Source organism: Thalassobaculum sp., assembly GCF_040219615.1.
GTDB lineage: Bacteria > Pseudomonadota > Alphaproteobacteria > Thalassobaculales > Thalassobaculaceae > Thalassobaculum_A.
The window spans coordinates 110,983-163,175 of record NZ_JAVJSE010000037.1; the positions used below are offsets into that span (position 1 = coordinate 110,983).

Genomic DNA, 52,193 nt, shown 5'->3' on the forward strand with positions numbered 1-52,193 from the left:
CCGAATTCGGCGAGTCCGGCAAACAGCCGGCACACCCCCTCGCGTTCAGCCTGCCGGCTGTCGTTTGGAGACGCGCCGACTTGCTCGCGGAGCACGTCGGCACCGTCCACGTACAGCAACCGGTCGCTGGCGCCGCCCTGCAGACCGAGCGCAGCGCAGATCGCCCGGACCCGTTGCGGCCGGCGGATGCCGCGCTCCTGCTTGTCGAGCTCGGTCAATGCCTTGAACAGATGTTCCGCCGTCCGCTGTTCGGCGGTCCCCAGGCTCTCGAAGATGTCGTTTGCATGTCGGGAGATCGCCTTCTTCAGGGTCCCGATCTTGCGGTAGTGGGCGAGGTCGATCTTCTCGTCGTCGCCGGCGGCGAACCACAGGCGCATCAGGCCGTGCTGCATGACAGGCAACTGGTCCTGGGCGTCGTCCGCGTCGTTCAGGATCGTCTGTACCAGCGACCACTCGATTTCCCGGCCCGACTTCCGCGCCGGCTCGATGATCGCTGCCGTCCGCTGAAAGCGGTTCAGCGTCGGCACCAGATATTGCCCGTCATTGATCTGCTCGGTCAGGCCCGGATAGCGCGCGCAGTCGGCCAGGAAGTCGAGCCGCATGGTGATCAGGATGCTGACCCGGACACCGTGCTGGGTGGCCGTGCGCAACAGCATCCGAATGAACTTCAGTGAGGTATCCACGTTGTCCTGGTCGAAGCGGATCAACTCCTCGAACTGGTCGACCACGATCAGGACGCGCTCGTCCGTCTCGAGGCCCAGTTCCGTGACCGCTTCGCCGAGTCCCTCGGAGCTCAGTTGGAGCAGACTGGTCAGGCGGGCCAGGGCCACCGGTTCGCCCAGACCGTCGTCTCCGACTTCGCGCAGCAGGTCGCGGGCCAGATTGCCGTACGGGTCAGCTTGCGGCCGAAAGACCAGACACCGCCAACGTCGTTCCGTGCTCCTTCGCAAGGTAGGGATGAGCCCGGCCCGGACCAACGACGACTTTCCGCTGCCGGACGCACCGACCACCGCCGTGAACGCCTTGTCGCGGACGCGGCGCTGCAGGTCGAGGATGTGCTCTCCGCGACCAAAGAAATAGTCGGCATCGCTTTCGTCGAATGGGCGAAGGCCGGGATAGGGAATGTCGGCGGACAGGCGCATCGCGGTCCCCTATCCCTCGAGCGCGTCGAGCGCGCCGTCGATTGTCTGATCGTCGGGAGCATGGAGCTCCAGGTTGAAGGCGAGGCTCGGAAAGTGGAAGGCAGCTTGCTCGAAGCGATCCGGAGCCAGCCGGAACAGGCCGATCTTTCGCTCGGGCTGTCTTGAGAGGGCGGTCATCAGAAGCGAGACTTCCGAAGACGGGCTCGTTCCCCAGCACAGCACGATCGGCTCGCCCCGCTCGGCCAGGACGCCGAGGTCGCCCGGGCTGCCTTCCACCGGCTCGATCGCGACGCCTCGGCTCGCAAGGCGCTTCGCGATCGTCGTTACGGCGATCGAGTCTGTACCCGGGAGCTTGGCCAGGATGACCCCCGATGGGGATGGCGCAATACCCGCAGCCGCCACGGAGGCAGTCCGGTTTGCGTCGAGCGGTTGGAAACGACGCTCGATCTCGTCGAGCAGGATCTGCACGAACGGCTCGAATTCCCGAGCGATGACCTCGTCGCCAGGACCGACGATGAACTGCATTCCGCTGCTGTTGCCCGGTGGCATCCAGATGAACCGGCGGAAGTCCGGTCGACTGTGATAACGGGTGGCCGTCTCCGCGAGCTGGATCCGGTCGGCCGTGTCGTTGCCACCCTTGGGCACGAACGGGCGTTCGTCGATCAGGTGAACGGCGAATTCGGCGTTCGCGACGGCCGACTGGGCGGCGCTCCGGAGCCCGGGACCGTCCGGCGGCATGTCCTCCGGCGTCACGACCTCAAAGCCGAGGCTCTTAAGCTCCCGGCGAAGCTGCGCGACCTTTGCCTTCAGGGGGCCTGTCGCAATCTGCAGATAGGCTCGAGCGCGGTACGTCGGAGTTACGGCGGGTTGATTTCCCGGTGGCGTGTCGACGATCTTCCGAATCTGTTCGACGACCTGGCGCAAGCGGCCCCAGTAGCGTTGATCGATAGCCAGCCCGATGTCCTCGAAGCCGACGACAAACGGAACGATATCATTGTTCAATTCATCAATGTCATAGAGTGGTATGAAGTGGTTCTCTCGAATTTTTTCCGGAATTCGAAATTTGTCAAATGGGGTCAATGCAACTATAATCACCTTATCATTGTGTTTTCTGGTTAAAAAGAAAATAACTTCGTTGTTACAGTAATCGCTCTCGTGATTGCTCTTGGACATCAACGATATCAGCCCATCGGAGTCGATGATTCCGGCGTCGATCTGGTCGTCGATGTTGCCTGCCGTCATGCGCCGAGCGTCACGCCAGACTTTGACACGGCGCCCGAGTCCGGCTTTGCGAAGCTCTATTCCGAGGAACATGTCGAAGAGCGACACGTGGCCGTTCTTCCCAGGCGGCGCAAGATTGTCGTCGTGCGCGTAGCTGAGAAACAGTTCCTGCATGACCTCGGTCCCCCCGAACCGGCGTATTACGCCAGTATAGGTTGGATTTTGGCAGAAAGACAAACAGCCTTGCTGTGCGCTTTGCCGTCAGGACGCAGTGATCGGCAATGGCCGATCGAGGCCCTACCCCTCGCGCGGCGCCCGGGTGATCAGGTTGCGGCGCTCGAAGGTGATCGACTTGATCAGGGCGTAGACCGGCTTGCCGATCGCCAGGCCGAGTTCGGCGACCGAAGCGCGGGTGACGCGCGAGCGGATGCGCGCGCCGCCGATGTCGACCAGGGTCTCGGCGAAGGCGGTGTCGGGTTCCTCGACGATCTCGGCGACGGTGCCGGACAGGATGTTGCGGATGCTGATGCCGGTCGGCCGCACGGTCGCCAGCGACACGTCGCGGGCCCGGATCCGCAGGCGGAGCTCGCCGCCGACCGGGGTGTCGGTCATCGGCATCACCAGTTCCTGGCCGTTGTGGTCCAGATGGGTCAGCTGGAAGCCCTGCTCGTGCCGGGTGACCCGCACGGTCAGCACCACGCCGGCCTCGAACCGGCCCATCGCCGGGTGCAGGTCGAGCCGCTCCAGGATCGAGGTCACCGGGCCCTCGGTCACGACCCGGCCGCGGGCCAGCACCACGATGCGGTCGGCCAGCCGGGCGACCTCCGAGATGTCGTGACTGACATAGAGGATCGGGATCGCCAGGCTGTCGTGCAGGGTCTCGAGATAGGGCAGGATCTCGTCCTTGGTCGCGCGGTCGAGGGCCGACAGCGGCTCGTCCATCAGCAGCAGCCGCGGCCGCGACAGCAGCGCCCGGCCGATCGCCACGCGCTGGCGCTCGCCGCCGGACAGCGCCGCCGGCGCCCGGTCCAGCAACGGGGCGATCCCGAGCAGCTCGACCACCTGGTCGAAGTCGAGGCTCGGGCCGGAGCCGTCATGCGCCGCCCGCCGGGCCCCGTAGGTCAGGTTGCCGCGCACCGCCAGGTGCTCGAACAGGCTGGCCTCCTGGAACACGTAGCCGACCGGCCGCCGGTATGGTTTCAGGAACACCCCGCGGGCACTGTCCTGCCAGGTCTCGTCGGCCAGGGTCAGGCGGCCGGACAGGTGCTGCAGGCCGGCCAGGCAGCGCAGGACCGTGGTCTTGCCGCAGCCCGATGGGCCGAACAGCGCGGTGATGCCGCGCATCGGCACCCGGAAGGCGACGTCGAGCGCGAAGCCCCCCAGCCGGCCGGCGAAGGCGGCGTCGATGGCGGCGCCGGTATCGACGTCGCGCGGGTTCATGAGCGCCCGTCGCGCGGTGGGTTCCGGCTCGGCCGCGCTGCGGCGCGTCCGTCCGGAATGACGGACAGAATGGAAGGGTCTTCCGGACCTCTTCCACCCCTTTCGTCATTCCGGACGCGCGAAGCGCGAGCCGGAACCCAGCCGTTGCTTCGACATCCCCTCATGGCCGCGCCCGCCCGACGCGCTTCTCCAGCAGCATCGTCGCCAGGATGACCGCGAACGCGAACACCAGCATGCCGCCCGCCAGGATGTGCGCCTGGGTCCATTGCAGGGTCTCGACGTAGTCGTAGATCGCCACCGACAGCACCTTGGTCTCGCCCGGGATGTTGCCGCCGATCATCAGCACCACGCCGAACTCGCCGACGGTGTGGGCGAAGCCGAGGACCGCGCCGGTCACGAAGCCGGGCCGGGCCATCGGCACGGCGACGCTCCAGAAGGTGTCCCAGGGCGAGGCGCGCAGGGTCGCGGCGACCTCCAGCGGCCGGTCGCCGATCGCCTGGAACGCGTTGCGGATCGGCTGCACCACGAACGGCATCGAGTACAGCACCGAGCCGATCACCAGCCCCTCGAAGGTGAAGGCCAGCGACCGCCCGCCGAACAGCCCGGCGATCCAGCCGCCCGGCCCGCTCGGCCCCAGCGCCACCAGCAGGTAGAAGCCCAGGACCGTCGGCGGCAACACCAGGGGCAGGGCGACGACCGCGGCCACCGCCTCCTTCCAGCGCGCCGAAGACCGGGCCAGCCACCACGCGATCGGCGTGCCGACCGCCAGCAGCACGACGGTCGTGACGCTCGCCAGCTCGAGGGTCAGCCGGATCGGAGGCCAGATTTCCGCGAAGTCGGGCATCGCACCGTCACCCAGTCAGTCGCCGGCACCGTAGCCGTATTTCCGATTCACCGCGCGGGCTTCCGGTCCCTGCAGGAACACCATGAAGTCGACCGCCGCCGGGTTGCCGGCCCCGGGCCTCAGCAGCACGGCGTCCTGGGCGATCGGCCGGTACAGCTCGAACGGCACGATCCAGCGCGATCCGCGATCGTGCCCGACGACCTGGGACAGCGCGACGAGGCCGAGTTCGGCGTTGCCGGTCGCCACGAACTGGTAGGCCTGGGCGATGTTGTTGCCCTGCACGAGCCGCTCGCGCAGCGTCTCGTGGACTCCCAGCGCCTGCAGAACCTCCACGGCCGCGGCCCCGTAGGGCGCGGTCGCCGGGTTGGCGATCGCCAACCGCGCGAACCTGCCGTCCCGCAGCGTGGCCTCGCCGGTCACCAGGGCCCTGTCGGGGCTGAACAGCACGATCCGGCCGGTTGCGTAGGTGACCTGCGAGCCCGGGACGGCGAGGCCCGCCTCGACCGCCATGCGCGGCCGCACCGGGTCGGCCGCCAGGAACACCTCGAACGGCGCCGCGTGGCTGATCTGGGCGTATAGCTGGCCGGTCGAGCCGAAGCTGAGGATCGCCCGGTGGCCCGATGCGGCCTCGAACCGCCCGGCGATCTCCTTCGCCGCCTCGGTGAAGTTGGCGGCGACCGCGACATGCACCTCGCCGGCACGGGCTGCCAACGGAGCGAGACCGGCGAGCGCCGCCAGCGCGATCGCGGCGACGCAGGTCCGGCGGCGCAGGGCGACGAGTCGGCGGACCATCCCGGAACTCCCTGAAGCGTTATGCATGATCGAAGATAGCGATACATAGCTGCCGGCGCCGCGCAGCCGCAATCGCTATTTTCCGCCGTGCATAACGCCCCCGCGCCAGGCGCGCTCCGGGCGCGGCGTTCAGTACAGCTCGAGCACCCCTTCGTCGGCGGCCTTGCGCTCCATCTCGTCGGCCGACAGGCCCATGCGGGCATGTGCCGCCATGGCGTCGCCGAAGCTCGTCAGGTCGTCGACCGCGGGCCAATGCGCGGGATCCCACAGCCGGGCCCGGATCATGCATTTCGGGCAGTGGATGTAGACCTGTCGGACCCGCACGATGGTGACCAGTTCGGGTGTCCGCCGGTTGACCGCCATGCTTTCCCGCAGCGCCCGGTCGCGCACCAGCCGCGCCTCGCCCGAGACCCTCAGGGTATCGGGCCGGCCGGGAACCATGAACAGCAGCCCGACCCGCGGGTCCTGCAGGATGTTCCGGAACGAGTCGAGGCGGCGGTTGCCGGGGCGGTCGGGGATCGCCAGCCGGTGCCGGTCGAGGACCCGGACGAAGCCGCCGGGGTCTCCCTTCGGCGAGATCGTGCAGGCCCCGTCGGCCCCGGTGCTGGCCAGCAGCATGAACGGCGAGCGGGCGATGAAAGCCGCCGCGATGTCGTCGACATGGTCCAGGACCTTGCTGACCGCCGGCGCGAACGGTTCGCCGATTGCCGCACGAACCTCGTCGATCGAGGTCACCACGTTCTCCAGGTCGGCGGTCCAATCGTCGCGGGTTCCGGGCATCTCGCGGCCCTCCCTCTCGTCTCGGGTCCCGCCAGAATACCGCATCTGCCGCCGTCGGCTGCCCGCACAAGTGACAGGGTGCCGTCGGCAGGGCCCGCGTAGGTTGCCGGAGGCCCGGCGCCCGGCGGGGGCCGAGATCAGGGTCGTCCCGGGGCGGCCGGTCGCCGGCAGCGACCGACGTCGTCCGGCGCCTCGCACTCCGGCGGGATCACCTCGGCGAGCCCACGCCTGAAACTCAATCCGGATAGGCCGTGCCGCGCGGCGACGGGACCGCGACCGAGCCGAAGTAGAGCACCCCCATCGTCAGTTCCGCCGCCGCGCCGTCGCGCGACACCGGGCAGTGAACGCTGTCGTAGGTGCGCCAGGTCTTGTCGGTGGCCCAGACCACGTGGCCCGACCGGAACACGGGACGGCCGTCGACGATCGGCCGGCGGAACGCGTCGAGCACCCTGTCGCGGGCGTCGTCGCCCGCCCCGTAGTCGCATTCGGAGACCAGCTTTCCGCTGTAGTCGCGGTCCAGGAACTCGGTGATCGCGGTGCCGATCATCCGGTAGCGGAAGTCGCGGCCGCCGTCGACGGCCTCCATGATGAGCACGTGGCCGAACCACGGCACGAGCTCCTCGACCCGGAAATCGTCGCGCAGCGGCAGCGGCCGGTTGCCGCGCCTGGTCTCCCACAGCTCGCCGAAGCCGCGGACCAGCGCGTGACGGCTGTGCGGGACGATGTCGCTCGTCTGCGGCTCAGAGGCCAGGAAGGGCTGGGCGATTGCGGGTCTCCGATCGGGTCCATGCGGTCGTCCGGAGATCATGCCGGCATCCGGTTAACCCCGGGTTACCGGGAGCCCGGGCCGACACGCGGGCGGCGGCCGCCTACCCGCACTTGGAATAGCCGCAGGCGGTGCAGACGGCGCAGCCCTCCTGGTGGATCATCGCGACCGAGCCGCAGCTCGGGCACTGCCCGGGCGTGCCGCCCAGGTTGACCACCTCGCGGCCGGCGGCCGGGTCCTTGCCGGATCCTGCCCCGCGGCGCTTCAGGAAGCCGATCTCGACCATGTGGGTCTCGATCACCTCGCCGATCGCCGCCAGCAGCGACGGCACGTATTTGCCCTTCAGCCACTGGCCGCCGCGCGGGTCAAATACCGCCTTCAGCTCGTCGACCACGAACGACACGTCGCCGCCCCGCCGGAACACCGCGCTGATCATCCGGGTCAGCGCCACCGTCCAGGCGAAGTGCTCCATGTTCTTGGAGTTGATGAACACCTCGAACGGCCGGCGGCGGCCGTCCTGCACGATGTCGTTCACCGTGATGTAGATGGCGTGGTCGCTGTCGGCCCATTTGATCTTGTAGGTCTCGCCGGGCAGCGCCACCGGCCGGTCGAGCGGCTCGGTGAGGTGCACGACCGCGCGGCCGTCGGCCAGGATCGTGGCGGTCTCGGCGGCGGGATCCGCCGGGGCTTCCGTCTCCGGCTCCTCGCGCCGGGTCGCCAGCACCGCCCCGGTGACGTCGTTCGGGCGGTAGGTCGTGCAGCCCTTGCAGCCCGACTCGTAGGCCTGCCGGTAGACGTCCTTGAAGGCCTCGAAGGCGATGTCCTCGGGGCAGTTGATGGTCTTGGAGATCGAGCTGTCGACGTATTTCTGCACCGCCGCCTGCATCACCACATGGTCGCTCGGGCTCAGGCTCTGGGCGTGCACGAAGGCCGGGGTCAGCGGCGCGTCCGGCCCCTTCAGTTCGCAGAACAGCCGGTAGGCGAGGTCGCTGACCTCCTCGGTCCGCTTCGAGCCGTCCGGCATCAGCACCGTGCGGTCGTAGGTGAAGCTGAACACCGGCTCGAGCCCGGACGACACGTTGTCGGCGAACAGCGAGATGGTGCCGGTCGGCGCGATCGAGGTGACCAGGGCGTTGCGGATGCCGTGCTCGGCGATGCCGGCGCGCAGGTCGTCGTCGAGCTCGGCGATGCTCTCGCCGGCGAGATAGGGCTCGGCCTCGAACAGCGGGAACGGCCCCTTCTCGCGCGCCAGGTCGATCGAGGCCCGGTAGGCGTGCCGGCGCAGCAGCGCCATCCAGCGCTCGGTGGTCGCGACCGCCTCCGGCGAGCCGTAGCGCAGGCCGCAGAAGATCAGGGCGTCGGCCAGGCCGGTGACGCCGAGGCCGATGCGGCGCTTGGCCTTGGCCTCCTGGGCCTGCATCGCCAGCGGGAAGCGCGACACGTCGACCACGTTGTCCATCATGCGCACGGCCACCGGCACCACCTCGGCCAGCGCCGCCTCGTCGAGCCCGGCGTCGGGTTCGAACGGCCGGGCCACCAGGGTGGCCAGGTTGATCGAGCCGAGCAGGCAGGCGCCGTAGGGCGGCAGCGGCTGCTCGCCGCAGGGATTGGTCGCGGCGATGGTCTCGCAGTAGTGCAGGTTGTTCCGCCGGTTGATGCGGTCGATGAAGATCACCCCCGGCTCGGCGACGTCGTAGGTCGTCCGCATGATGCGGTCCCACAGGGCGCGCGCCTTGAGGGTCCGGTAGACGGCGCCGTCGAACGTCAGCGCCCAGTCGGCGTCGGCCTTCACCGCCTCCATGAACGGGTCGGTGACCAGGACCGACAGGTTGAACATGCGCAGCCGCGCCGGGTCGCGCTTGGCCTCGACGAAGTCCTCGATGTCCGGGTGGTCGCAGCGCAGGGTCGCCATCATGGCGCCGCGGCGCGAGCCGGCGCTCATGATGGTGCGGCACATGGCGTCCCAGACGTCCATGAACGACAGCGGCCCGGAGGCGTCGGCGCCGACGCCCTTCACCGGCGCGCCGCGCGGCCGCACGGTCGAGAAGTCGTAGCCGATGCCGCCGCCCTGCTGCATGGTCAGGGCGGCCTCCTTCAGGGACTCGAAGATCCCCTCCATGGAGTCGGGGATGGTGCCCATGACGAAGCAGTTGAACAGCGTGACCGTGCGGCCGGTGCCGGCACCGGCCAGGATCCGGCCGGCCGGCAGGAAGCGGTAGCCCTCCATCGCCTCGTAGAAGCGTCCGGCCCAGTGCTCGCGCCGCTCGGGTGCCTCGGCCTCGGCCAGGGCGGCGGCAACCCGGCGCCAGCTGTCCTCCGGCGACGCCTCCACGGGCTGGCCGTCGACGCGCAGCCGGTACTTCATGTCCCAGATCTGACGGCTGATCGGTGCCGGTTCCTGCATCACTCACCCCTGGTGTCGCGGGCGGCCTTATAAGATAGGAGCCGGCCGCCGGCGGAGCAATTTATTTTGTTCTTCTTACGTTCTCGGCGCCGCGACGGGCGGCGGCGGTGCCACCAGGTCGGCCAGGGCGATCCTGATGCGGGCGAAGATGAACTTCGTCCATTCGCCGGCGATCAGCCCGAAGGTGCCCGGCCAGCGCCACCAGGCTTCCACCCGGACATCGGCCGGGACCACCGGGTAGGTGGTCAGCGCGATCTCGGGCAGGGCGTGCTCGAACTCCATGCGGGCCCGCGGCATGTGGTAGTTCGAGGTCACCAGCACCAGGGACCTGCGGTCGGTGGCGCGCGCCCACAGCGCGGTCTCGCGGGCGTTTCCCAGGGTGTCGGAGGCGCCGTAGCCGAGCACGATGCAGCAGTCGATGGTCGCCTGGTCCAGGCTGGCCCCGACATCGGGCACCAGGTCCCGGACCCGGGCCGGATCGACCCTGTGGTCGACGCCCGACACGAACAGCACCGGCGCGGTGCCCCGGGTCAGGAGGTCGACGCCGGCGTCCATGCGCTTGCTGCCGCCGGTCAGCACCACGATCGCGTCGGCGGTCGCGACCGGCAGCGTCGCCTGCATCGGGATGCGGTTCGCATACTGCGTCAGGCCGATCGCCCAGGCCACGATCAGTGCCAGTATCACGATCGCGAACGCTCTCCGGATGCGGGAGCCGGAGTGCTCGGGCGTTCGACGGAAACGGTAGCGCCGGCGGGCCATCGCTCAGGGCAGCCGGGCGAGGGATACCAGGACGGAGGCCCGCGCGGTCAGGGTGGCGATCAGGGTGGCGGCGACCGGCAGGACCGCCAGCACCAGCCAGTCCCGCAGGCCGAACTCCACGGCGTCGAGCAGGCTGGCCAGACCGGCCGGGCCGGACACCGCGGCGGCGTCGGCGGCGGTCCACTGCAGGGCGGCCACGGTCGCCGCCGCCAGCACGGCGCCGCAGACCGCGCCGGCCAGGGCCAGCCGGCCGGTGTGGCGCTGGAACTGGGCGGCGATGAAGCGGTCGGGGGCGCCGATCAGGTGCAGGATCTCGATCTCGTTGCGGTGCACGCCGAGGCCGGTGCGCACCGCGAACACCACCGCGAGGACGGCGGCCAGCGAGACCAGCACGATCACCACCAGGCCGGTCGCCGCGATCGAGCGCCCGAGCGCCTGGGCGTCGGCGAGCCAGCGGGCATGGTCGTCGAGCGTGGTCCCCGGGGCGGCGTTCTCCAGCCGGTCGGCCAGCGCGCCGCGGTCGAGCGGCTGCCCGGCGGACAGCCGCACGTCGACCAGGGTCGGCATCGGCAGGGCGCCGACCAGCTCGGGGCCGAGCCAGGGTTCCAGCAGGGCGGCCGCCTCGGCGTCCGGCAGCGGCCGGGCGGCGGCGATGCCCGGGGTGACCCGCAGCAGCCGCAGCACCGCCTCGCGGCGCTCGCTGGCGGTCTCGCGCGAAGCCTCGGCCTCGGCGCCCGCCACCGGCGGGATCTGCACGGTCATGGTGCCGGCCAGACGCTGGTCCCAGCTCTCGACGAAGCCGTGCGCGGTCAGCCCGCCGATCGCGGCCAGCACGGCGAGATAGACCAGCACCGCCAGCAGCCCCGGCAGGAACCGGGTCGACGGATCGCGGGCCAGGGCCAGGTCGTTGCGTCCCCACATCCTCGCCACCCCGGTCAGGCCGGTCGCGCGGCGGCGGCCGCCGCCTGGACCGCCGACGCCGGCGTCGACATGGCGGTGCCGCTCACCGAGACCCGGGTCAGGCGGGCGCCCTCGAGATGCAGCCGCGGGTGGTCGAACCGCCGGACCAGCGATTCGTTGTGGGTCGCGATCAGGACGGTGGTCCCCATCTTGTTCAGCTCCTCGAACAGATAGAGCAGCCGGACCGCGATCCGGTCGTCGACGTTGCCGGTCGGCTCGTCCGCCAGCAGCAGGCTGGGCCGGCCGATCACCGCCCGGGCGATCGCGATGCGCTGCTGCTGGCCGCCGGACAGGGTCGCCGGCAGCGCGTCGAGATGGCTGCTGAGCCCGACCCAGGCCAGCAGTTCCGGCACGTGCTCGCGGATCAGCGCCTCGCGGGTCCCGGCGATCCGCAGCGGCAGCGCCACGTTGTCGAGCGCCGACAGGTGCGGGATCAGGCGGAAGTCCTGGAACACCACGCCGACCCGCCGGCGCATCGCCGGCCGCTCGCTGCGCCGGATCCGGGCGACGTCGCGGTCGAACAGGTGGACCCGGCCGGACACCGGCCTGGCCCCCAGATACATCAGGCGCAGCAGCGTCGACTTGCCGGCGCCGCTGCCGCCGGTCAGGAAGTGGAAGCTGCCCGGCTCCAGCTCGAACGACACGTCGCGCAGAATGACGGGACCCCCGTCATAGCGCATGAACACGTTCTCGAAGCGGACCACCTGACTTCTCGTCCCTCGCGGCTGCGGGCGGCGCGCGTCCGGCGCCGATTCCCTTCAGGCCCAGATCCCTGCAGGTCGGGCGGATCTTGGACGAAGGCGGTGGCGAAAGAAAGACGTGCGCCGTCATGGATTTCGACGGCGGTCCGGCGGGCGCCGACGCAGTCGTGGCGGGCCGCCGCGTGCGCTGTATACTCCGCGCCGCGGATCGGAACACGAGGCGGCGGATGCGGGTCACCTGCCCGGAATGCGAATCGAAGTTCAAGGTACCTGACAAGGCCCTGGGGGCGACCGGCCGCAAGCTCCGCTGCAGCCAGTGCGGTCACCAGTGGTTCCAGGAGCCGAAGGCCGAGAAGCCGGCGGCCAAGGCCGCCGCCAAGCCGGGCGCCAAGGGCAAGCCGAAACCGAAGGCCAAGGCGAAGCCGAAGCAGAAGCCGGCTCCCGAGGTCGAGGAGGGGGTCGACGAGCCGTCGCCGGAGGCCGCCGCCGAGGACGGGTTCGCCGGCGACGATGGCGCGCCGGGCGACGATCTGCGGCCGATGGCCGGGGACGGCGAGATGGATCCGCCGCCGCTCGGCGGCGTGTCGCGGTTCCGCGGCCCCCGGCGCACCGAGCGGCCGCCGCGCCGGCTGCCGGTGCCGCTGCTGGTGCTGGCCGGTGCCGCGATCGCGATCCCGGCCGTGCTGTTCGCCGGCCGCGACGCCCTGGTCGAGGCCTGGCCGGCCAGCGCCCTGCTGTACGACAAGACCGGCCTGCACGTGCCGGTCCCCGGCGAGGGGCTGGTGCTGCAGAACGTCTTCGTGCAGCGCCGCCAGGAGGGGAGCGTGACGCTGCTGGTGGTGGCCGGCGAGATCCACAACCCGACCGACCGCCTGCGCAGCCTGCCGGCGCTGCGCGGCACCGTGCTCGACGGCCATGGCGACGCCGTCCAGTCCTGGCTGTTCACCGCCGAGGCGCCGCAGCTGCTGCCCGGCGACACCGGCCGCTTCCAGTCCGAGCTGGCGGCCCCGGCGCCGGACGCCGTCAAGGTCAACGTGACCTTCACGGCGGATCGCCCGGAGGGCGGCATCGGCTACTGAGGCGGCCCGGGCCTCAGAACCGCTTCAGCAGGCGCTCGATGTAGTCGAGCTCGAGTTCCGGGCGGCTGCGGTCGCCGGAGCGCTTGCGCAGCTCGTCGAAGATCCGCCGGGCCCGCAGCAGGTCGCTCTCGCCGGGGATCTCCACGCCGCCCTCGTCGGTGGCGTAGCCCTGGTTCGGGCGGTCGCGCAGCGGGTCGCGGGGGCGGTCGCTGCCGGGCTGGCCCTGGGCGCCCGGGTCCGGGGCGGTGCCGCCGTTGGCCTGCTGGTTCTGCCGCATCGCCTCAGCGAGCGCCTGGGCGCCGTCCTGCAGCCGCTCGACGGCGTCGCCCTGCGGGCCGACCGCCTCGCCCGGCTGGGACCGGCCCAGCGCGTCGCCGGCCTCCTTCATGGCGCGCTCGGCCTCGCCGAAGGGCTGCGGGATCTGGCCCATGCCCTCGCCGAGCTTGCGCATGAACTCGCCGAGCTGCCGGCGCAGCTGCTCCTGCATGCGGGCCAGCGCCTCGGGGGTGGCGTTGCCGCCGGCGCCCGGCTGGCCGCGCCGGCCACCGCGGTCGGCTTCGCGCGACTGGCCGTCGCCCATCCGGCCCTCCTGGCCGGGCCGCTGCCCGGGGCGCATGCCTTGGCCCTCGCGCGGCTGGCCCGGCATCTGGCCCATCTCTCCGGGCCGCTGGCCTTCGCGCCGGTCGCCCTCCTGGTGCTGCTTGTAGGTCTGGTCCATCAGCTGCTGCTGGCGCTCGGCCAGTTCCTGCAGCTGGCGCATCATCTCCTGGGCCGCCATCTGCTCCGGCGACATCATCTGCGGCCGGCCGGCGCGCAGGTTCTCCATCATCTCGCGCAGTTGCGACAGCAGCTGTCGGGCGGCGTCCTTGGCCCCGGCCTTCATCATCTCGCGCGCCCGGTCGACCATGTCCATCAGGTCCTTGCGCTCGACCATCTGGCTCGGGTCGACCTCCTGCATCTCCTGCTGCTCGCCGCTCTGCATCTGCTGGCGCATCTGCTCCATCATCGCCTGCAGGTACTTGTCGATCGCCTGCTTCAACTCCTCCATCAGCCGCTCGAGCTCGGCGTCGTCCGGGTTGTCCTGGGCCAGCATCTCCATCAGCCGGCGCTCCAGCTCGCGCAGCTCGCGGGCCGCCAGCGACATCTCGCCGTCCTCGATGCGCAGCGCGATGTCCCACAGCAGCGACTGGATGTCGGCCACCATCGCCGGGGTGGCGTCGTTCATCACCAGCCGGCCGGCCGACAGCCGCAGCCCGAGGAAGGTCACCGCGTCGTCGTAGTAGTGCTGCGGCCGGGCGGCCAGCGACATCAGCACCTCGGCGATGTCGGTCTTCTCGTGCGGCTCGGTCACCAGGCGCTTGCGCTGCTCGATGACGGCGCGGGCGACCGGGTGGGTGAACTGCCGCTCCGGCAGGATCAGCCGCACGGTCTCGCTGACCCCCTCCTGGCCGGCCTCGTCGCGCGCCACCAGCGTCATGTCGACCGGCTGGCCGGCCCAGGGATGCGGGGTCAGGTCGTGGAAGTCCTTGGCGTCGGCCGCCTCCAGCCCGCTGCCCGGCAGGACCATCGCCAGCACGACCGGCTCCTCGCCGGTGGCGGCGCCGGTGGAGTCAAGCCGCCGGATTCTGGCCTCGACCGCCGCCAGCCCGTAGTCGTCGCTGGCGGTGTAGTGGACCATCAGGGTGGCGCGCTCGGTGCCCTGCGGCGGCTCGGCGAACGCGACCGAGGGCTTCAGGTCCGGCAGCACCGTGAGGGTCCAGGCCGCCAGCTCGCTGCCGCCCTGGCGGATCGCCAGCGCGGTGCCCTCGGTGATCGGGGTCTCGATCTGGTAGGCCTGCTCGGCGACCTGCTCGAACGGCCGGGCCGCCTCGGCCTGGCCGGCGGCGAACGCCAGGGTCGGCACGCCGTCGCCGCCGTTGACCTTGGCCAGCAGCACCGACCCGGTCGGCACCGCCAGCCGCTTCGGGGTCGTCTCGGTGGCGGTCGCCACGCCGTCGCCGCCGCCCGGCTGGCCGGCCCGGGCCAGCAGCATCGGCGGCCGGCCGGTATAGGCCGGCGGGTTGATCCAGACGTCGAGGGTCGGCGGCGGGGCCTGGGTGAGCGGGCTCAGGGTCGGCTGGAACGCCTCGGCCATACGGCCCAGCGGATCCGGGGCGGCGACCGCCAGCCCGGCGATCAGCGCGAGGCCGACGGCGACGCGCGCGCCGAACGGATCGAGCCGGGCCATCGCCGGCTCCGGCGCCCGTACCCGCAGCCCGGCCAGGCGGTCTTCCTGGCGGCGGCGATGCGCCTCCCACAGCGCCTCCGCCATCGGGTCGCGCCCGGCACCGGCCAGGCGGTCGGACAGGCCGGAGATCGGCCGGTGGGTCAGGGCGCTGTCGCGTTCCAGCCGGCGCGCGGCGTCGGCGTCGGCCGCCGGCTGCCAGGCGACCGCGCCGCGGCGGGCGGTCCACAGGATGGCGAGGGCGAAACCGACCAGCAGGGCCAGATGGCCCCAGCCGCCGGTGTGCTCGCCGATCGCGGCCGGAACCCCGAGCAGGGCGATGCCGAAGAAGGCGGCGATCAGCAGCAGCGGGACCCAGATCGAGGGCCACAGCCGCTCCCAGCCGACGATGGCCCGGGCGAACGCGAGCTGGCGGGCGACGCGGCGGGTGGGCTGGGGCGGCGTCCGGTCGGACGGGGCCTCGGTGGGGCGCACGGCAATCCTCCGCGAAAGCGGTGGGCGACCAGACGCCGTCAGGGTCAGCCCCCTTTCCCGGCGACGTCCAACGGTCGTGAACCGCTATAGTGTCGGGTGCCGCCCCGGCAGGGTCAAGGGGCGCGCACCGACCGGGCGGCCGGGACCGCCCCGGTCAACCGCCCCGGTCAGCCGCCGATCCAGTCCGGCACCCGGTCGAGCCCGATCAGCGCCGACACGTCCTGGCGCGGCCGGATCACCGCCCAGCGGTCGCCGTCGACCAGCACCTCCGGCGCCAGCGGCCGGGCGTTGTAGGTCGACGACATGACCGCGCCGTAGGCGCCGGCGTCGCGCACCGCCAGCAGCTCGCCGGCCTCGACCGCCGGCAGCGGCCGGTCCTTGGCCAGATAGTCGCCGGATTCGCAGATCGGCCCGACCACGTCGGCCGGGCCGGCGTCCGGCCGGTCGCGCCCGGTCACCGGCTCGATGCGGTGGAAGCCCTCGTACAGGGTCGGCCGGATCAGGTCGTTCATGGCGGCGTCGACCACCACGTGGCGCTTGCTGACGCCCTGCTTGACCAGGATCACCCGGGCCAGCAGCACGCCGGCCGCTCCGACCAGCCAGCGTCCCGGCTCGACCGCCAGCTCGAAGCCGAGGTCGCCGAGCTCCTCCGCGATGATCGCCGCCAGCGCCTTCGGGTCCGGACCTTCCTCGCCGCGGTAGCCGATGCCGAGGCCGCCGCCGAGGTCGAGGGTGGTCAGGCCGTAGCCCTCCGCGCGCAGCGTCAGCGCCATCTCGCGCAGCCGGACATAGGTCTGGCGGTACGGCGCCAGGTCCATCAGCTGCGAGCCGATATGGGCCGACAGGCCGACCGCCTCGACCCCGTCGAGTTCGGCGGCGCGGGCGAAGAACTCCGGCGCCCGCTCGATCGGCACGCCGAACTTGTTCTCGGCCTTGCCGGTGGTGATCTTGGCGTGGGTCTTGGCGTCGACGTCCGGGTTCACCCGCAGGCCGACCCGCGCGGTCGTCCCCTTCGAGCGCGCGACCTCGGCGAGCATCTCCAGCTCGGGCTCGGACTCGATGTTGAACAGATGGATCCGGGCGTCGAGCGCCGCCGCCATCTCGTCGCGGGTCTTGCCGACCCCGGCGAACACGATGCGGTCGGCCGGCACGCCGGCGGCCAGCGCACGGGCCAGCTCGCCGCCGGAGACCACGTCGGCGCCGGCGCCCATCGCGCGCAGCAGCGCGATCACCGCCTGGTTGCTGTTGGCCTTGACCGCGTAGTGGATCGAGGCGCCGAGCGGCGCCAGGGCGTCCGACAGCGCCGCGTAGCGGGACCGGATCGCGCCGGCGGAGTAGACGTAGACCGGCGTGCCGACCTGCGCGGCGATGACCGCCAGCGGCACGTTCTCGACGGCCATCTGGCCGTCTCGGGTGTGGAAGCCCTGCATGCTGGTCCCCGGTGCTGGAGGCGTTGCGGCGGTCAGTTGGCGGGATAGGACCGCGGATAGGCCGACGGCTTGTCGGACGGCGGCTCGAGTTGCCCGCGTTTGCCGCAGGCGACCGGCCCGGCCAAGGCCAGGCCGAACACCACCGCCAGCAGGGTGAGAGTACGGGTCATCGCGCGCCTCCTTCGAGGAACCGGGTGCGGGCCTCCGCGACCTGCTCGCGCACCCGCGCCGGGGCGGTGCCGCCGAAGCTGGTGCGGGCGTTGACCGAGGCCTCGACCGAGACCACCGCGTAGATCCGCTCGTCGAGCGCCGGGTGCGCCGCCTTCATGACCTCGAGCGGCAGGTCGGCGAGGCCGCAGCCGCGGGTCTCGGCCTCCTTGACCAGGCTGCCGCTGACATGGTGGGCGTCGCGGAACGGCAGCCCGGCCTCGCGCACCAGCCAGTCGGCCAGGTCGGTGGCGGTCGGGAAGCCGGCCTCGACCGCCCGCCGCATGGCCGCCGGGTCGGCCACCAGGTCGGCGATCATGCCGGCGGTCGCGGCGATGCAGAGCCCGAGGGTGTCGATCGCGTCGAACACCGGCTCCTTGTCCTCCTGCATGTCCTTGCCGTAGGCCAGCGGCAGGCCCTTCATGACCACCGACAGGGCGGTGAAGGCGCCGAGCACCCGACCGGCCTTGCCCTTCACCAGTTCGGCGCCGTCGGCGTTGCGCTTCTGCGGCATGATCGAGCTGCCGGTCGAGAACGCGTCGGACAGCCGCACGAAGCGGAACTGCTGGGTCGTCCAGAGCACCAGCTCCTCGGCCAGCCGCGACATGTGCACGGCGCAGATGCCGGCGGCGGCGATCAGCTCCATCGCGTAGTCGCGGTCGGAGACCGAATCCAGCGAGTTCGCCGTCGGCCGGTCGAAGCCGAGGGCCGAGGCGGTGCGGAAGCGGTCGATCGGGTACGGCGTGCCGGCCAGCGCGGCGGCGCCGAGCGGGCTCTCGTTCAGGCGCCGGCGGCAGTCGGCGAGGCGGCTGCGGTCGCGGCCGAACATCTCGACATAGGCCAGCATGTGGTGGCCGAAGGTCACCGGCTGGGCGACCTGCAGGTGGGTGAAGCCGGGCATCACGGTGTCGGCGTGCCGGTCGGCCTGGTCGATCAGCGCCGCCTGCAGGGCCGTCAGCTCGACCTCCAGGTCGTCGATGGCGCCGCGGCACCAGAGCTTCATGTCGAGCGCCACCTGGTCGTTGCGCGACCGCCCGGTGTGCAGCCGGCCGGCCGGATCGCCGATCAGGTCGCGCAGCCGCGACTCGACGTTCATGTGGATGTCTTCGAGCGCACGCGAGAATTTGAACCGCCCGGACTCGATTTCGCCCCAAATCTCATCTAGACCCTTGGCTATGGCGGCGCCGTCCGCGGCCGAGACGATGCCCTGGGCAACCAGCATCTCGGCATGCGCCTTGGAGCCCTGGATGTCTTCCCGCCAGAAACGCCGGTCGAAGTCGATGGACGGGTTGATACGCTCCATCACCTCGGCGGGCCCGGACGCGAAGCGACCGCCCCAGAGTTCGTTCGTCCGGCTCTCGGGTGCGGTTGGGGCGGGAGATTGATCGGTCATGACGGGTCCCGGTTGGCGCATCGCTCGTTCCCCGTGGCGCCTCGGCCTGCTGGCCGGTGTGATCGCCGCGGTACTGGCCGGTGCGGTGGTGGCTGTCGGAGCGGCCGGCGGGCCGCCGGCCCTGACCGGTGGCTATGGCGCCTACGAACCGCTCTCCGAGCCGCAGCCCGCCCCGAGCACCGCCTTCCTAGACCCGGACGGGCGACCCATCAAGCTCGACGCGTATCGCGGCGGCTACGTGCTGCTGAATGTCTGGGCCACCTGGTGCGCGCCCTGCGTGAAGGAACTGCCGTCGCTCGACCGCCTGCAGGCGGCGCTGGGCGGCGACCGGTTCCGGGTCCAGCTGCTGTCGGTCGACCGCAAGGGGCTCGAGCTGGCGGGCCCGTTCCTGACGAAGCTCGGGATCCGGAACCTGCGGACCGCCGCCGACCCCAAGTCGGAACTGGCGCGTGCGCTGGGGACTGCCGGGCTGCCGACCTCGGTGCTGATCGACCCGGAAGGCCGGATCGTCGGTCGCATGCTCGGCGACGCCGAGTGGGATTCGCCCGCCGCCAAGGCCCTGATCCTGCATTATCTCAACCGGCCGGAGGCGGCGTGATGGCGCGCGACGGGAGCATCCGCGACCGCACCGCCCGGCTCGGCCGAGCGGCGGCTTTGGCGCTGGCGCTGGCGCTGGTCGCCGGGATCGCCGGGCCGGCAGCGGCCCAGGACCCGGAGCTGACGTTCTTCCGGATCGCCACCGGCGGCGTCAACGGCACCTACTATCCGATCGGCGCGATCATCGGGAACGCCATCTCGAACCCGGCCGGCTCGCGTCCCTGCGGCCAGGGCGGCAGCTGCGGCGTCCCCAACCTGATCGCCGCCGCGGTCTCGTCGAACGGCTCGGTGGCCAATGTCGAGGCGATCGAGACCGGACAGATCGAGTCGGCGTTCGCCCAGGCCGACGTGGTGCACGACGCCTACTACGGCAAGCGGACCTTCGACGGCCGGCAGCCGATGCAGAAGCTTCGGGTGATCGCCAACCTGTACGCCGAGCGCATGCAGGTGGTGGTGCGACGGGGCATCGGCATCGCCGGAATCAGGGACCTGGCCGGCAAGCGGGTGTCGCTGGACGAACCCGGGTCCGGAACGCTGCTGATGGCCCGGCTGGTGCTGAAGTCCTACGGGCTGGCCGAGACCGACGTGGTGGCGGACTACCTGAAGCCGGGACCGGCGTCGTCCTTGATGCTGCGCGACGAACTCGACGCCTTCGTCATCGTCGCCGGGGTGCCGACCAACGTGGTGGCCGACCTGACCGCGAACGGGGTCGCCGACCTGCTGGCGCTCGACGGCGCGCCGGTCGACAAGATCCTGGAGACCCACCCGTTCCTGGCCCGCACCGCGATCCCGGCGGAGACCTACTGGCCCGGCGCCCCGGAGATCCCGACCATCGGCGTCGGCGCCCAGTGGATCGTCTCCGCCGACGTCCCGGAGGAGCGGGTCTACGCGATCTGCCGGGCGCTGTGGAACACCGCGACCCGCGTCCTGCTGGACGGCGGACACCCGGCCGGCAAGCAGATCCGGCTCGAGACCGCGCTCGACGGCATCGACATCCCGCTGCACCCGGGTGCGGCGCGCTGCTACGACGAACTGGGAGTCAGTCGGTGACGGCCGGCAGCCGGTGATGGCAGGGAAATGGTGACGGCGCGCCCGGCCGCCCCCGGCCGGACCCATGGCCGGCCGGGGGGACAGCCGGCGCAGGGGTGGGGATGCCCACGCAGGCAATTCCGGCGCCCAGCCTGGTCAGTGCATGGTGCCGCCGGCCAGCCTCAGCGCGTAGCCCTGGATCTGGCGACGAAGCGTCGAATCCAGGTCGTCGAAGGAAGCCTGGGCCATCAGCAGGTCCATGGGGCTTCCGCTGTGGATCGCGCGGGACAGGGCCGTGGCGATCTTGGTCTCGTCGCCGACCACGTCGGAGACAGATTGAGTCAGCAAGGCGAGCGCCTTGTCGGTAACCATTCTGGTCATCATGATTCCCTCGTTCTGAAGGAGTTAGGCGGACTCCCGAGATACATAAAACTTTATCTAAAAGCAAGTGAAATACCTGTCGCCCCGGCATCTCGGCACAACCGTCTGAAAGCAGGAGAGAAATCTTGAAGGACCCGATCGGCGGGCATCCGACCCGCGGCGAGCAGCTCGATGTCCTGGCCGGGATCGTCGCCGATCTGGCCCGGCCGGGCGACATCGTGCTCGACCTGGGCTGCGGCACCGGCTACCTGGAGCATCTGGTCGAGCAGCACCGACGCGACCTGTCGTTCGTCGGGGTCGACCGCAAGGGCGAGTCACTGGACCAGGCGCGGGCCCGGTTCGGCGATCGCGGCGACTTCGTCGAGGGCGACCTGGCGGATCCGGACGCGATCGTGCTGCCGGTCGGGCGCGCCCGGTTCGTGGTCAGCGCGCTCACCTTCCACGACCTCGCGGACGACCGGAAGCGCGCGCTCCTGGAATGGGCGCGCGACCGGCTGGCGGCCGACGGGATGATCCTGCTGTATGACCGCATCCGCCTGGCCGAGCCGGCGCTGTTCCCGGCGCAGCAGGCGATCTGGCGGCGCATCGAACGGGTGCACGGGGCCGCCATGCGCAGCGCCGACGACTTCGCCGCCTACGAGGCCGACCTGTCCGACAGCAACCGCCCGGCGCGGCTCGCGGACTATCTCGCGTGGTTCGCGGAGCTGGGGCTGGCGTCGCAGGTGCTGCACCTGCACGGCAACGTCGCGCTGATCGGCGCGGCGCCCCGCCGACGGGACGCCGCGCCGGGGCGGGCTACTTGAACACCGCCGAGGTGGTGTCGGTCTGGCGGTTGTACTTGATGGTGATGACGGACACCGTGCACAGGTCGATGCCCTGCCAGACGGCGCTCGAGTTGTCGTCGTGGTAGATCACCTTGAGGTCCCAGAAGCAGGACTTGTCGGCGCGGTCGAAGGAGATGTCGAACTCGACGCCGTCGTCCATGATGTCGCGTCCGAGGATATCGTCCTGCCAGTCGTCCGCCTTGCTCGGCGAGACATAGACCTCGCTCAGCGCGTAGCCGGTGTTGTTGACCAGGGTGAAGTCCTGCTTCGCCTGTGCCCACGCGACCGCCGACACGGCCATGCTCGACGCGATCGCGACCGAGCCCAGCCACATGCGCATGCCCATTCCAGCCTCCAGACAAAAGAGACCCGTCGATCACCGAATTCTTGACCTTGGTAAGCGCCGGTTAAGAACTCAAGCGAGCGGGCAAGTGAAGCTGAGGCATTTTATTTGCGTTGGCAAATAGGAATTTTGTAGCTGGCGGCCGAGCCCGCCGGTCAGCGGGTCGGCACCGGCGTCTCGCCGCCGTAGTCGTAGAAGCCGCGGTTGGTCTTGCGGCCCAGCCAGCCGGCCTCGACGTATTTCACCAGCAGCGGGCACGGTCGGTACTTGCTGTCGGCGAGGCCGTCATACAGCACGTGCATGATCGCCAGGCAGGTGTCGAGGCCGATGAAGTCGGCCAGCTCCAGCGGCCCCATCGGGTGGTTGGCGCCGAGCTTCAGGGCGGTGTCGATCGACTCCACCGAGCCGACCCCCTCGTACAGGGTGTAGACCGCCTCGTTGATCATCGGCAGCAGGATGCGGTTGACGATGAAGGCCGGGAAGTCCTCGGCCACCGACACCGTCTTGCCGAGCCGCTGCGCCAGCTCGCGCACCGCCTCGAAGGTCGCCTGCTCGGTCTGGATGCCGCGGATCAGCTCGACCAGCTGCATCACCGGCACCGGGTTCATGAAATGCATGCCGACGAACCGGCCCGGGCGGTCGGTCGAGGCCGCGAGGCGGGTGATCGAGATCGACGAGGTGTTGGTCGCGACCAGGGTGTCCGGGCCGAGATGCGGCACCAGCTTCTTGAAGACCTCGCGCTTGACCTCTTCGTTCTCGGTGGCGGCCTCGATCACCAGGTCGCAGTCGCCGAACACCGCATAGTCGGTGCCGGCCGAGATCCGGGCCATCGCCGCCTGCATGTCGCCGTCCGACATCTTGCCGCGGGCGACCTGCCGGCCGAGGTTGCGCTCGACCGTCTCGCGGGCGCGCGCCAGAACGTCGTCGGCGACGTCCACCATCCGCACGTCCAGTCCGCCGGCCGCGCAGACCTGGGCGATTCCGCTGCCCATCTGCCCGGCACCGATCACGCCGATGCGCCGCATGAATCCCTCCTGCCTGGGCCTCTCGGGGCGGGCCCTATCCGGCCGGACGGCGGCGGGACCCGGGTCCCGCCGCGCCGGTTCCGCTCAGCCCTTGCCGAGAGCCTCGCTGAGCTCCGGCACCGCCTTGAACAGGTCCGCCACCAGGCCGTAGTCGGCGACCTGGAAGATCGGTGCCTCCTCGTCCTTGTTGATGGCGACGATGACCTTGCTGTCCTTCATGCCGGCCAGGTGCTGGATCGCACCCGAGATGCCGACCGCGATGTACAGGTCCGGGGCCACCACCTTGCCGGTCTGGCCGACCTGGTACTCGTTCGGCACGAAGCCGGCGTCGACCGCGGCGCGCGAGGCGCCGACGGCGGCGTTCAGCTTGTCGGCGACGGCCTCGAGCAGCTTGAAGTTCTCGCCGTTCTGCATGCCGCGACCGCCGGAGATCACCACCCGGGCGCTGGTCAGCTCCGGCCGCTCCGACTTCGACAGCGCCTGGCCGACGAAGGAGGACAGCCCCTTGTCGCCGTCGCCCGACACGTCCTCGATGCTGGCCGAGCCGCCCTCGGCGGCCACCGGCTCGAAGTTGGTGCCGCGCACGGTGACCACCTTGACGGCGTCGGAGGACTTGACCGTGGCCAGCGCGTTGCCGGCGTAGATCGGCCGCACGAAGGTCTCGGCGTCGATCACCTCGATGATGTCCGAGACCTGGGCGACGTCGAGCAGGGCGGCCGCCCGCGGCATGATGTTCTTGCCGACCGTGGTGGCCGCCGCGACGACATGGCTGTGGTCCTTGGCCAGCCGCGCGATCAGCGGCGCCAGGTTCTCGGCCAGGGTGTGCTCGTACTCGGCGGAATCGGCCTTCAGGACCTTGGCGACGCCGGCCACCTTGGCGGCGGCCTCGGCGGCGGCCCCGCAGCCCTTGCCGGTGACCAGCAGCACGACCTGGTCGCTCATCTGCGCGGCGGCGGCGACCGCGTTCAGCGTCGCCGGCCGCAGGGTGCCGTTCTCATGCTCGGCGAAGACAAGCGCGCTCATCTCAGATCACCTTCGCTTCGTTCTTCAGCTTGGACACCAGCTCGGCCACGTCGGCGACCTTGACGCCGCCCTGGCGCTTCGGCGGCTCGGTCACCTTGAGGGTGGCGAGGCGCGGCGCCGGGTCGACGCCCAGCTCGGCCGGGGTCGACTGGTCGATCGGCTTCTTCTTCGCCTTCATGATGTTCGGCAGCGAAGCGTAGCGCGGCTCGTTCAGGCGCAGGTCGGTGGTGACGATCGCCGGGGTCTTGACCTTGATGGTCTCGAGACCGCCGTCGACCTCGCGGGTCACCGTCAGTTCGCCGTCGCCGACCTCGATCTTGGAGGCGAAGGTCGCCTGGCTCCAGCCGAGCAGCGCCGAGAGCATCTGGCCGGTCTGGTTGCAGTCGTCGTCGATCGCCTGCTTGCCCAGGATCACGACCCCCGGCTGCTCCCTCTCGACCAGCGCCTTCAGCATCTTGGCGACCGCCAGCGGCTCGACCTCGCCGTCGTGCAGCACGTGGATGCCGCGGTCGGCGCCCATGGCCAGCGCGGTCCGGATGGTCTCCTGGGCTTGGCTCGGGCCGATCGACACCGCCACGACCTCCGCAGCCTTGCCGGCCTCCTTCATACGGATCGCCTCCTCGACGGCGATCTCGTCGAAGGGGTTCATCGACATCTTGACGTTGGCGAGCTCGACTCCGCTCTGGTCCGCCTTCACGCGAACCTTCACGTTGTAGTCGATCACCCGCTTGACGGGGACGAGTACCTTCATGGTTCCCTCGATCGTGTACGGGGGTATCGGCCGATCACCGCCGGGCGACCCCGCTCTTTAGAAAGCGCCCCCCGACGTGTCAAGGTAACGCGACGGAAGTTGTCTTGCGGCGCGGTAGCCGCGACGGCGGTTTCCCCTCATCGGTTGCCGCCGGGTACCCATAGCACGTCTCCGGCGCCGCGGTCGTTGACCCAGCGCGATAGCACGAACAGATGGTCGGACAGCCGGTTGACGTAGCGCACCGCCTCCGGGTTCACCGGCTCGGCCTCGGCCAGCGCGGTGATCTCGCGCTCGGCCCGGCGCACCACGGTGCGCGCCAGGTGCAGTTGCGCCGCGGTCGGCTTGCCGCCGGGCAGGATGAAGGAGTCGAGCGGCGCCAGCGCGGCGTTCAGGGCGTCGATCTCGGCCTCCAGGCGGGTCACCTGGGCGGCGGTCACGCGCAGCGGCGGGTATTTCGGGTCCGGCTGCTCGGGCGTGCACAGGTCGGCACCGAGGTCGAACAGGTCGTTCTGGATGCGCGCCAGCATGGCGTCGGTCTCGGCGCCGCCGTCGGCCGCCGCGGTCAGCCGGGCGACGCCGATCACCGCGTTGGCCTCGTCGACCGTGCCGTAGGCGGCCGGCCTCGCCGAATGCTTGGCGACCCGGGTGCCGTCGCCGAGCGAAGTCTGGCCCCGGTCGCCGCCGCGCGTGTAGATCCGGGTCAGGCGGACCATCGGCGCGGTCAGCCCTTGGTCAGCGACAGCAGCAGCGCGAACACCGCCAGCGCGACGGCCTGGAACAGGACGCGGTAGCGCATCATCTTGTTCGACCATTTCGCGTTGAACTCGCCGCCACGGGCCATGGCGATCAGTCCCCATACCAGGGCGCCGACGGTCGCGGCCATGGCCAGGATCAGGACGACGGTGAAGAGCGTGTTCATGGGGTGACCATATAGACCGCCGGAAGCCGGCTGCGATACCGAAACCGACGGCCCGGCGTGGCGGATCGTCGCGCGCGGGACAGCCGCCCGGCGGCTACCGTGTCCGCCGGCCGACCAGCAGCAGCGACAGCAGCCTCTCCTCGGCGTCCCGCGGCTCGCGCAGGTCGGCGACCGTCAGCCCGGCGTCGCGCACCAGGGCGATCCAGCCCTCCAGGGTCCGGAAGTACCAGGGCACCGGCGCCCAGCTCTCTCCCTCGGCGGCGATGTCCGCGAAGTTCTCGACGCGCCAGCCGTGCCGGTAGTCGTCGTCGGCGGTCGACCATGGGTGCAGGGTCTGGACGATCAGGGCGCCGCCGAAGGTCAGGCGCGAGGCCGCCGCGGCCACCAGGTCGTGGGCGAGATGGTCGAACAGCGCGAAGTTGACCACCACCGCGTCGTACGGCCCGCCGACCGCTTCCGGGGCCGCAACGATGTCGGCGTAGGTCAGGTGGCGGTAGTCGCCCGCCGGGTGGGCGCGGCGGGCCGCGCCGATCAGGGCGGGCGACCCGTCGATGCCGGTCACCCGGCAGCCGGCTTCCGAACTGAGCCGACGGACCAGCCAGCCCTCGCCGCAGCCGAGGTCGAGCACGCTCCTGGCGCCGTGCCGGGCGACCGCCGTCAGGATCGCGCCGTCGGTCTGCCGCCGGCTCGCTATGCGGCCCTCGCTGAGCGCCCTGGCCCAGAGGCCGGCGTTCGCCTCCCACAACTCCGCGAGCCGGTGCTCGGTCGGTGCGTCGGTTTCGGTTCGCTTCGACATCGGTTCCTCTCCCGAGTCCGCAGAACGTCGTGCGGTCAGTTGCGCCCGGGGGTCAGCAGGCCGCGGGCGATCACCCCGGCCTGGATCTCGCCGGCGCCCTCGAAGATGTTCAGGATGCGGGCGTCGCACAGCACCCGGCTGATCGGATACTCCAGCGCGAAACCGTTGCCGCCGTGGATCTGCAGGGCGTCGTCGGCGGCGGCCCAGGCGACCCGTGCGGCCAGCAGCTTGGCCATGCCGGCCTCGATGTCGCAGCGCCGGTCGCTGTCCTTCTCGCGGGCCGCGTACAGGGTCAGCGCCCGCGCCGCGGTCAGCTCCGCCGCCATCCGCGCCAGCTTGCTGCCGACCCGCGGAAAATGGCGGATCGCCTGGCCGAACTGGACTCTTTCGGATGCGTAACGAAGGCCCAGCTCGAGGGCGTTCCGCCCGACCCCGAGGGCCCGCGCGGCGGTCTGGATGCGCGCGCTCTCGAAGGTCGCCATCAGCTGCTTGAAGCCCTGGCCCTCGACCCCGCCGAGCAGCGCCGAGCCCGGGACCGCGAAGCCGTCGAAGCCGAGCTCGTATTCCTTCATGCCGCGGTAGCCGAGCACGTGGATCTCGCCGCCGGTCATGCCGTCGGCCGGGAACGGGTCGGCGTCGGTGCCGCGCGGCTTCTCGGCCAGCAGCATCGACAGGCCCTTGTAGCCGGGCTCGTCCGGGTCGGTCCGCACCAGCAACGTCATCAGGTCGGTGCGGGCGGCGTGGGTGATCCAGGTCTTGTTGCCGTGGATCCGGTAGCCGTCGCCGTCTCGGACCGCCCGGGTCCGCAGCCGGGCCAGGTCGGAGCCGGTGTTCGGCTCGGTGAACACCGCGGTCGGCAGGATCTCGCCGGAGGCGATGCGCGGCAGCCAATGGGTCTTCTGCGCCTCGGTTCCGCCCAGGCGGATCAGCTCGGCGGCGATCTCGGAGCGGGTGCCGAGCGAGCCGACGCCGATATAGGCCCGGCTGAGGGTCTCGGAGACCACCACCAGCGCCTCCTTGCCCATGCCGAGGCCGCCATACTCCTCCGGAACGGTCAGCCCGAAGGTGCCGAGTTCGGCCATCGCCTCGACCACCTCGATCGGGATCAGCCGGTCGTCCAGATGCCACTGGTGGGCGAACGGCTCGACCCGGTCGGCGCCGAACCGGCCGAACTGTTCGCGCACCATGCCCAGGGTCTCGTCGAGCCCGTGGTCGCCGAGCCCGTCGGGATCGCCGCTCTCCAGCCCGTCGTGCAGCATCGCCGCCAGCGTGACCCGGGCGGCCTGGCCGTTGCCCTGGCGCATGAGCCGGCGGCAGGCCTCGGAATCGAGCGGTGCCAGGTCCGACGGCTCCAGGCCGAGGTCGTGCGGCCGCACGGTCTCGGTCTGGGTCATCGGGATGCCGCCTGCGATCTGGCCGAGATACTCCCCGTAGGCGACGCCCAGCAGGGCCGCCTCGATGTCGCCGAACCGCCCGGATTCCGCCAGTCTGTCGGCCCAGGCCAGGGTCTGGCGCAGGGCTTCGACGGTGGTGGCCAGCCAGGCGAAGCCGTGCGCCATGGTCTGTTCGGCCTCCAGGGCGGCGCCGTCCGGCCGGCCGCCGGGCGCCAGGCGCCGGCTGACCTGCCGGCGGGCGGCGTCGAGCACCGAATCGGCGGCCGGCAGGGCGGCGCGGGCCAGGGCACGGGTGTCCGGTTCCGCCGGTGCGACGGTCCGGGCCGTGGAAATGTCGGTCATCGGCGGGCTCCGAGATGGATCTGTGTCAACATGGCGCGGAACCGGGCGCCGGTCCAGGTTGCGGCGCAGCAGAATCGGTTCGGAGCCGATGCGGTTTTGAAGTCAGAATGCAGTTTCGGTATGTAACCATTTGATAAAAAACAAAACGTGATCCGCGGCATTTGACGGAAGATTGCGCCAAAGATCGAATCCGTATGGATTATCAGGGGTTTCGGCTTCGGCATTAACCAATGCTGTTAATGAACTGTTAGCATCTTGGTGACGGAGCGGAACGGACCGGGGCAATCGTAACTCCGAACGCGGTTGCATGGGAGTGCCGACCGGGGTACCGTCGGCGCCGAAAGCCAGATATGGCGGTTTTCCGCCGTGTAGTGTCCAGAAGTGGTAGTGCCATGCCCGACGCCTCTGCCCCGGTAAGCACCCGGGGGGCCTCCTATATCGTCCCCTGCGCGTCGGCGTTCCGGGATCGCGTGGCCGGCTTGGCGGCGCGTCGCGGGGCCAGCGCCGCCGATCTCGCGCGTGCGGTGCTGCTGCTGGTCGGCCCGGACCAGCTGGCGCGGGTAGCCGATCCCGGCGAGCCGGCGCCGGGCGACCGCGAGGCGATCGAGCTGCGGTCGGGCGCCTCGCAGGGCCGCGTGCTGAAGCGCAAGCCGCGGATCCAGATGCGCCTGCCGGCGGGCTACAGCGACGCCGACCTGCGCCGGGCCCTGGCGCTGGCCCTGCAGATGGCGGAGGGCGAGGCCCAGCTGTCGGTGGTCACGCCCTCCGACCGCAAGGCCGAGGCGGCGGTCGAGAAGGCGCGCGACGGCCTGGCCGAGGAGAACGCGACCCTTCGCCAGCTGGTCGCCGACCTCGCCACGCCGGTGCTGGAGCGCGGCGTGACCAGCCGCTCGGACGCACTGTTCGTGCTCGGTTTCCCGTCCACGGCGGTGCCGGATCCGGTGACGGTCAAGCGGCGCTGGCGGCGGCTGGCGATGATCTACCACCCGGATTCCGCCTTCGGCGACCACGAGCGGATGAGCCAGCTGAATCTGGCGCTGTCGCGGCTGATGGGGTGACCGGCCGCGCTGGACCGTTGACCGGTCGACCGAGCCTGGGTAATTTAATTTCCATGAGTGCGGATCTCCACATGCGGGCGCCGGCCCGCATCGGTCGGCGAATTAGCCGCCCGGTCCTCGTCGAGGGCCGGGACAGTGCTGTTCGTCCGTCCGACATCGTTGGAGATTCCCCATGCTTTCCGAGCGACTGAACCGCTCCACGTCTTCCGAGCCGTCCTCCGACTACCAGCCCGCCGTCGCCTGCTTCTCGATCCAGGCCGGAGCCGACCCGTCGGTCATGCCGCGGGTGCTGGAACTGTTCGCCAAACGCGGCATGATCCCGCAGCGCTGGCACAGCGACCTGGGCGGCCGCCGCCGCGACGAGCTGACCATCGACCTGCAGGTCGACGGCCTGGACCGCGCCAAGGCCGAGCTGATCGCCCACGCCATCCGCCAGATGGTGACGGTGACCAGCGTGCTGACCAGCGAGAAGAGCTACGCCTGAGGTGAGCGATCCCGCGGGCGGAGCGGCGGGTGGGTTCCGGAGCCGAGCGCTGTCGCGCTCTCTCCGGAATGACGGATGAAGGAAGGATCGTCATCCCGGAGAGTCCCGGACCTGATCCGGGACGGCTCCGGGACCCACGGCACGACGGGCTTGAGGTGGGTCCCCACCTCGGGCATAGACCGCGCATGGCCTTTCTCGACCACATCCGCGCCTGCAACGCCTACTCGCTCGGGGACTTCGTGCCGTTCCGCGTCGGCCCGGCCAAGGCCGGCTGGATTCGCCGGGAGCTGAGCCTGGAGCTGCGGCGGTTCGGCTCGCTGTTCCACGTGTTCGAGGACCTGGTCCATCTCGAGCCGAACCTGCGGACGGCGGCGGACCGGACCGAGGCGGTGGCCGAGGCGCTGGCGGTACTGGCCGAGGACGGGGTGATCGGCCGGCTGCGCGGCGAGATGTACCCGGTGATCGAGAGCCTGGGGGCGGAGCCGCTGTTCGAGATCGACCGCGGCGTGGCGACCGAGTTCGGCATCGCCAACCGGGGCTTCCACCTGAACGGCCTGGTCGGCGAGGGCGCCGACACCCGGATGTGGGTGGCCCGCCGGGCCCTGACCAAGTCGACCTTTCCCGGCCGGCTCGACAACATGGTGGCCGGCGGTCACCCAGCGGGCCTCAGCGCCCGCGAGAACCTGCTGAAGGAATGCGCCGAGGAGGCCGGTATCCCCGAGGACCTCGCGGCCCGGGCGATCCCGGTCTCGATGGTCAGCTACACCATGGAGGTGCCGGCCGGGCTCCGGCGCCACGCCTTCTGGTCCTACGACCTCCGGGTGCCCGCCGACTTCGTGCCGCAGCCGGTCGACGGCGAGGTCCACGAGTTCCTGCTGATGCCGGTCGACGAGGTGGCGCGCATCGTCGAGACCAGCGACGAGTTCAAGTACAACTGCAACCTGGTGATCATCGACTGGCTGATGCGCACCGGGCGCCTGGATCCCGAGCACCCGGACTTCCACGCCCTGTCGGTCGGCCTGCACCAGCCCTGGCCATAGCGCTCCGCCGTCGGCTCAGCCGCCGTCCTCGGCGAAGCTGACCAGCGGGCAGTCCGGCAGCACGTCCTCGACGGTCTTCGACAGCCCGATCTGCAGGTGGGCGGACAGGATCTGCGTCATGCCGGCGCCGTCCGACAGCGGCAGGTCCAGGCCGAGCAGCTTGACGTGGTCGCGGCCGTACTGGCTGAGATAGCCCGACGCGATCCCCAGGAACGGCTCGCGGTACATGGCCTGGAAGTAGTCCCGCTCGACCCGCCAGGCCTGCGGATCGGCCGACAGTTCCCCGAGCGTCCTGCCGGTGTAGTCGACCCGCCACCAGTCCCGCAGCTGGGTGCCCCAGAGCGTGAACCGGATGTCGAACGGGTCGTGCTCGATCCGGGCGACGAAGATCCGGCCGAGCCACGGCGCGAAATCCGTGATGTCGAAGTCGTCCCGCATGGGCAGCGGCCGCCCGTCGCGCCGGCGGTCCTGCCACAGCGCCACCAGCTCGCCGAACGGGCCCAGCAACCGCGGCTCGACCTCCAGGGCGCACATCGCGTACCGCCAGTCCGACGCGGTTGCCGCTTGCGAAGCGGTCGCTGCGTGTCTCGCCATCGTCCCCTTCTCCGACATGGCGGACCGCGGTCCGGTCGTGGGAACCGCGTTCCGGTCGGCGTTCAGGTCGGGGCGGCGCCAGGCACGGCTGCCGCCCGGCGCCCAGCCTAGCACCGAAGCCGACGGACAGCGACTCGGGGGGCGCCGGTCGTGCCCGACGCTAGGCCCGCAGCGTGCCGCCGGTGTGCTTCCCGACCGCCTCGACGATCTTCCGGCCGACCGCCTCGATCTGCTCGTCGGTCAGAGTCGCGGTGCGCGGCTGCAGGGTGACCTCGACCGCGATCGACTTCGCGCCCTCGGGCAGGCCCTTGCCGCGGTACTCGTCGAACACCCGCACCCCATCGATCAGCGCCTTGTCGGCGCCGGCGGCGGCCCGCGCCACCTTGTCGGCCGGCACCGCGTCGTCGACCACGAAGGCGAAGTCGCGGACCAGCGCCTGGAACGGGATGCGCTCCAGCAGCGGGCGCTGCGCGCCCTTGCGCTTCGGCATCGGCACCGCGTCCAGCAGCACCTCGAAGGCTGCGGCGGGACCACGCAAGTCGAATGCCTGTAGAATGCGCGGGTGCAACTCGCCGAACCGGGCCAGGGTGTTCGGGCCGAGCCGCAGGCAGCCGGAACGGCCCGGGTGGTACCAGGACGGCGCGTCGGTGGTGACCTGCAGGTTTCCGGTCGGCGCCTCCAGCGCCTCCAGCAGGTCGAGGGCGTCGGCCTTGACGTCGAACAGGTCGACCGGGCGGTCGGTCTTGCGCACGTCGCGCGGGCCGGTGCGGCCGTGCCGCAGGCCGGCGGCGACCCAGGCCTGGTCCTGCGGCCGGTCGCCGGCGTATTCCGGGCCGACCTCGAAGATCGCCAGGTCCGGATAGCCCTGGTTGGCGTTGCGCGCCGCCGCCGCCAGCAGGTTCGGCAGGATCGCCGGCCGCATGACGTCCAGGTCGGCGCTGATCGGGTTGACCAGGGTCCGCTCGGGCCCGGCGCCGCCGAACAGCGCGGCGTGCCGGGCCGGCAGGAACGAGAAGGTCACCGCCTCCATCATGCCGCGGCCGGCCAGCGCCCGCTTGGCGAGGCGGCGACGGTTCTGCTCCGGCGTCAGGGCCGGGTGCGGCACGCTGCCGTCGCGCTCCATCGAGACCGCGGCGATGGCGTCGTAGCCGTTGACCCGCACCACCTCCTCGACCAGGTCGGCCTCGCCCTCGATGTCGCCGCGCCAGGGCGGCGGCGTCACGACCATGGCCTCGCCGGCCCCGGACACCTCGAAGCCGAGCGCCGACAGGATGCGCTTCGCCTCGGCTTCCGGCACCTCGACGCCGCACAGCCCGGCGATCCGCGAGTGCCGCAGCCCGATCTGGCGCCGCCACTTCGGCGCCTCGCCGGCGACCACCAGCTCGCTGGCCTCGCCGCCGCAGATCTCCTGCACCAGCCGGGTCGCGACTTCGGCACCCCAGAACGGCGAGGTCTGGTCGAGGCCGCGCTCGAACCGGTAGCGGGCGTCGGACAGGGCGCCGAGCTTGCGGCCGGTGGTGGCGACCGAGGTCGGGTCGAAGATCGCGACCTCCAGGAACATGTCGGTGGTGTCGTCGGACACGCCCGAGCGCTCGCCGCCCATCACCCCGGCCAGGTCGTCGGCGCCATGGGCGTCGGCGATCACCAGCATGTCGGCGTCGAAGACGTATTCCTTGCCGTTCAGCGCCAGATACTTCTCGCCGGGCCGGGCCATCCGGATGGTGAGCTGGCCGCCCTCGACCTTGGCCGGGTCGTAGGCGTGCAGCGGCCGGCCCAGGTCCAGCATCACGTAGTTGGTGATGTCGACCAGCGCCGAGATCGGCCTGAGGCCGACGGCGCGCAGCCGGTCCTGCATCCATTTCGGGCTCGGCCCGTTCTTCACCCCGCGGAAATACCGGCCGACCACGATCGGGGCGAGGCTCTCGCGCCCGGCCGGCAGGTCGATCCGCCACTCCAGCGGGCTCTCGAAGCTGCCCTTCACCGGCGACGTGTCGAGCGGCTTCAGGGTGCCGAGGCCGGCCGCCGCCAGGTCGCGGGCGACGCCGCGCACGCCCAGGCAGTCGGCGCGGTCCGGGGTGATGGCGATGTCGATCACCGGGTCGTCGAGGCCGGCCCACTCGGCCCAGGCCGTTCCGACCGGGGCGTCGGCCGGCAGGTCGATGATGCCGTCATGGTCGTCGGACAGCCCGAGCTCGCGCTCGGACAGCAGCATGCCGTTGGATTCCTCGCCGCGGATCACGCCCTTCTTCAGGTCGACCCCGGTGCCGGGGATGTGGGTGCCGGCGGGCGCGAACACGCCCTTCATGCCGGTCCGCGCGTTCGGCGCGCCGCACACCACCTGCACGACCCCGTCGCCGGCGTCGACCTTGCAGACCCGCAGGCGGTCGGCGTTCGGGTGCTGCACCGCCTCGACCACATGGGCGATGCGGAACGGCTTGAACCCGGCGGCGCGGTCCTCGACTCCCTCGAGCTCCAGCCCGAGCATGGTCAGCCGGTCGGTGATCTCGGTCAGCGACGCATCGGTGTCGAGATGGGCCTTCAGCCAGCTCAGCGTGAACTTCATGGCTCACAGCCCTCCGGCGATGGTCGGCTGGGCGATCGGCACGAATCCGTAGTGCCGCAGCCAGCGCAGGTCGGTGTCGTAGAACGGCCGCAGGTCGGGGATGCCGTATTTCAGCATGGCGATGCGCTCGATCCCCATGCCGAAGGCGAAGCCCTGGTACTCGGTCGGGTCGATGCCGGCGTTGCGCAGGACGTTCGGGTGCACCATGCCGGACCCCAGGATCTCCAGCCAGTCGCCGTAGTTGCCGATCTTCAGCTCGCCGCCCTTGCGCGAGCAGCCGATGTCGACCTCGGCCGACGGCTCGGTGAACGGGAAGTAGGACGGCCGGAACCGCACCGGCAGGTCGTCGATCCCGAAGAACGCCCGGCAGAAGTCGATCAGGCAGCCCTTCAGGTGGCCCATGTGGCTCTTCTTGTCGATCACCAGCCCCTCGACCTGGTGGAACATCGGCGAGTGCGTGGCGTCGTGGTCGGAGCGGAAGGTGCGGCCCGGCACGATGATCCGGATCGGCGGCTTGCTGCTCTCCATGGTGCGGATCTGCACCGGCGAGGTGTGGGTGCGCAGGACCTTGCGCGCGCCGTCGGCGTCGGGCTGCAGGTAGAAGGTGTCGTGGTCCTGGCGCGCCGGGTGCTCGGGCGGGAAGTTCAGGGCCTCGAAGTTGTACCAGTCGGACTCGATGTCCGGTCCCTCGGCCACCGTGAAGCCCATCTGGCAGAAGATCGCCGTCAGCTCGTCGATGGTCTGGGTGATCGGGTGGATGCGGCCGCGCGGCTCCGGCCGGGCCGGCAGCGAGACGTCGATGCGCTCGGCCGCCAGCCGGGCGTCCAGGGCGGCGTCGCCCAGGCTCGCCTTGCGGGCCTCCAGCGCCTCGCTGACCGCGTCCTTGACCGCGTTCAGGGCCTGCCCGGCGGTGCGGCGCGCGTCGGGGTCGAGCCCGCCCAGCGTCTTCATGCGCTCGGTGATCCGGCCCTTCTTGCCGAGCGCGGTGATCCGCACCTGCTCCAGCGCCTCAAGGTCGCCGGCCTGCGCCACTTCGGCCAGCAGCTCGGCGCGCAATGCGTCCACGTTGTCCATGCGGTCCCCGAATGTCGGACGATGGTCTGTCGAGGGCGCCGTTTTAGCGGGTCGCGCCGGGAATGGCGAGAGCCGAGGCGGCGGCCATCGGGACGCGGGCGGGCCGGCCCGCCGGAAGGCCGCGGGCGCTACCGCCGCGTGTCGAGCAGCGCGCGGGCTTCCGCGAGGTCGGGGGTGTCGAAGCCTTCGGTGAAGGAGCCGTGGAGTTCCGCCAGCAGGGCGCGCTCGGCCTCGCCGGCGGTCAGCCGGACGAGGCTGGTTGCCGCCCGCAGTTCCAGCGACCTGGCCTGCTGGTGCCGGGCGACGTCGAGCGCCCGCCGGAAGCAGTCGGCGGCCTCGGCATCGGTGCCGCCGCGCTCGATCGTGCATGCACCGGCCAGCCGATGCAGCTCGGCCTGCCACCACCGCTCACCGGTCGCCTCGGCCAGTTCCAGCGCCTCCGAGAGCAGGCCGAGGGCGGCCACCGGTTCGCCGGCCAGCCGGTGGGCATCGGCGAGCGCCGCCAGGTTCCATGGCTCGATCAGCCCTGCACCGGTGTCGCGCAGCGCCTTGCGGCCGCGCTGGATCGCGACGATGCCGCCGCGTGCGTCACCTTCGTGCGCCATCGCCCAACCGAGCAGGGTCAGCCCCAGCGCCCGCCAGTACGGCAGCCCGAGCTCCTGCGACAGCGCGATAACGGCGGTCGCATGCTCGCGTACCCGGGCGGGCTCCCTGCGGACCTGGTGGAACCGGCTGGCGGTGGTCAGGGCGACCGCGACGCTGAGGTCGTGCCCGAGCCGCCGCGCCAGGGCCAGCGCCTCCTCGATGTGCCCGAGCGCCTGGTCCGGGTGGCCGAGCGCCCAGGTCGCGGTGCCGAGATAGGCCAGGCAGACCACGCAGGGATCCGCGCCGTGCTCGGGGGCGAGGGCGGCGTGGAGCCCCGGATCGTAGGCCGCGATCGCGCGCCGGAAGTTCTCCGCGGCGGCGGCATACTCCCCGCTCTTGAACAGGGTGACGCCGACCGCGCGATGGGCCGCCACCAGCTTCCCGGGGTCGCCGTCGCGGCCGGCCAGGTCGAGCAACTGCCCGCTGAGTTCCCGCGCCCGGCCGAGTTCGGCGCGGACCAGCCGCAGGTTCCACAGCCCGCGGATCGCCGGAAACAGGCGGGCGCGGTCGGCGAGTTCGTGGCTGAGGTCGTAGGCCCGCGTGTAGCAATCCTCGGCCTCAGGCGAGCCGTAGCCCTTCGCCGCCACCAGAGGGACCCCCATCGCGGCCCGCAGCGCCAGTTCCCGATGCTGCCTCTCGATCGCCTCGGGGAGGTCCGGAAGCAGCCGGATCGCGGCGTCGAAATGGCTGATCGCCTCGACATAGGCAAGGCGCCGGGACGCTTCCTCGCCGGCCTGCTGCCAGTACCGGATCGCCGCGGCGGCGTCCTCCGCCCGGGCGAAGTGATGCGCCAGCACCTCGGGCGCCGTGCCCGGCCGCTCCTCGAGCACCAGCGCGATGCGTTCGTGGTAGTCGCGGCGGGGGCCGCGAAGCAGCATCTGGTATGCCGCATCCTGGACCAGCGCGTGCCTGAACGTGTAGACCGCGTCCGGCGGCTCGCCGTGCCGGAGCAGCAGCTCGGCGTCGACCAGTGCCGCCAGGTCGCGCCGGAGGTCGGTGTCGTCTAATAGGGCGACCTGCCGGAGCATGGCATAGGAGAACCGGCGGCCGATGACCGAGCTGATCTGCGCGGTCAGCTTGCCGGACGGCAGCCGATCCAGTCTGGCGATCAGCGAATCCTGGAGGCTCGCCGGGATCGACTGCGGCAGCGCCGGCGGCGAGGAGCCGGCGGAGGCCTGCTCGGGCACGAGGCCGGCGTCGAGCAGCATCTTGGTCAGTTCCTCGACGAACAACGGCACGCCGTCCGTGCGGTTCGCGATCTCCGCCACGATGGCCCCCGGGAGCGACCGGCCCGCCACGGCCGTGACGATGCGTTCGGCGGCGTTGCGGCCCAGGCGCGCAAGACTGAGCGCGTGGACGCCCGGTCGATCGGTCCAGCGCGGGCCGAACTCGGGACGGGCGGTGAGGACCACCAGCATCCGGTGCTCGGCGGTGGCGTCGACCAACCGGTCCAGCCACTCCAGGGTGGAGGCGTCGATCCAGTGCAGGTCCTCGACGATCAGGATGAGCGGCCGTTCCGACGCGAGCGCGAGCGCGAGCACGAAGCCCTGAAGCGCGGCGATCGTGTCCTCGCGCACCCGTTCGGGCGTCCGGGCACGCCGCGGGCCGACACCGTCAGGGAGAGGGATGTCGAGAAGCGTGGCCAGCAGCGCGGCGGCATCGTCGCCGGGTAGGCCGTGCGTGGTCAGCTTGGCGCGCAGGCGTTCGAACCGCTCCGGGCCCGGCAGGCCGGCGTCGTCGAACCGCAGCGCGCGGTGCAGCAGCTCGGCGACCGGATGAAAGGCGCTGTTGCGGTGGAACTCGGTGCCGCGCGCCTTGAGACGGACATGGGGCTGTCCGGAGACACGGGCAGCGATGGCGCGAACCAGCCGCGACTTGCCGATGCCGGGCTCGCCGCGCAGCAGCACAACCTGGCCTTGCCCGCTCGCTGCCAGGTCCCAGTACTGGGACAGCAGCGCGATCTCGCGGGTCCGTCCCACCAGCGGCGTCGCTTCGGACGCGTTCGCCGCCTCGTGCATCTCCCAGGGCGGCCGCTCGCGCAGTGCCCGGTAGACGTCGACCGTGCCGGTGATGCCCCGCAGCCGCTGCGTGCCCAGCCAGCTGCATTCATAGGCCCCGCGCAGCAGCTGGTGGGTGGCGTCGCTCAGCACGACCGCATCGGGCTCGGCAAGGCCCTGGAGGCGGCCGGCAATGTTGGGCGTCTCCCCGACAGCCGCCATCGACTCGCGGCTGTCGCCCGACCCGATGTCGCCCAGCACCGCCATGCCGGTGTGGACACCGATGCGCACCTGCAGGGGCTCGGCGGACGGCAATCCACGCACCGCCTCGACGATCTGCAGGCCGGCCCGCACCGCACGCGCGGCATCGTCCTCATGTGCCCGGGGATAGCCGAAATACACCAGCAGCCCGTCGCCGACGTAGCGGGCGACGATGCCGCCGCACTGCCGCACGATCGCGTTGACGGTCTCCTGGTACCGGCGCAGCAGATCGCGCAGGTCCTCCGGGTCGAGACGCTCGGCGAGCCCGGTCGAGCCCACGAGGTCGCAGAACATGACGGTCACCTGGCGCCGCTCGGCACCGCCCGGCGCCACGGCGGTCCCGGCCCATTCGAGGACGCCGCCGTCGACCTCGACGGCGAGCCGCTGCACCGAGATCAGCTCCGCCGCCAGGTCGGCCAGCAGCTCGTCGTCGACCCCGAGCTCGCGCTTGAGGGCGCGATACGAGACCCGGCCACGGGTCCTCAGCAGTTCGGCGATCCGGTCGAGGTCTCGGTAGAAGGACTCGGCCAACCGTCAGCCTCCGGCGACGATCCGGTGCAGGGGCGCCCGGTCGCGGATCCGGATGCGGCCGCGCCCGAGCTCGACGAGACCGGCATCGCGCCACACACCCAGGTGCCGGCTGACGATCTCGCGTGAAACCCCGAGGGTCTGCGCCAGCTCCGCCTGCGAGATCGCCACGGTCTCGCCGGCGCCGGCGCCCTGGCGTTCCGCGAGCACCGAGAGCTGCTTGGCGAGCCGGACCGGGACGTCCCGGAGGGCGGCGTCCTCGAACAGCTCGGTGGTGCGCCGCAACCGGTCGCACAGCAGCGCGATCATGCGGACCGCCAGCGCCGGGCGCCGCTCCAGGAACGGCAGGAACTCGCCGCGCGGCAGGAACAGCAGCCGCCCGGCCTCGCGGACCAGGGCGTTCGCCGTCCGGCCCTTGCCGTCCAGCAGGGCGATCTCGCCGAAGAACTCGCCCGGCCCGAACCTGTTCAGGATCAGTTCCTTGCCCTCGGCGGATTCGACAGTGACGACGATCCCGCCGGAGAGAACCCCGTACAGCCCGTCCCCGGGGTCGCCGCGCCGGAACAGGGTCTGCCCGGCCGCGACCGTTCGGACCGCGACGTGCCGCAGCAACGCCTGCCGTTCTTCGGGCGACAGGATGCCGAGCAGGTCGTGGCGGGCCAGCAGGTCGTCCGGGTTCATCGAGCATCCGTTGTGTGAACTGGTTCGCAGACGGCGTCGCCGCGAGCGTCGACAATTCGTAACGCAATGTATCGGAATCCGATGGGCTCGCGTTGCCGGCTTCCAGATCCGCCTTCCGAATGAAAGGTGAGTCGCGCCACTCGGCAGCCTCCGAGAACGTTCGTCCGGAACATTGTAGGGAGAGTGCGATGAACCGGCCAGCGGTCAATCGGCAAGGTTTCGGCGATTTGAACAGCCGGATCGACGGCGAACGTGCCGCGGCGCCGCAATTCCCCGCCCTGGTTGCGATCGACGCGCGGGTGCCGGCGGCGGAGGCGATCCTGGCGGCGCTGACGGTGCCGGCCCGGGTCGTTCGGGTCGACCCCGGCCGGGACGGGCTGGCGCAGCTCGTGGCGGCGGCCGAGGCCGCACCCGGCCGGCGGCTCGCGGTGATCTGCCACGGCGAGCCGGGGGCACTGACGCTCGGCGACCGGCCGGTGACGGCGGCGACCCTGGCCGGGCGGCGGGAGGAACTGGCGGCACTCCGCCGGGCGCTCGCCGGCGCGCCGGTCGAACTGTACGCCTGCCGGGCCGGGGCCGGCCCCGCCGGGCGGGCGCTGCTGGCGCTGCTGGCGGCGGCGACCGGCAGCGCGGTGGCGGCGGCGACCGGCGATGTCGGCGGCAGCGCGCTCGGCGGGTCCTGGGTGCTCGATGTCGGCCACCCGGTCGCCTGGCCGGCGCTCGACGCCGCCGCCCTGGCCGGCCTGCCGGTGCGGCTGATCGACTGGAGCAACGCCGGCACCGGCGACTGGAACACCGGCGGCAACTGGGTCGGCGGCGTGGTGCCGTCCGGCGCTCCCAACACTGGCATTATCGACAATGGCGGCACCGCGCAGATCACGAGCGCTGCCCCCACCGCCGGCGGTGTAATCGTCGGGTCGAGCAACGGCGGTTCGGGCACGCTGCAGATCCTCAGCGGCGGCAGCCTGACCACCAACAACACCACCGCCTCTATCGGCAACCTTGCCGGCAGCACGGGAACCATGCTGGTCGACGGCACCGGCACCTTCAACTCCGGCGGCTTTGCAATTGCCGTCGGCAGCTCGGGGACGGGGACACTTACGGTCTCGGCTGGCGGAACGGTCACCACGACCCATTCCATTGGCGTGAGACTGGGGTTCGGCGGCGCGTCGAACAGCACGCTCAACATCGGCAGCGGCGGTGCCGCCGGCATCGTCAACGCGCCCGTGATCACCGGATCGGGCGGCACCAACAACGTCAACTTCAACCACACCGACGCAGGTTACGTCCTCAGCAGCGACGGCACCGGCAGCGGCACGGCGGTGGCTGTCACCGGCTCGACGGCGGTCAACCAGATCGGCACCGGCACCACCATCCTGATCGCCACCAACACCTATACCGGTGGGACGACGCTCAGCGCCGGCACCCTGCAGGTCGGCAACGGCGGCACGGCGGGATCGATCACCGGTAACGTCACCAACAACGCCACGCTGGCCTTCAACCGCTCCGACGCGCTGACCTTCTCCGGCGTGGTCTCCGGCACCGGCGCCCTGACCAAGTCCGGGGCCGGCACCCTGACGCTGTCCGGCGCCAACACCTACGGCGGCGGCAGCACGGTCAGCGCCGGCACGCTGACGCTATCGGGCGGCAGCGCGCTGGCGGATGGCGGCAGCGTGTCGGTGTCCGCCGGCGCCACCCTGGACCTCAACGGCACCACGGAGACGATCGGGACGCTGTCCGGCGCCGGGGCCGTGGCGATCGGGGCCGGAACCCTGTCGGTCGCCCAGGGCGCCGACGCGACCTTCTCCGGCGTGATCTCCGGAACCGGCGGCCTGACCAAGACCGGCGCCAGCGTGCTGACCCTGTCGGGCACCAACACCTATACCGGCACCACCACGATCAGCGCCGGGACCGTCCGGCTCGCCGGCGGCAGCGCCATCGCCGACAACGCCACCGTCAATGTGGCGACCGGCGCCACGCTCGACCTGAACGGCACCACCGAGACCATCGGGGCGCTGACCGGGTCCGGCACCGTGACCATCGGGGCCGGCACGCTCACCCTGTCCAACGCCGCCGCCAGCAGCTTCACCGGCACCCTGACCGGCACCGGGACGTTCCGAGTCGCCTCCGGCGTCACCCTGAATGGCACCGGCACCTACTCCACCCCGGTCGAGGTCCAGTCCGGCGGCACCATCGCCCCCGGCAACAGCCCGGGCACGATCTCCACCGGCAACCTGACCCTGGCCTCCGGCTCGACGGCCAGCATGGAGATCGACGGCACGGCGGCCGGTACCGGCTACGACCAGATCGCTGTCACCGGCACCGTCACCATCAACTCGGCCACCCTGACCACCAGCTTCGGCTACACCTCGGCCACCGGCGACAGCTACGTGCTGATCAGCAACGACGGCGCCGACGCGGTCACCGGGAGCTTCTCCGGCCTCGCCGAGGGCGCCGGCTTCAGTTCGGGCGGCCGGGCCTACCGGATCAGCTATGCCGGCAACGACGGCAACGACGTCACCCTCACCGACGTGGGCGCGGCCGCGAGCGTCGGCGGCGAGAGCGGCAGCGGCGGCTCGACCGCCGCCCTGCACCTGGTCGGCGGCACCGGCGACGAGACCTTCATCGGCAGCGACGGCGACGACACGGTCTCGGCCCTCGCGGGCAACGACCAGGTCTATGCCGGCGCCGGCGGCGACCTCGTCTACGGCAACCAGGACGGCGACTCGCTCTGGGGCAACGCCGACGCCGACACCCTGTACGGCGGCCAGGGCGCCGACGTGGTGTACGGCAACCAGGGAAGCGACCTGCTGTACGGCAACCTCGCCGACGACCGGCTCTACGGCGGCCAGGACGCCGACACCGTGTTCGGCGGCCAGGGCACCGACGTCGTCTATGGCAACCTCGGCGACGACCGGCTGTTCGGCAACCTCGGTGCCGACAGCCTGTACGGCGGCCAGGGGGCGGACACCCTGTCCGGCGGGGCCGGCGACGACCTGCTGTCCGGCGGCCTGGGCGCGGACCGCTATGCCGTCGGTTCGGGCGACGGCGCCGACACGGTCAGCGGCTTCTCGTCGAGCGACGGCGACGTGATCGCGGTGGCGGCCGACGTCAATGGCACCGGCATCGCCTCGACCGCCGACCTGCTGGCCCGGCTGACGTCGGACGCCAACGGCGACGCCGTCATCGACCTTGGATCGGGAAACACCCTCACCCTCATGGGCGTGCAGGCGGCCAACGCCACCGCCGACTGGTTCCTGGTCGCCTGACGACGCCGGTCCCGGCCCGGCAAGGCACCCGCGTGGAGGCGAGTGCCGGAACCGCCCTGTCGTCAGGCGGGGGGCCGGCGGCGCTGCAGCGGGCGGCCGAGGTCGGTGAACGCGGCGGTCGCGACACCGGGCTGCGGCGGCGGCTCGGCCGACAGCCGGCAGTTTGCCAGCCGGGCCTGTTCCGAAGCCTTGGGTGACATCCGGGCGCCCGCGAAGTCGCAGTCGGCGAGGCTGGCGGTGGCGAAACTGACGCCGCCCAGGTCGGCGCCGCGGAACGAGCAGCCCCGCAGCTCGGCGCGGCGGAACCGGGCGCCCGTCAGCCGTGCCGCCCGCGCGCCGCGGACCGGAGCGTCGTCTCCGGCGACGATGTCGATGGCGTCGAACCGGCAGCCGGTCAGCCGGGCCCGGTCGAACACCGCCAGGTCGAGGTCGGCACCGTCGAAGCAGGCCTTGTGGATCGAGGCGCCGTCCAGATGCGCGCCGCTGAGGCAGGCGAGGCGGTAGCGGCCGCGGTCCAGGCAGGCCCCGCGCAGGTCGGCGCCGGACAGGTCGGCGCCGCTGAGCTCGGCGCCGGACAGGTCGAGGTCCCGGAGGTCCTGGTTGCGCAGATCGGCGCGCGCGCCCTGCCGGCCGTTGCTCTCGATCCACAGGCTGTGGGCCGCCAGCGACCAGCGCACCAGCAGGGGAAGGTCGGAGCCGCCGTTGCCGTCCGTTCGCATCGCTGCCGGGGTCCACGCCGAGAATTGCCGGACCTTACCGGCAGCCGGTTAAGCCCTCGTGAAGGGACATCGTAAACGGCCGGTAGTCTGTTGCGGTCGGCACCCCTCAGCCGATGAACTTCGGCATGATCCAGCGCGGCAGCGCCAGGATGGCCTCGGGGAACAGGATCACGAACAGCAGCACGCCCAGCATCGGGATCAGGATGACGGCGACGTCCTTGAGCGCATGTATCAGCTTGATCTCGCCGATCGAACTGGCGATCAGCAGGCACAGCCCGTAGGGCGGGGTGACCAGCCCGAAGGCCAGCGACACCACGCCGATGATCGCGAAGTGGATCGGGTGCATGCCGGCGGCCTGGGCAACCGGGAACAGCACGGTGCCGAGGATGATGATCGCCGGGATCGCATCGATGAACATGCCGACGATCAGGAACGAGGCCGCCACCAGCAGGCCGGTCTCGATCGGACCGCTGCCCCAGGCGGCCATCACCGACACCAGGGCCTTGGGGATCTGGAAGAACGCCAGGATCCAGCCGAACGCCGAGGCGGTGCCGATGCAGAACAGCGAGATCGCCGCGAACCGGGCGCTGTCGTACAGCACCTTCGGCAGGGTCCGGAACGTCACCGTGCGGTACACGAACAGGCCGATCGCGAGCGCGTACAGCACCGCCACCACCGAGGCCTCGGTCGGGGTGAAGAAGCCGCCGACGATGCCGCCGACGATGATCAGCGGGGTCATCAGCGGCAGCACCGCGCTGAAGACGGCGTGCCCGACCTCGGGCAGGGTCGAGCGGGCGTAGACCGGGTAGCCGCGGCGGATCGCGTAGATGTACACCAGCCCCATCATCGAGCCGGCGATCAGGACCCCCGGCAGCACCCCGGCCAGGAACAGCCCGCCGATCGACACCGACATCAGGCCGCCCCACACCACCATCAGGATGCTGGGCGGGATGATCACCCCCATCACCGACGAGCAGGCGGTGATCGCGACCGAGAAGCTGGCGTCGTAGCCCTGCTTCTTCATCTGCGGGATCAGCAGCGAGCCGATGCCGGCGGCGTCGGCGGTCGACGATCCGGAGATGCCGGCGAACAGCATCGAGACCATCACGTTGATGTGCCCGAGCCCGCCCGGCAGGTGCCCGACCAGGGCCTTCGACAGGTCGACCAGGCGCTGGGTGATGCCGGCCGAGTTCATCAGGTTGGCGGCCAGCAGGAAGAACGGCACCGCCAGCAGCACGAAGGAGTTGTAGGACACGAACATCTGGTCGAACAGCAGCGTCGGCGACAGCCGGTCCGACAGGAAGAATACCGGCACGCAGGCCAGCCCGAGCGCGAACGCCACCGGCACCCGCAGGATCACCAGGACCCCGAAGGTCCCGAACAGGATGGCCGCGACCTCACCCGGCGACATTCGAGTCTCCCTTAGGCGCAACGCCGCGGATCTTGGCGATATCGGCGGCCAGCTTCTCGATCAGGAACAGGGTCCACAGCACCCCGGCCAGCGGCCAGGCGGCGTAGATGGCGATCATCGGCAGGTCGGCGATCTCGGAGGACTGCAGCAGGCCCTCGTCGGCGAACTGCTTGCCGTACCAGATGAAGCACAGCGCCAGCGCGAACATGATCACGTGCACCAGCAGCTTGGCCCAGCCCTCGCCGGCGGCGGTGCGCGGGTGCGGCAGCACGTCGACGTCGAAATGGCTGTCGTCGCGCACCGCGATCATCGCGCCGAGCATGATGATCCACACGAAGCAGAACCGCGCGACCTCCTCGGTCCAGATGTAGCGCGGCACGAAGTCGATGTAGCGGGCGAGGATCTGCAGGGTCACCGGCACGATCAGCAGCCCGATCAGCGCGGTGATCGCGACCCGGAGAACCCGGTCGATGCAGTCGAGGATACGGGTCATGGATGTCGGCTGCCCCACGTGACTGTCGATTGCGGCGCCCCTCACGGCCGTCATCCCGGGCCGGCCGCGCCCGGGGCGCGACCGTCCGGGATGACGGCGTTGGTTGGCGTGAGAGGCGGTTTGGGCGCAGTAGCCCCGCCGTCACTGGATGCTGTTGATCTTCTCCAGCGTAGCGGTCGCGCCGAGCTCGTCGGCGTAGGCCTTCTTCACCGGCTCGGCCAGTTCCAGCAGCTTGGCGCGGTCGGCGAACTTGTGGGTCCGCAGCTTGCCCTCGCTCTCCATCTTGGCGAGCTTGGCGGAATCCTGCGACGACTCGATGTCGCGGGCATGCTTTCCGGCGGCCTTGCCCGAGCTCATGACGCAGGCCTGCAGATCCTCCGGCAGCTTGCGGAAGGTCTTGCCGCTGAACCCGATCGGCCGGACGGTGATGGCGTGCTGGGTCAGCGAGATCTCCGGACCGACCTCGTAGAACTTCATCTGCTCGATGCCGGCCGCCTCGTTCTCGGCGGCGTCGATCACGCCGGTCTGGATGGCGTTGTAGACCTCGGAATAGGCGATGACGGTCGGGGCCGCGGTGATCGCCTGGAAGATCTGGGTCTGGATCGGCGCGCCCATGACGCGGATCGGCAGGCCCTTCAGGTCCTCCATCTTCTCGATCGGGCGCTTGACGATCAGGTTGCGGGTGCCGCCGCCGGCGTAGCCGATCAGGATCACGTCGGCCTTCTTGGCGACGTCCGCGGCGATCGGCGCCAGGCCGTCGTTCTCCAGCACCTTGTTCCAGTGGTCGATGTCGCGGAACAGGAACGGCATGTCCATGAGCGGCGCCATCTTCGAGTAGGTCGACATGTGCGACGGCGACACGATGGCGTAGTCCACCGACACGCCCTTGCTCATGAAATTGAAGTAGTCCTTCTCGAGGCCGAGCTCGCTGTTCCGGTGCAGCACGAACTTGATCGGCTTCTTGTAGCAGGCGGCGGTCAGTTCCTGGAACTTCAGCAGGCCCTTGTTGAAGGCGTGGTTGTCGTCGAACTGGACGGCGCCGTGCAGCTCGATCTCCTGGGCGCCGGCGGGAACCGCGGCGGCGGCCAGCAGGCCGGCGGCGACGAGCGCCCCGGCAAGGCGGATGCGGTGGGTCATGTCTCACTCCCTTGCGACGTAATGCCGTGATCCGCCGATCTCCGACCGGGCCGGCGGTTGTGCGCCGGCGGGGGCCGGCCGAGACAGCGTAAGCGTTTACAATGTGAACTGGCAATATGATGACATGACGGACGGCAGATGGCGCGCGGCGCCGGCATCCCCGGGCCAATCGCGTCGCCGACCGGCTGTCACATCGGGGGATTGGCCGGCGGCCCGTGATCGGCATGATGCAGGCGACGAACCGCATCGTCGGTGGGAGGGCGGCATGACGGACCATGGGAGCGAAGCCGGGCAGACCCTGCGATTCGAGCCGGACGAGGCGCCGCCGCCGGCGCTGGCGGCAGCGCTGGGCTTCCAGACCGTGGCGCTGATCCTGGCCGGGGTGGTGCTGACCCCGCTGATCGTGCTGCGGACCGCCGGCCTCGGCGACGCCGACTCCACCTGGGTGGTGTTCGCGGCGATGGCGATCAGCGGGCTGATCACGGTGGTCCAGGCGCTGCGGCTCGGCTGGTTCGGCTCCGGGCACATCCTGTTCATGGGCACCTCTGGGGCGTTCATCGCGGTCGCGATCGCGGCGGTGCAGGACGGCGGGCTGGCGCTGCTCGGCACCCTGGTGGTCGCCTCGTCGCTGGTGCAGTTCCTGCTGGCGTTCCGGCTCGCCGCCCTGCGCCGGCTGATCACCCCGACGGTCGGCGGCACGGTGGTCATGCTGATCGCGGTCACCGTCATGCCGATCGCCTTCGCGATGGTCTCGCGGCCGCCGCCGATGCCCGACGCCCCCGGGTCAGCGGCGCCGGTGACCGCGATCGTCACCCTGGTCGCGATCGTGCTGCTGGCGCTGTTCGGCAGTCCCCGGCTGCGGCTGTGGGCGCCGCTGCTCGGCATCGCGGTCGGCTGCGCGGTCGCCGCCGGCCTCGGGATCCTGTCGACCGACCGGCTGGCCGCCGCGCCCTGGATCGGCCTGCCGACCGGCGACTGGCCCGGCCTCGACCTCGGGTTCGGGACCGGGTTCTGGGTGCTGCTGGTGCCGTTCGTGCTGGTCACCGTGATCGGCGCGGTCGAGACCTATGGCGACGCCATCGCCGTGCAGCGGGTGTCTTGGCGGCGCCGCCGGCCGATCGACTTCCGGGTGGTGCAGGGCGCGGTCTACGCCGACGGCCTCGGCAACCTGCTGTCGGGCCTGGCCGGAACCCTGCCGAACACCACCTACTCGACCAGCATCGCGGTGATCGACATCACCGGGGTGGCGGCCCGCCGGGTCGGGATCTGGGGCGGCTCGATCCTGTTCGTGCTGGCGTTCTCGCCGAAGCTGGCCGCCGCCCTGCTGTCGGTGCCGGACGCGGTCGCCGGTGCCTATGTGGTGGTGCTGCTGACCCTGCTGTTCGTGCACGGCCTCAAGCTGGTGGCCGAGTCCGGGCTGAACTACGAGACCGGGCTGGTGGTCGGGCTGTCGTTCTGGCTCGGCATCGGGTTCCAGGACCAGGCGATCTTCCACGACCACATCCCGCTGTGGGCCAGGGCCATCCTGGACAACGGCATGACCTCCGGCGGCCTGTGCGCGATCGTGCTGACCTTCCTGGTCGGGCTGCGCAGCCGCGCCCGCGGCGAGGTCACGGCGGCGCTCGACACGGCGGCGATCCCGAAGGTGCACGCCTATCTGCAGGACTTCGCGGCGCGCCTCGGCTGGGACCGGCCGGCGGTCGAGCGCCTGCAGCTGGCCGCCGAGGAGGCGCTGATCTACCTGATCGGGCGCGGCGAGGCCGCCGGCGGCGCGGCCCGCCGGCTGCGGGTGGCGGCGCGGGCGGTCGACGGGGTCGCGGAGCTCGACATCGCGGCCGGCCCGCGGGACGCGCCGCATATCGACGACGCCATGGCCGGCCTGCGGGACGACGGGGCGTTCGTGCCGGACGAGGCGCCGCTGCGCCTGCTGCGCCATCTCTGCCGGTCGGTCGAGCACCAGCAGTTCCGCTCCGGCGACCACCTGACCCTGCGGATCACCAGCCGGAGCCTGTAGCCGGAACGCGAAACGGCCCCGGAACGCGAAACGGCCGGTCTCGCGACCGGCCGTCCGTAATCTCTCGCCAGGGTGCCCCGATGGGCGAAAGGTCAGGCCGGGAGGGCCGCCTGTGCCTGGTCGACGATCTGCTTGAAGGCATCCGGCTCGCGGATCGCCAGGTCCGAGAGGACCTTGCGGTCGAGGTCGATGCCGGCCAGCTTCAGGCCGTTCATGAACGTCGAATAGGTCATGCCGTACTGCCGGACACCGGCGTTGATGCGCTGGATCCACAGCGCGCGGAACTCGCGCTTGCGGACCTTGCGGTCCCGGTAGGCGTACTGCTGGGCCTTCTCGACCGCCTGGACGGCGACCCGGAAGACGTTCTTGCGGCGGCCGTAGTAACCGGCCGCCTTGTCGATGACTTTCTTGTGCCGGGCGTGCGCGGTGACGCCCCGTTTGACGCGTGCCATTGCTCAGCCCTCCTCAGCCGTACGGCATGAACTGCTTGACGATGCCGGCATCGGCCTCGGACAGGATGAACGTCCCGCGGGCCTTGCGCTTCATCTTCACGCTCTTGGCGCTGAGCTGGTGACGCTTGTAGCCGACGTTGGCGCGGACCTTGCCCGAGCCGGTCAGCCGGAAGCGCTTTTTCACGCTGCTCTTGGTCTTCATCTTGGGCATTTCGTCGCTCCTGGGTTGTCGTGGTCGACAAGGCACCGGCCGGGCAGCCCTTTTGGCCCGGACGCGGCGCTCCTTCCCGGCGGCCGGGCCGCGGGAGGAAGGCGGGGATATACAGGCAGCGACCCGGGGGCGCAAGCGATTCCCCCGCCGGCTTGCCGGGCGGTGCCGCCGCGGCCTAGGCTCGCCCCGTCCAGGCCCGGCGCTCGACCGGGCCGCCACGTTCCCGGGGGGCGAAACGATGAGCACCGACACACCCGCCAGCGCCGGCTGGCGCCCGTATCCGCGCTACCCCGACCCGGCGATCGAGAGCCTCGATCCGCGGTTCGACCAGTACAAGATCTTCAGCGCGGCGGTCGAGCGCCTGTACACCGGCTGCCGCTGGGCCGAGGGGCCGGTGTGGTTCGGCGACGGCCGCTACCTGCTGTGGAGCGACATCCCGAACAACAAGATGATGAAGTGGGAGGAGGAGACCGGCGCGGTCAGCGTCTACCGGCACTCCACCGACTTCCCGAACGGCAACACCCGCGACCGCCAGGGCCGCCTGATCACCTGCGAGCATGCCGGCCGCCGGGTGACCCGGACCGAATACGACGGCTCGGTCACCGTGCTGATGGACAACTGGCAGGGCAAGCGCCTGAACTCGCCGAACGACGTGGTGGTGAAGTCGGACGGCTCGATCTGGTTCACCGACCCGCCGTTCGGGCTGCTCGGCAACTACGAGGGCATCAGGGCGGAGTCCGAGGTCGGCCAGGCGGTCTACCGGATCGACGGCGCCAGTGGCGAGGCGTCCCTGGTCGCCGACGACGTGCTGGGCCCGAACGGCCTGTGCTTCTCGCCGGACGAGCGCATCCTCTACGTGGTGGAGTCGCGCGGCCAGCCGACCCGCAAGATCCTGGCCTTCGACGTGGTCGGCGACGGCCGCAGCATCGCCAACAAGCGGGTCCATATCGACGCCGGTCCGGGCGGCACCCCCGACGGCATGCGCTGCGACGTCGACGGCAACCTGTGGTGCGGCTGGGGCATGGGCACGCCCGAGCTCGACGGCGTGCTGGTGTTCGCGCCGGACGGCGCCAAGATCGGCCGCATTGCGCTGCCCGAGCGCTGCGCCAACGTCTGCTTCGGCGGCGTCAGGCGCAACCGCCTGTTCATGGCGGCCAGCCAGTCGGTCTATGCGGTCTACGTCAACACGCAGGGTGTGGCGGGCGGCTGATCGCCGGGCGCGGCGCGCGGCCGGCGAGGCACAGCGCGGCGAGGCCCGCCGTGGTCGCCTCGACCATCGCGCCCCGGCTGCGCCGCACCAACCCGCGGTCGACCGCGTCCTCCCACACCGGCAGGCGCGGGCAGGAGGTGCGCCAGGCGTCCATTACCTCGGCATAGGGCCGCGGCCGCTCGGCCACCCAGGCGACCAGGTCGAGGATCAGCGGTTCGTGGGTATCGGTCATGGCTGGTCTCCCTTGCGGTAGTCCTGGCGGCCCGTCGCGCCGTGGGTCCCGGAGCCGTCCCGGATCAAGTCCGGGGCCCTCCGGGATGACGATATGGGGGGCTGCCATTCTCATTTTCGTCATTCCGGAGGGGGCGCATCAGCGCCCGGCTCCGGAAACCACCCGCCGCTCCGGCGTCACCCCGTCGCCAGCAGCCAGCTCCCTTGCAGCACGTAGAAGCCGCTGACCGCGGTGATGATGTGGCTGGCCCAGCGCCGGTACTGGGTGTCGCTCATCGCCTCCAGCACCTTCTTCGACAGCAGGGTGCCGAGCATCGCCGAGGCGATCGCCAGGCCGGCCAGGGTCGGGTCGACGGTGCCGACATTCTCGATCAGGACGCCGAAATACAGCAGCTTGGTGGCGTGGCCGAAGATCTGGCACATGCCCTTGGTGGCGATGATCTGCCGGCGCTCCAGGCTGCCGCCCAGGAAGAACTGGTCGAGCAGCGGCCCGGCGACGCCGGTCAGCAGCAGCAGGCTCATGCAGGTACCGCCGATCGTCACGCCGTGCCCGAAGCGGTCCGGGGTCAGGCGCCTGCCCTCAGGGATCAGCCGGGCCAGGAACGGGGTGACGCCGAGGAACAGCAGCGCCAGCGGCTTGCTCGGCACGAACAGCCAGGCCGACCACACCGCCAGCGCGAAGCTGCAGCCGACGATGTAGGCGGCGACCACGCGCCAGCGCACGTGCCGCCACCACAGCGCCGCGCGCCAGCCGTTCGACGCGATCTGGGTGACCGCGTGCAGCGCCATCGCCGTCGGCACCGGCAGCACGGTCAGCAGCACGCCGATCAGCACCATGCCGCCGGCCATGCCGAACACGCCGGACAGGAAGGACGTGCCCACCATCACGGTGCAGATGCCCAGGATCAGCAGAGCCGACATGCGAGTCTCCTCGACGTTCCCGCATGTTCTGCGCCCGTTGAGCGGATTCGGCAAACCGAGTTATGTTCGGGTCAGCATCAGTTTTCCTGAGGGTGTCATGCGTCGCTTGCCGTTCCTCAACGGGGTTCGGGCGTTCGAGGTCGCGGCAAGGGCCGGCAGCTTCGCCGGCGCCGCGGCCGAGCTGCATGTATCGCCGGCGGCGGTCAGCCGGATGGTGCGGCTGCTCGAGGACCGGCTCGGCGTGGCGCTGTTCGAGCGCGGCGCCAATCGCCTGGGCCTGACCGCCGCCGGGCGCAGCTACCGGGCCGGCCTGACCCGGATCCTGGACGAGCTGGCACTGCTGACCGACCAGGTGACGGCCATGGGCCGGCGGCAGGTGCTGACCGTCGGGGTCGGCCCGACCTTCGCGATCCGCTGGCTGATCCCGCGGCTGGCCGAGTTCCGCCGGCACGCGCCGGAGGTCGACGTGCGGATCACCACCGGCGGCCAGGCGGTGCCGTTCGACCCGGACTGGAGCTGCGGCATCGCGCTCGGCGGCGGCGACTGGCCCGGGCTGACCGCCGAGCCGCTGTTCGCCGCCGACCTGCTGCCGGTCTGTTCCCCGGCCCTGGCAAGCGGGCTGGACGTGCCCGGCGACCTCGACGCCGCCGCACTGCTGCGGGTCTCCCACGCCCCCGAGGACTGGCCGCGCTGGCTCGCGGCCGCCGGGCTCGAGCGCGTGGCGGCCGCCGGGCCGGTGTTCGAATACTACGGCCAGGCCCTGCAGGCGGCGGTCGACGGCGTCGGGATCGCCATGGGCATCCGGCCCTATGTCGACGACGACCTGGCGGCCGGCCGGCTGGTCGCGCCGTTCGACCTGACGGTCTCCAAGGGCAAGGGCTGGTATCTGGTCTATCGGCCGGCGCGCGCCGCCGAGCCGGCGTTCGCGGCGTTCCGGCAGTGGATGCTGGCGCAGGCCGGCGGCTGAGCCAGTGCCCGTCGCTTCGTCTATGGTGTTCACACATTTCTCGGCGGCTGGTGGGTTCCGGAGCCGGACGCTCACGCGTCCCCTCCGGAATGACGGAAGTTTGGCGGAATTCGGCCGATTTCACCGCGAGATCCCACCCCCCTGTCGTCATCCCGGAGAGGCTGCGCGAGCAGCCGGCTCCGGGAACCACGAA

General features: G+C 71.1%; 47 protein-coding genes and 1 pseudogene (1 of these 48 running past the window's edge). 11 read left to right on the forward strand and 37 right to left on the reverse strand.

Features of this window, described 5'->3' with window-relative positions:
- The 11 genes and pseudogenes from RIC31_RS18570 to ftsE all read right to left on the reverse strand — a co-directional run.
- A protein-coding gene (locus RIC31_RS18570) for an NACHT and WD repeat domain-containing protein (protein WP_350111201.1) crosses the window boundary here: on the reverse strand, nt 1-1,142 show its start. 2,569 nt of this gene lie to the left of the window's left edge; the window shows 1,142 of its 3,711 coding nt (coding positions 1-1,142); its start codon is at nt 1,140-1,142; its stop codon lies beyond the left edge, outside the window.
- Nucleotides 1,143-1,151: 9 nt separating this feature from the next.
- Nucleotides 1,152-2,537, reverse strand: a complete 1,386-nt coding sequence (locus RIC31_RS18575; RefSeq protein ID WP_350111205.1) for a toll/interleukin-1 receptor domain-containing protein — start codon at nt 2,535-2,537, stop codon at nt 1,152-1,154.
- A gap of 123 nt (nt 2,538-2,660) precedes the next feature.
- Nucleotides 2,661-3,821 (reverse strand): annotated as a pseudogene (modC, locus tag RIC31_RS18580) (molybdenum ABC transporter ATP-binding protein); the annotation flags it as partial.
- A 142-nt stretch (nt 3,822-3,963) separates the two neighbouring features.
- On the reverse strand, nt 3,964-4,647 hold the full coding sequence (gene modB / locus RIC31_RS18585) for a molybdate ABC transporter permease subunit (protein WP_350111211.1): 684 nt from the start codon (nt 4,645-4,647) through the stop codon (nt 3,964-3,966).
- A 15-nt stretch (nt 4,648-4,662) separates the two neighbouring features.
- Complete coding sequence (gene modA, locus RIC31_RS18590; protein ID WP_350111214.1) at nt 4,663-5,439, reverse strand: molybdate ABC transporter substrate-binding protein; 777 nt, start codon at nt 5,437-5,439, stop codon at nt 4,663-4,665.
- Between the two features lie 129 nt (nt 5,440-5,568).
- Nucleotides 5,569-6,219 carry an MSMEG_1061 family FMN-dependent PPOX-type flavoprotein gene (locus RIC31_RS18595; RefSeq protein ID WP_350111217.1) on the reverse strand — a complete coding sequence of 217 codons (651 nt, stop codon included), beginning with the start codon at nt 6,217-6,219 and terminating at the stop codon, nt 5,569-5,571.
- A 235-nt stretch (nt 6,220-6,454) separates the two neighbouring features.
- Nucleotides 6,455-7,027 carry a PAS domain-containing protein gene (locus tag RIC31_RS18600; protein WP_350111220.1) on the reverse strand — a complete coding sequence of 191 codons (573 nt, stop codon included), beginning with the start codon at nt 7,025-7,027 and terminating at the stop codon, nt 6,455-6,457.
- Between the two features lie 61 nt (nt 7,028-7,088).
- Nucleotides 7,089-9,389 carry an adenosylcobalamin-dependent ribonucleoside-diphosphate reductase gene (locus RIC31_RS18605; protein WP_350111223.1) on the reverse strand — a complete coding sequence of 767 codons (2,301 nt, stop codon included), beginning with the start codon at nt 9,387-9,389 and terminating at the stop codon, nt 7,089-7,091.
- A 75-nt stretch (nt 9,390-9,464) separates the two neighbouring features.
- Nucleotides 9,465-10,073: a YdcF family protein gene (locus tag RIC31_RS18610; RefSeq protein WP_350111226.1), complete on the reverse strand. Its 609-nt coding sequence runs from the start codon at nt 10,071-10,073 to the stop codon at nt 9,465-9,467.
- Nucleotides 10,074-10,151: 78 nt separating this feature from the next.
- Nucleotides 10,152-11,069 (reverse strand): cell division protein FtsX, encoded by a 918-nt coding sequence (locus RIC31_RS18615; RefSeq protein WP_350111229.1) that lies wholly within the window; start codon nt 11,067-11,069, stop codon nt 10,152-10,154.
- Nucleotides 11,070-11,083: 14 nt separating this feature from the next.
- Nucleotides 11,084-11,812 (reverse strand): cell division ATP-binding protein FtsE, encoded by a 729-nt coding sequence (gene ftsE, locus RIC31_RS18620; protein WP_350111232.1) that lies wholly within the window; start codon nt 11,810-11,812, stop codon nt 11,084-11,086.
- Nucleotides 11,813-12,036: 224 nt separating this feature from the next.
- Between ftsE and RIC31_RS18625 the strand changes: the two genes are divergently transcribed.
- Nucleotides 12,037-12,888: a zinc-ribbon domain-containing protein gene (locus tag RIC31_RS18625; RefSeq protein ID WP_350111235.1), complete on the forward strand. Its 852-nt coding sequence runs from the start codon at nt 12,037-12,039 to the stop codon at nt 12,886-12,888.
- 13 nt (nt 12,889-12,901) lie between these two features.
- Here the strand turns inward: RIC31_RS18625 and RIC31_RS18630 are convergent, their stop codons facing one another.
- From RIC31_RS18630 to argH, 4 genes are all read right to left on the reverse strand, one after another.
- On the reverse strand, nt 12,902-15,586 hold the full coding sequence (locus tag RIC31_RS18630; protein WP_350111238.1) for a TIGR02302 family protein: 2,685 nt from the start codon (nt 15,584-15,586) through the stop codon (nt 12,902-12,904).
- A 167-nt stretch (nt 15,587-15,753) separates the two neighbouring features.
- Nucleotides 15,754-17,016: a diaminopimelate decarboxylase gene (gene lysA, locus RIC31_RS18635; RefSeq protein ID WP_350111241.1), complete on the reverse strand. Its 1,263-nt coding sequence runs from the start codon at nt 17,014-17,016 to the stop codon at nt 15,754-15,756.
- 32 nt (nt 17,017-17,048) lie between these two features.
- Nucleotides 17,049-17,186: a hypothetical protein gene (locus RIC31_RS18640; RefSeq protein ID WP_350111244.1), complete on the reverse strand. Its 138-nt coding sequence runs from the start codon at nt 17,184-17,186 to the stop codon at nt 17,049-17,051.
- A complete protein-coding gene (argH, locus tag RIC31_RS18645; RefSeq protein ID WP_350111247.1) occupies nt 17,183-18,616 on the reverse strand; it encodes an argininosuccinate lyase in 1,434 nt (477 codons plus the stop codon). The genes RIC31_RS18640 and argH overlap by 4 nt, the downstream gene beginning before the upstream one ends.
- Between argH and RIC31_RS18650 the strand changes: the two genes are divergently transcribed.
- Together RIC31_RS18650 and RIC31_RS18655 are read left to right on the forward strand one after the other, a co-directional pair.
- Complete coding sequence (locus RIC31_RS18650) at nt 18,615-19,214, forward strand: TlpA family protein disulfide reductase (RefSeq protein ID WP_350111250.1); 600 nt, start codon at nt 18,615-18,617, stop codon at nt 19,212-19,214. The two genes, argH and RIC31_RS18650, sit on opposite strands and share 2 nt — an antisense overlap.
- Complete coding sequence (locus RIC31_RS18655) at nt 19,214-20,263, forward strand: TAXI family TRAP transporter solute-binding subunit (RefSeq protein ID WP_350111253.1); 1,050 nt, start codon at nt 19,214-19,216, stop codon at nt 20,261-20,263. The genes RIC31_RS18650 and RIC31_RS18655 overlap by 1 nt, the downstream gene beginning before the upstream one ends.
- A 135-nt stretch (nt 20,264-20,398) precedes the next feature.
- On the opposite strand, the gene RIC31_RS18660 is transcribed toward RIC31_RS18655, so the two are convergent.
- A complete protein-coding gene (locus tag RIC31_RS18660; protein WP_350111256.1) occupies nt 20,399-20,626 on the reverse strand; it encodes a hypothetical protein in 228 nt (75 codons plus the stop codon).
- A 122-nt stretch (nt 20,627-20,748) separates the two neighbouring features.
- Between RIC31_RS18660 and RIC31_RS18665 the strand changes: the two genes are divergently transcribed.
- Nucleotides 20,749-21,426 (forward strand): class I SAM-dependent methyltransferase, encoded by a 678-nt coding sequence (locus RIC31_RS18665; RefSeq protein WP_350111259.1) that lies wholly within the window; start codon nt 20,749-20,751, stop codon nt 21,424-21,426.
- On the opposite strand, the gene RIC31_RS18670 is transcribed toward RIC31_RS18665, so the two are convergent.
- The 8 genes from RIC31_RS18670 to RIC31_RS18705 form a co-directional block, all read right to left on the reverse strand.
- Nucleotides 21,419-21,793 carry an argininosuccinate lyase gene (locus RIC31_RS18670; protein WP_350111262.1) on the reverse strand — a complete coding sequence of 125 codons (375 nt, stop codon included), beginning with the start codon at nt 21,791-21,793 and terminating at the stop codon, nt 21,419-21,421. The two genes, RIC31_RS18665 and RIC31_RS18670, sit on opposite strands and share 8 nt — an antisense overlap.
- Nucleotides 21,794-21,945: 152 nt before the next feature.
- Nucleotides 21,946-22,815 (reverse strand): 3-hydroxybutyryl-CoA dehydrogenase, encoded by an 870-nt coding sequence (locus tag RIC31_RS18675; protein WP_350111265.1) that lies wholly within the window; start codon nt 22,813-22,815, stop codon nt 21,946-21,948.
- An 84-nt stretch (nt 22,816-22,899) separates the two neighbouring features.
- On the reverse strand, nt 22,900-23,838 hold the full coding sequence (locus tag RIC31_RS18680) for an FAD-binding protein (RefSeq protein ID WP_350111268.1): 939 nt from the start codon (nt 23,836-23,838) through the stop codon (nt 22,900-22,902).
- 1 nt (nt 23,839) lies between these two features.
- The gene (locus RIC31_RS18685) at nt 23,840-24,589 is read right to left on the reverse strand and encodes an electron transfer flavoprotein subunit beta/FixA family protein (RefSeq protein ID WP_350111271.1); all 750 of its coding nucleotides are present in this window, start codon (nt 24,587-24,589) and stop codon (nt 23,840-23,842) included.
- Nucleotides 24,590-24,726: 137 nt separating this feature from the next.
- Nucleotides 24,727-25,302 carry a cob(I)yrinic acid a,c-diamide adenosyltransferase gene (locus RIC31_RS18690; RefSeq protein WP_350111274.1) on the reverse strand — a complete coding sequence of 192 codons (576 nt, stop codon included), beginning with the start codon at nt 25,300-25,302 and terminating at the stop codon, nt 24,727-24,729.
- Between the two features lie 8 nt (nt 25,303-25,310).
- Nucleotides 25,311-25,508, reverse strand: coding sequence for a twin transmembrane helix small protein (locus RIC31_RS18695; protein ID WP_350111277.1), 198 nt, complete (start codon nt 25,506-25,508; stop codon nt 25,311-25,313).
- 94 nt (nt 25,509-25,602) lie between these two features.
- Nucleotides 25,603-26,304, reverse strand: a complete 702-nt coding sequence (locus RIC31_RS18700) for a class I SAM-dependent methyltransferase (RefSeq protein ID WP_350111280.1) — start codon at nt 26,302-26,304, stop codon at nt 25,603-25,605.
- 35 nt (nt 26,305-26,339) lie between these two features.
- Entirely contained in the window at nt 26,340-28,040 is a 1,701-nt protein-coding gene (locus RIC31_RS18705) for an acyl-CoA dehydrogenase family protein (protein WP_350111283.1), read from the reverse strand.
- Nucleotides 28,041-28,432: 392 nt separating this feature from the next.
- On the opposite strand from RIC31_RS18705, the gene RIC31_RS18710 reads away from it, so the two are divergent.
- From RIC31_RS18710 to RIC31_RS18720, 3 genes are all read left to right on the forward strand, one after another.
- Nucleotides 28,433-29,098: a J domain-containing protein gene (locus tag RIC31_RS18710; protein ID WP_350111286.1), complete on the forward strand. Its 666-nt coding sequence runs from the start codon at nt 28,433-28,435 to the stop codon at nt 29,096-29,098.
- A gap of 172 nt (nt 29,099-29,270) precedes the next feature.
- Nucleotides 29,271-29,582: an ACT-like domain-containing protein gene (locus RIC31_RS18715; protein ID WP_350111289.1), complete on the forward strand. Its 312-nt coding sequence runs from the start codon at nt 29,271-29,273 to the stop codon at nt 29,580-29,582.
- A gap of 185 nt (nt 29,583-29,767) precedes the next feature.
- The gene (locus RIC31_RS18720; protein WP_350111292.1) at nt 29,768-30,622 is read left to right on the forward strand and encodes a DUF4743 domain-containing protein; all 855 of its coding nucleotides are present in this window, start codon (nt 29,768-29,770) and stop codon (nt 30,620-30,622) included.
- 15 nt (nt 30,623-30,637) lie between these two features.
- Here the strand turns inward: RIC31_RS18720 and RIC31_RS18725 are convergent, their stop codons facing one another.
- The 5 genes from RIC31_RS18725 to RIC31_RS18745 all read right to left on the reverse strand — a co-directional run bounded on the left by RIC31_RS18725 (nt 30,638) and on the right by RIC31_RS18745 (nt 38,965).
- Nucleotides 30,638-31,216, reverse strand: a complete 579-nt coding sequence (locus tag RIC31_RS18725; RefSeq protein ID WP_350111295.1) for a PAS domain-containing protein — start codon at nt 31,214-31,216, stop codon at nt 30,638-30,640.
- Nucleotides 31,217-31,376: 160 nt separating this feature from the next.
- Nucleotides 31,377-33,779: a phenylalanine--tRNA ligase subunit beta gene (pheT, locus tag RIC31_RS18730; protein ID WP_350111298.1), complete on the reverse strand. Its 2,403-nt coding sequence runs from the start codon at nt 33,777-33,779 to the stop codon at nt 31,377-31,379.
- A 3-nt stretch (nt 33,780-33,782) separates the two neighbouring features.
- Entirely contained in the window at nt 33,783-34,853 is a 1,071-nt protein-coding gene (gene pheS, locus RIC31_RS18735; protein WP_350111301.1) for a phenylalanine--tRNA ligase subunit alpha, read from the reverse strand.
- Between the two features lie 128 nt (nt 34,854-34,981).
- Complete coding sequence (locus tag RIC31_RS18740) at nt 34,982-38,287, reverse strand: AAA family ATPase (protein WP_350111304.1); 3,306 nt, start codon at nt 38,285-38,287, stop codon at nt 34,982-34,984.
- A 3-nt stretch (nt 38,288-38,290) separates the two neighbouring features.
- Nucleotides 38,291-38,965, reverse strand: coding sequence for a Crp/Fnr family transcriptional regulator (locus tag RIC31_RS18745; protein WP_350111307.1), 675 nt, complete (start codon nt 38,963-38,965; stop codon nt 38,291-38,293).
- A 188-nt stretch (nt 38,966-39,153) separates the two neighbouring features.
- Between RIC31_RS18745 and RIC31_RS18750 the strand changes: the two genes are divergently transcribed.
- Entirely contained in the window at nt 39,154-42,234 is a 3,081-nt protein-coding gene (locus RIC31_RS18750; RefSeq protein ID WP_350111310.1) for a DUF4347 domain-containing protein, read from the forward strand.
- A gap of 62 nt (nt 42,235-42,296) precedes the next feature.
- Here the strand turns inward: RIC31_RS18750 and RIC31_RS18755 are convergent, their stop codons facing one another.
- The 4 genes from RIC31_RS18755 to RIC31_RS18770 form a co-directional block, all read right to left on the reverse strand.
- Nucleotides 42,297-42,953: a pentapeptide repeat-containing protein gene (locus tag RIC31_RS18755; RefSeq protein ID WP_350111313.1), complete on the reverse strand. Its 657-nt coding sequence runs from the start codon at nt 42,951-42,953 to the stop codon at nt 42,297-42,299.
- 106 nt (nt 42,954-43,059) lie between these two features.
- A complete protein-coding gene (locus RIC31_RS18760; protein ID WP_350111316.1) occupies nt 43,060-44,364 on the reverse strand; it encodes a TRAP transporter large permease in 1,305 nt (434 codons plus the stop codon).
- Nucleotides 44,351-44,857: a TRAP transporter small permease gene (locus tag RIC31_RS18765; RefSeq protein ID WP_350111319.1), complete on the reverse strand. Its 507-nt coding sequence runs from the start codon at nt 44,855-44,857 to the stop codon at nt 44,351-44,353. Before RIC31_RS18765 ends, RIC31_RS18760 begins: the two co-directional genes overlap by 14 nt.
- Before the next feature lie 141 nt (nt 44,858-44,998).
- Complete coding sequence (locus tag RIC31_RS18770; RefSeq protein ID WP_350111322.1) at nt 44,999-45,994, reverse strand: TRAP transporter substrate-binding protein; 996 nt, start codon at nt 45,992-45,994, stop codon at nt 44,999-45,001.
- 265 nt (nt 45,995-46,259) lie between these two features.
- Here RIC31_RS18770 and RIC31_RS18775 point away from each other — a divergent pair, with 265 nt between their 5' ends.
- Complete coding sequence (locus RIC31_RS18775) at nt 46,260-48,008, forward strand: uracil-xanthine permease family protein (protein ID WP_350111325.1); 1,749 nt, start codon at nt 46,260-46,262, stop codon at nt 48,006-48,008.
- A gap of 92 nt (nt 48,009-48,100) precedes the next feature.
- Here the strand turns inward: RIC31_RS18775 and rplT are convergent, their stop codons facing one another.
- Both rplT and rpmI read right to left on the reverse strand, forming a co-directional pair.
- On the reverse strand, nt 48,101-48,460 hold the full coding sequence (rplT, locus tag RIC31_RS18780; RefSeq protein WP_350111328.1) for a 50S ribosomal protein L20: 360 nt from the start codon (nt 48,458-48,460) through the stop codon (nt 48,101-48,103).
- 13 nt (nt 48,461-48,473) lie between these two features.
- Nucleotides 48,474-48,671, reverse strand: coding sequence for a 50S ribosomal protein L35 (gene rpmI / locus RIC31_RS18785; RefSeq protein ID WP_350111330.1), 198 nt, complete (start codon nt 48,669-48,671; stop codon nt 48,474-48,476).
- Between the two features lie 238 nt (nt 48,672-48,909).
- Here rpmI and RIC31_RS18790 point away from each other — a divergent pair, with 238 nt between their 5' ends.
- Complete coding sequence (locus RIC31_RS18790) at nt 48,910-49,881, forward strand: SMP-30/gluconolactonase/LRE family protein (protein WP_350111332.1); 972 nt, start codon at nt 48,910-48,912, stop codon at nt 49,879-49,881.
- On the opposite strand, the gene RIC31_RS18795 is transcribed toward RIC31_RS18790, so the two are convergent.
- Both RIC31_RS18795 and RIC31_RS18800 read right to left on the reverse strand, forming a co-directional pair.
- Nucleotides 49,853-50,113: a hypothetical protein gene (locus tag RIC31_RS18795; protein WP_350111335.1), complete on the reverse strand. Its 261-nt coding sequence runs from the start codon at nt 50,111-50,113 to the stop codon at nt 49,853-49,855. The genes RIC31_RS18790 and RIC31_RS18795 overlap by 29 nt on opposite strands.
- Before the next feature lie 176 nt (nt 50,114-50,289).
- Nucleotides 50,290-51,033, reverse strand: a complete 744-nt coding sequence (locus RIC31_RS18800; RefSeq protein WP_350111338.1) for a TSUP family transporter — start codon at nt 51,031-51,033, stop codon at nt 50,290-50,292.
- Nucleotides 51,034-51,130: 97 nt separating this feature from the next.
- Between RIC31_RS18800 and RIC31_RS18805 the strand changes: the two genes are divergently transcribed.
- Entirely contained in the window at nt 51,131-52,000 is an 870-nt protein-coding gene (locus tag RIC31_RS18805; protein WP_350111341.1) for a LysR substrate-binding domain-containing protein, read from the forward strand.
- The last annotated feature ends 193 nt before the right edge of the window (nt 52,001-52,193 follow it).

Bases quoted from the DNA above. Each gene is read 5' to 3' on its own strand.
- RIC31_RS18575 (WP_350111205.1), bottom strand. From the start codon at position 2,537: ATGCAGGAACTGTTTCTCAGCTACGCGCACGACGACAATCTTGCGCCG.
- modB (WP_350111211.1), bottom strand. From the start codon at position 4,647: ATGCCCGACTTCGCGGAAATCTGGCCTCCGATCCGGCTGACCCTCGAG.
- modA (WP_350111214.1), bottom strand. From the start codon at position 5,439: ATGGTCCGCCGACTCGTCGCCCTGCGCCGCCGGACCTGCGTCGCCGCG.
- RIC31_RS18595 (WP_350111217.1), bottom strand. From the start codon at position 6,219: ATGCCCGGAACCCGCGACGATTGGACCGCCGACCTGGAGAACGTGGTG.
- RIC31_RS18600 (WP_350111220.1), bottom strand. From the start codon at position 7,027: ATGATCTCCGGACGACCGCATGGACCCGATCGGAGACCCGCAATCGCC.
- RIC31_RS18605 (WP_350111223.1), bottom strand. From the start codon at position 9,389: ATGCAGGAACCGGCACCGATCAGCCGTCAGATCTGGGACATGAAGTAC.
- RIC31_RS18615 (WP_350111229.1), bottom strand. From the start codon at position 11,069: ATGTGGGGACGCAACGACCTGGCCCTGGCCCGCGATCCGTCGACCCGG.
- RIC31_RS18625 (WP_350111235.1), top strand. From the start codon at position 12,037: ATGCGGGTCACCTGCCCGGAATGCGAATCGAAGTTCAAGGTACCTGAC.
- lysA (WP_350111241.1), bottom strand. From the start codon at position 17,016: ATGCAGGGCTTCCACACCCGAGACGGCCAGATGGCCGTCGAGAACGTG.
- RIC31_RS18640 (WP_350111244.1), bottom strand. From the start codon at position 17,186: ATGACCCGTACTCTCACCCTGCTGGCGGTGGTGTTCGGCCTGGCCTTG.
- RIC31_RS18650 (WP_350111250.1), top strand. From the start codon at position 18,615: ATGACGGGTCCCGGTTGGCGCATCGCTCGTTCCCCGTGGCGCCTCGGC.
- argH (WP_350111247.1), bottom strand. From the start codon at position 18,616: ATGACCGATCAATCTCCCGCCCCAACCGCACCCGAGAGCCGGACGAAC.
- RIC31_RS18655 (WP_350111253.1), top strand. From the start codon at position 19,214: ATGGCGCGCGACGGGAGCATCCGCGACCGCACCGCCCGGCTCGGCCGA.
- RIC31_RS18660 (WP_350111256.1), bottom strand. From the start codon at position 20,626: ATGATGACCAGAATGGTTACCGACAAGGCGCTCGCCTTGCTGACTCAA.
- RIC31_RS18670 (WP_350111262.1), bottom strand. From the start codon at position 21,793: ATGGGCATGCGCATGTGGCTGGGCTCGGTCGCGATCGCGTCGAGCATG.
- RIC31_RS18675 (WP_350111265.1), bottom strand. From the start codon at position 22,815: ATGCGGCGCATCGGCGTGATCGGTGCCGGGCAGATGGGCAGCGGAATC.
- RIC31_RS18680 (WP_350111268.1), bottom strand. From the start codon at position 23,838: ATGAGCGCGCTTGTCTTCGCCGAGCATGAGAACGGCACCCTGCGGCCG.
- RIC31_RS18685 (WP_350111271.1), bottom strand. From the start codon at position 24,589: ATGAAGGTACTCGTCCCCGTCAAGCGGGTGATCGACTACAACGTGAAG.
- RIC31_RS18690 (WP_350111274.1), bottom strand. From the start codon at position 25,302: ATGGTCCGCCTGACCCGGATCTACACGCGCGGCGGCGACCGGGGCCAG.
- RIC31_RS18695 (WP_350111277.1), bottom strand. From the start codon at position 25,508: ATGAACACGCTCTTCACCGTCGTCCTGATCCTGGCCATGGCCGCGACC.
- RIC31_RS18700 (WP_350111280.1), bottom strand. From the start codon at position 26,304: ATGTCGAAGCGAACCGAAACCGACGCACCGACCGAGCACCGGCTCGCG.
- RIC31_RS18705 (WP_350111283.1), bottom strand. From the start codon at position 28,040: ATGACCGACATTTCCACGGCCCGGACCGTCGCACCGGCGGAACCGGAC.
- RIC31_RS18710 (WP_350111286.1), top strand. From the start codon at position 28,433: ATGCCCGACGCCTCTGCCCCGGTAAGCACCCGGGGGGCCTCCTATATC.
- RIC31_RS18715 (WP_350111289.1), top strand. From the start codon at position 29,271: ATGCTTTCCGAGCGACTGAACCGCTCCACGTCTTCCGAGCCGTCCTCC.
- RIC31_RS18720 (WP_350111292.1), top strand. From the start codon at position 29,768: ATGGCCTTTCTCGACCACATCCGCGCCTGCAACGCCTACTCGCTCGGG.
- RIC31_RS18725 (WP_350111295.1), bottom strand. From the start codon at position 31,216: ATGGCGAGACACGCAGCGACCGCTTCGCAAGCGGCAACCGCGTCGGAC.
- pheT (WP_350111298.1), bottom strand. From the start codon at position 33,779: ATGAAGTTCACGCTGAGCTGGCTGAAGGCCCATCTCGACACCGATGCG.
- pheS (WP_350111301.1), bottom strand. From the start codon at position 34,853: ATGGACAACGTGGACGCATTGCGCGCCGAGCTGCTGGCCGAAGTGGCG.
- RIC31_RS18745 (WP_350111307.1), bottom strand. From the start codon at position 38,965: ATGAACCCGGACGACCTGCTGGCCCGCCACGACCTGCTCGGCATCCTG.
- RIC31_RS18750 (WP_350111310.1), top strand. From the start codon at position 39,154: ATGAACCGGCCAGCGGTCAATCGGCAAGGTTTCGGCGATTTGAACAGC.
- RIC31_RS18755 (WP_350111313.1), bottom strand. From the start codon at position 42,953: ATGCGAACGGACGGCAACGGCGGCTCCGACCTTCCCCTGCTGGTGCGC.
- RIC31_RS18760 (WP_350111316.1), bottom strand. From the start codon at position 44,364: ATGTCGCCGGGTGAGGTCGCGGCCATCCTGTTCGGGACCTTCGGGGTC.
- RIC31_RS18765 (WP_350111319.1), bottom strand. From the start codon at position 44,857: ATGACCCGTATCCTCGACTGCATCGACCGGGTTCTCCGGGTCGCGATC.
- RIC31_RS18770 (WP_350111322.1), bottom strand. From the start codon at position 45,994: ATGACCCACCGCATCCGCCTTGCCGGGGCGCTCGTCGCCGCCGGCCTG.
- RIC31_RS18775 (WP_350111325.1), top strand. From the start codon at position 46,260: ATGACGGACCATGGGAGCGAAGCCGGGCAGACCCTGCGATTCGAGCCG.
- rplT (WP_350111328.1), bottom strand. From the start codon at position 48,460: ATGGCACGCGTCAAACGGGGCGTCACCGCGCACGCCCGGCACAAGAAA.
- rpmI (WP_350111330.1), bottom strand. From the start codon at position 48,671: ATGCCCAAGATGAAGACCAAGAGCAGCGTGAAAAAGCGCTTCCGGCTG.
- RIC31_RS18790 (WP_350111332.1), top strand. From the start codon at position 48,910: ATGAGCACCGACACACCCGCCAGCGCCGGCTGGCGCCCGTATCCGCGC.
- RIC31_RS18795 (WP_350111335.1), bottom strand. From the start codon at position 50,113: ATGACCGATACCCACGAACCGCTGATCCTCGACCTGGTCGCCTGGGTG.
- RIC31_RS18800 (WP_350111338.1), bottom strand. From the start codon at position 51,033: ATGTCGGCTCTGCTGATCCTGGGCATCTGCACCGTGATGGTGGGCACG.
- RIC31_RS18805 (WP_350111341.1), top strand. From the start codon at position 51,131: ATGCGTCGCTTGCCGTTCCTCAACGGGGTTCGGGCGTTCGAGGTCGCG.